Annotated in this window: 39 protein-coding genes; 17 read left to right on the forward strand and 22 right to left on the reverse strand. The window is 50.6% G+C overall.

Features of this window, described 5'->3' with window-relative positions; all coding sequences use genetic code 11:
- Together Q0E49_RS07970 and Q0E49_RS01280 are read left to right on the forward strand one after the other, a co-directional pair.
- Positions 1-69, forward strand: a 69-nt coding sequence (locus Q0E49_RS07970; RefSeq protein WP_366509527.1) for an IS3 family transposase, incomplete at its 5' end; no start/stop codon positions are given.
- A gap of 57 nt (positions 70-126) precedes the next feature.
- Positions 127-765 (forward strand): NAD(P)H-hydrate epimerase, encoded by a 639-nt coding sequence (locus Q0E49_RS01280; RefSeq protein WP_295745788.1) that lies wholly within the window; start codon positions 127-129, stop codon positions 763-765.
- A gap of 64 nt (positions 766-829) precedes the next feature.
- Here the strand turns inward: Q0E49_RS01280 and Q0E49_RS01285 are convergent, their stop codons facing one another.
- Entirely contained in the window at positions 830-1411 is a 582-nt protein-coding gene (locus Q0E49_RS01285) for an NAD(P)H-dependent oxidoreductase (protein WP_295745790.1), read from the reverse strand.
- Positions 1412-1452: 41 nt separating this feature from the next.
- On the reverse strand, positions 1453-2109 hold the full coding sequence (locus Q0E49_RS01290; protein ID WP_295745793.1) for an SDR family oxidoreductase: 657 nt from the start codon (positions 2107-2109) through the stop codon (positions 1453-1455).
- Positions 2110-2301: 192 nt separating this feature from the next.
- Between Q0E49_RS01290 and Q0E49_RS01295 the strand changes: the two genes are divergently transcribed.
- Positions 2302-3837, forward strand: a complete 1536-nt coding sequence (locus tag Q0E49_RS01295; RefSeq protein ID WP_295745795.1) for a multicopper oxidase domain-containing protein — start codon at positions 2302-2304, stop codon at positions 3835-3837.
- Positions 3838-3886: 49 nt separating this feature from the next.
- On the opposite strand, the gene Q0E49_RS01300 is transcribed toward Q0E49_RS01295, so the two are convergent.
- Entirely contained in the window at positions 3887-4531 is a 645-nt protein-coding gene (locus tag Q0E49_RS01300) for a M57 family metalloprotease (protein ID WP_295745797.1), read from the reverse strand.
- Between the two features lie 101 nt (positions 4532-4632).
- A complete protein-coding gene (locus Q0E49_RS01305; protein ID WP_295745883.1) occupies positions 4633-5463 on the reverse strand; it encodes an exodeoxyribonuclease III in 831 nt (276 codons plus the stop codon).
- Between the two features lie 171 nt (positions 5464-5634).
- On the opposite strand from Q0E49_RS01305, the gene Q0E49_RS01310 reads away from it, so the two are divergent.
- Positions 5635-6984, forward strand: a complete 1350-nt coding sequence (locus Q0E49_RS01310) for a ClC family H(+)/Cl(-) exchange transporter (protein ID WP_295745800.1) — start codon at positions 5635-5637, stop codon at positions 6982-6984.
- A gap of 241 nt (positions 6985-7225) precedes the next feature.
- A complete protein-coding gene (locus Q0E49_RS01315; RefSeq protein ID WP_295745804.1) occupies positions 7226-9151 on the forward strand; it encodes an LPXTG cell wall anchor domain-containing protein in 1926 nt (641 codons plus the stop codon).
- A 159-nt stretch (positions 9152-9310) separates the two neighbouring features.
- Here the strand turns inward: Q0E49_RS01315 and Q0E49_RS01320 are convergent, their stop codons facing one another.
- From Q0E49_RS01320 to helD, 6 genes are all read right to left on the reverse strand, one after another.
- On the reverse strand, positions 9311-14746 hold the full coding sequence (locus Q0E49_RS01320) for a YSIRK-type signal peptide-containing protein (protein ID WP_295745807.1): 5436 nt from the start codon (positions 14744-14746) through the stop codon (positions 9311-9313).
- A 276-nt stretch (positions 14747-15022) separates the two neighbouring features.
- Positions 15023-22924: a YSIRK-type signal peptide-containing protein gene (locus tag Q0E49_RS01325; protein WP_295745810.1), complete on the reverse strand. Its 7902-nt coding sequence runs from the start codon at positions 22922-22924 to the stop codon at positions 15023-15025.
- Positions 22925-23176: 252 nt separating this feature from the next.
- Positions 23177-24730, reverse strand: a complete 1554-nt coding sequence (gene guaA / locus Q0E49_RS01330; RefSeq protein ID WP_295745812.1) for a glutamine-hydrolyzing GMP synthase — start codon at positions 24728-24730, stop codon at positions 23177-23179.
- Positions 24731-24821: 91 nt separating this feature from the next.
- Positions 24822-25742, reverse strand: a complete 921-nt coding sequence (gene coaA, locus Q0E49_RS01335; RefSeq protein ID WP_295745814.1) for a type I pantothenate kinase — start codon at positions 25740-25742, stop codon at positions 24822-24824.
- A gap of 79 nt (positions 25743-25821) precedes the next feature.
- Positions 25822-27912, reverse strand: coding sequence for an LTA synthase family protein (locus Q0E49_RS01340; protein WP_295745816.1), 2091 nt, complete (start codon positions 27910-27912; stop codon positions 25822-25824).
- Positions 27913-28032: 120 nt separating this feature from the next.
- Complete coding sequence (gene helD / locus Q0E49_RS01345) at positions 28033-30333, reverse strand: RNA polymerase recycling motor HelD (protein ID WP_295745818.1); 2301 nt, start codon at positions 30331-30333, stop codon at positions 28033-28035.
- A 189-nt stretch (positions 30334-30522) separates the two neighbouring features.
- On the opposite strand from helD, the gene Q0E49_RS01350 reads away from it, so the two are divergent.
- Entirely contained in the window at positions 30523-31188 is a 666-nt protein-coding gene (locus Q0E49_RS01350) for a histidine phosphatase family protein (protein WP_295745821.1), read from the forward strand.
- Positions 31189-31207: 19 nt separating this feature from the next.
- A complete protein-coding gene (hflX, locus tag Q0E49_RS01355) occupies positions 31208-32485 on the forward strand; it encodes a GTPase HflX (RefSeq protein WP_295745823.1) in 1278 nt (425 codons plus the stop codon).
- A gap of 77 nt (positions 32486-32562) precedes the next feature.
- Here hflX and Q0E49_RS01360 read toward each other — a convergent pair whose 3' ends face one another.
- The 6 genes from Q0E49_RS01360 to Q0E49_RS01385 all read right to left on the reverse strand — a co-directional run bounded on the left by Q0E49_RS01360 (position 32563) and on the right by Q0E49_RS01385 (position 36612).
- Positions 32563-33567, reverse strand: coding sequence for a D-2-hydroxyacid dehydrogenase (locus tag Q0E49_RS01360; protein WP_295745825.1), 1005 nt, complete (start codon positions 33565-33567; stop codon positions 32563-32565).
- A 79-nt stretch (positions 33568-33646) separates the two neighbouring features.
- Positions 33647-34201, reverse strand: a complete 555-nt coding sequence (locus Q0E49_RS01365; RefSeq protein WP_295745828.1) for a TetR/AcrR family transcriptional regulator — start codon at positions 34199-34201, stop codon at positions 33647-33649.
- 95 nt (positions 34202-34296) lie between these two features.
- Positions 34297-35118: a DUF6681 family protein gene (locus Q0E49_RS01370; RefSeq protein ID WP_295745831.1), complete on the reverse strand. Its 822-nt coding sequence runs from the start codon at positions 35116-35118 to the stop codon at positions 34297-34299.
- Between the two features lie 14 nt (positions 35119-35132).
- Positions 35133-35543, reverse strand: coding sequence for a hypothetical protein (locus Q0E49_RS01375; RefSeq protein ID WP_295745834.1), 411 nt, complete (start codon positions 35541-35543; stop codon positions 35133-35135).
- A gap of 69 nt (positions 35544-35612) precedes the next feature.
- Complete coding sequence (locus Q0E49_RS01380; RefSeq protein ID WP_295745837.1) at positions 35613-36194, reverse strand: AAA family ATPase; 582 nt, start codon at positions 36192-36194, stop codon at positions 35613-35615.
- 1 nt (position 36195) lies between these two features.
- Complete coding sequence (locus Q0E49_RS01385) at positions 36196-36612, reverse strand: NUDIX domain-containing protein (protein WP_295745840.1); 417 nt, start codon at positions 36610-36612, stop codon at positions 36196-36198.
- Positions 36613-36716: 104 nt separating this feature from the next.
- On the opposite strand from Q0E49_RS01385, the gene Q0E49_RS01390 reads away from it, so the two are divergent.
- The 3 genes from Q0E49_RS01390 to Q0E49_RS01400 all read left to right on the forward strand — a co-directional run bounded on the left by Q0E49_RS01390 (position 36717) and on the right by Q0E49_RS01400 (position 41601).
- Positions 36717-38108: an amino acid permease gene (locus Q0E49_RS01390; RefSeq protein ID WP_295745843.1), complete on the forward strand. Its 1392-nt coding sequence runs from the start codon at positions 36717-36719 to the stop codon at positions 38106-38108.
- 103 nt (positions 38109-38211) lie between these two features.
- Positions 38212-40617 carry a Xaa-Pro dipeptidyl-peptidase gene (locus Q0E49_RS01395; protein WP_295745846.1) on the forward strand — a complete coding sequence of 802 codons (2406 nt, stop codon included), beginning with the start codon at positions 38212-38214 and terminating at the stop codon, positions 40615-40617.
- A gap of 72 nt (positions 40618-40689) precedes the next feature.
- Positions 40690-41601, forward strand: a complete 912-nt coding sequence (locus Q0E49_RS01400) for a proline iminopeptidase-family hydrolase (RefSeq protein WP_295745849.1) — start codon at positions 40690-40692, stop codon at positions 41599-41601.
- Between the two features lie 70 nt (positions 41602-41671).
- Here Q0E49_RS01400 and Q0E49_RS01405 read toward each other — a convergent pair whose 3' ends face one another.
- The 6 genes from Q0E49_RS01405 to thrC form a co-directional block, all read right to left on the reverse strand.
- Positions 41672-42967 (reverse strand): APC family permease, encoded by a 1296-nt coding sequence (locus Q0E49_RS01405; protein ID WP_295745852.1) that lies wholly within the window; start codon positions 42965-42967, stop codon positions 41672-41674.
- Entirely contained in the window at positions 42968-43711 is a 744-nt protein-coding gene (locus Q0E49_RS01410) for a gamma-glutamyl-gamma-aminobutyrate hydrolase family protein (RefSeq protein ID WP_295745854.1), read from the reverse strand.
- Between the two features lie 176 nt (positions 43712-43887).
- On the reverse strand, positions 43888-44532 hold the full coding sequence (locus Q0E49_RS01415) for an HAD-IA family hydrolase (RefSeq protein ID WP_295745857.1): 645 nt from the start codon (positions 44530-44532) through the stop codon (positions 43888-43890).
- Positions 44522-45628 carry a phosphoesterase gene (locus tag Q0E49_RS01420; RefSeq protein ID WP_295745860.1) on the reverse strand — a complete coding sequence of 369 codons (1107 nt, stop codon included), beginning with the start codon at positions 45626-45628 and terminating at the stop codon, positions 44522-44524. The genes Q0E49_RS01415 and Q0E49_RS01420 overlap by 11 nt, the downstream gene beginning before the upstream one ends.
- Positions 45629-45643: 15 nt before the next feature.
- Positions 45644-47188: an ABC-F family ATP-binding cassette domain-containing protein gene (locus tag Q0E49_RS01425; protein ID WP_295745863.1), complete on the reverse strand. Its 1545-nt coding sequence runs from the start codon at positions 47186-47188 to the stop codon at positions 45644-45646.
- Positions 47189-47375: 187 nt separating this feature from the next.
- The gene (thrC, locus tag Q0E49_RS01430) at positions 47376-48863 is read right to left on the reverse strand and encodes a threonine synthase (RefSeq protein ID WP_295745866.1); all 1488 of its coding nucleotides are present in this window, start codon (positions 48861-48863) and stop codon (positions 47376-47378) included.
- Between the two features lie 107 nt (positions 48864-48970).
- Between thrC and Q0E49_RS01435 the strand changes: the two genes are divergently transcribed.
- The 7 genes from Q0E49_RS01435 to Q0E49_RS01465 all read left to right on the forward strand — a co-directional run bounded on the left by Q0E49_RS01435 (position 48971) and on the right by Q0E49_RS01465 (position 55545).
- Positions 48971-50260 carry a homoserine dehydrogenase gene (locus tag Q0E49_RS01435; RefSeq protein ID WP_295745867.1) on the forward strand — a complete coding sequence of 430 codons (1290 nt, stop codon included), beginning with the start codon at positions 48971-48973 and terminating at the stop codon, positions 50258-50260.
- Between the two features lie 13 nt (positions 50261-50273).
- The gene (gene thrB / locus Q0E49_RS01440) at positions 50274-51140 is read left to right on the forward strand and encodes a homoserine kinase (RefSeq protein ID WP_295745886.1); all 867 of its coding nucleotides are present in this window, start codon (positions 50274-50276) and stop codon (positions 51138-51140) included.
- Between the two features lie 3 nt (positions 51141-51143).
- On the forward strand, positions 51144-51908 hold the full coding sequence (locus Q0E49_RS01445) for a putative ABC transporter permease (protein WP_295745869.1): 765 nt from the start codon (positions 51144-51146) through the stop codon (positions 51906-51908).
- A 143-nt stretch (positions 51909-52051) separates the two neighbouring features.
- Entirely contained in the window at positions 52052-52576 is a 525-nt protein-coding gene (locus tag Q0E49_RS01450; protein WP_295745871.1) for an NAD(P)H-dependent oxidoreductase, read from the forward strand.
- Positions 52577-52896: 320 nt separating this feature from the next.
- The gene (trpX, locus tag Q0E49_RS01455; protein WP_295745874.1) at positions 52897-53886 is read left to right on the forward strand and encodes a tryptophan ABC transporter substrate-binding protein; all 990 of its coding nucleotides are present in this window, start codon (positions 52897-52899) and stop codon (positions 53884-53886) included.
- The gene (locus Q0E49_RS01460; RefSeq protein ID WP_295745877.1) at positions 53886-54782 is read left to right on the forward strand and encodes an ABC transporter permease; all 897 of its coding nucleotides are present in this window, start codon (positions 53886-53888) and stop codon (positions 54780-54782) included. The genes trpX and Q0E49_RS01460 overlap by 1 nt, the downstream gene beginning before the upstream one ends.
- Positions 54772-55545, forward strand: a complete 774-nt coding sequence (locus Q0E49_RS01465; protein ID WP_295745880.1) for an ATP-binding cassette domain-containing protein — start codon at positions 54772-54774, stop codon at positions 55543-55545. Before Q0E49_RS01460 ends, Q0E49_RS01465 begins: the two co-directional genes overlap by 11 nt.
- Positions 55546-55627 lie beyond the last annotated feature (82 nt).

Consider the following 55627-nt stretch of genomic DNA (forward strand, 5'->3'; position numbering starts at 1 on the left):
GAACGAATCTCTTTAAAAACCAAAGGCATGACCCCAGTAGAATACCGAAATCATGCCTTAGCAGCTTAATTGTCTAACTTTTTTATTGCACTTCAAGGTGGAGAAAAACAACCGGAGGTCTTTTTTATGACAACAGCAATTACTGCTGAACAAATGAGGCATTACGACTCATATACGATTAACACAATTGGTATTCCTTCGCTGGTTCTGATGGAGCGCGCTGCACTAGCAGTCCGCGACCACATCACAGAACGCTTTGCGCAGCAGTTAAACCAAGTAGTAGTCGTCGCCGGCAGTGGCAATAACGGTGGTGATGGGTTAGCGGTTGCCAGACTGCTTCATCTTGCCGGCGCAACAGTTTCAATCATCAACGTTGGCAATCCCGACCACGCCTCAGCTGAACACCGTACCCAGGATCAGATCTGTCAGTATTACCAGCTCCCGCAGACAACCAACTTGGCGCCCCTTAAACATGCCAGCCTCGTTGTTGACGCCATCTTCGGGATTGGCATTGACCGGCCGGTTACCGGCCACTATGCAGATGTGATCGACGCCATCAACAACTGCTCAGCACCAGTCGTGGCTGTTGATATTCCTTCCGGGATCAATACCGATACCGGGGCAGTAATGGGCACCGCGGTCAAAGCGACGACAACCGTGACCTTTGCCTGCAACAAGGTGGGGCTCACGACCAGCAATGGTCAGCACTACGCTGGCCAATTGGTGGTTGCCACTGATATGGGGACTTACGTCACTGATAAATAATGACCAAAATAAAACGCCAGCGTCCAGCAGTGGACGTTGACGTTTTTTGGTCTTTAACAGGTCATTACAGCTCCGGTCGCGCGTAATCCGCTTCTGTCTGCAGTGGGCCGAGTACTTTCAACGGGGCATCCTGGCTAATGTAATTAGCATAGCGTTTGGCTTGCCGATCTAACGCATCATCAGTGATATGGTCTGCATCAAAAGTAAAGAATGGCCGAACGTACTTCATATTGATCAGCTTGGCAGTGTCCTGCAAGTTGCGGTAGAACTCGGCCAACCAGTAGTGATCATCACCACCACGAGTATAGTTCTCCGCATCGGCACCAGTCGAAGTGGCAACGACAAATTCCTTGCCGACTAGCGCTTTCCCCTGCGAACCATAAGCCCAGCCGTGGGTTAACACGTCGTCTTCCCATTGCTTCATCAATGCTGGCGTACTGTACCAGTAGGTTGGGAATTGAAAGACAACCCGATCAGCGTCCGTGAGAACTTTTTGCTCGGTTTTTACATCGATCTTAAAATCTGGGTATAAGTCATACATATTGCGAACGGTCACGTCAACGGCGTTCTTAGCAGTTTCAGCTAGCACCTTGTTAACCCTTGACTGATCTAAGTGCGGGTGAAAAAGCAATACAACTGTCTTCATGCTAATCCCTCCAATAAGTCTTTTCTCTATTCTAACACCAATTAATACCAGGCTGGTTTATCGCCATCCGTCCCGGGTTTATTCACTCCCAGATCAGTCTGAGCATACTTTTGTGGTTGTTCAATTACCTGGGCCACCAACTTACCAATCGATTTACGGGAAACTTCTGTCCCCTTAAAGTCTTCACCACGACGAGTTATTTCATAGTCGACTTCATCCTTGTTAGTTAGCCAGGCTGGCCGAATGATTGTGTAATCAAGGTCTGAAGCGGTAATGACGTCAGCGGCTGCCCGGTAAGTACCCAGGTAGCTATCCGTTTGCCCACCACCTAGTTGCTCATTATTCCATTGGCCAAACTTACCCGGAACTTCGTCATAGATCCCAATCGACGAAATCCAGACTAGCTGTTTCACACCGTGTTGTTTCATCGCGGCAACAATGTTACGGGCCTGTTGTTCAATTTGCGGGTTGCGCAAGTTAGCATAAACAACGTCTGCCTGGGCAATGGCAGAACCCAACTCATTATTATCAAGGACATCACCGGTAATCACCGTTTCACGTTGATCGTCAATCACCGGCAACTTTTTTGGATGTCGGACAAACAACAGTAGGTGGTCAGTTGTCTCGTTCAGCAGAAACTGAATCGCATGCCCCGCAATCTGTCCGCTAGCACCCAAAATCAATACTTGTTTAGTCATTATCATAGCTCCTTTTCTTTGCTTTTCCCTCTTACCATCTCCTAGTATAGCTGACAGTATTTCTTATTAAAAGTAAGTATTCTTGAGATTTTTTTCACATTGTTCCACTGTCCGAAGCATTAATAATTTCCTGGTCAATTAACGGTGACGGGTATACCATGAACTTATCAAGACGAATGGAGGCTTTTTCTAATGGATAAGCAAGTAATTGACCATTACTTTTTTGACGAGCCTGCCTACGACTATCACGACCGTGGATACGTGCCGCTAGAAGTCGCCGACGCGCCGGAAAAACCGTTGAACATCCCGGCAATTTTAAAACCGGATAAGGAAACGGCCACTGAGATGTACTACACGGTGGTCGCTCAGACTGGCGAAGTCCAACTGCTGCCTGGAAAAAAGACGAAGACCTGGGGCTATAATGGTCCCCTGCTCGGGCAAACGGTCATTTTCAAGAAAGGCAAGCACATCCACCTCCACCTGGAAAACCACCTGCCAGAAGTCACTACCTTCCACTGGCACGGGTTGGCAATCCCTGGTCCAATCCCGGATGGTGGCTGTCACGCCCCGGTTTATCCTGACAAAAGCCGCGACGTTGAATTTACCATCAACCAACCAGCCGCGACGGTCTGGCTCCACGCCCACCCGTGTCCATCAACTGCCGAACAGGTTTGGCACGGGTTGGCTGGCTTAGCAATTGTCCAAGACGAACACGAAGCCGAGTTACCCCTGCCGCACCATTACGGTGTTGATGACATCCCGATCATCCTTCAGGACCGTCGTTTCCACGAGGATAACCAATGGGATTACCGGGCAGACTACGATCCGGACGGAGTGGCTGGTCCCACAGCCATGATCAATGGGACAATCAACCCTTACTTCGATGTCACCACCCAGAAAGTGCGCTTACGCATCCTCGATGGGGCAAACCGTCGTGAATGGCGGCTCCACTTCTCCGACAACCTGCCGTTTACCCAGATTGCTGGCGACCTCAGCTTACTGCCACACCCGGTCAAGATGTCTAAGTTAATGGTTACCTGTGCCGAACGCGACGAAATCATCGTTGACTTCAGTGATTACCACGAAGGCGACGTCGTCACCCTCTTCAGCGATGATGTCCCGCTGGTTAAGTTCCGGATCCATGACTTCAAGCGCGATAACATTGCCATCCCGGACACCCTCTTCAAAACGCCGGATCCGGCAGTCACTCCGGGCCTGCCAGTCCACCACGTCACCCTAGACGGGATGGATGAATCGGTGGCAATGAATGGCAAGAAATTTCAAATGGACCGCATTGATTACCAAATGAAGATGGGCGATGTTCAAATCTGGGACATTGAAAACACCAATGATAAACCGGGAATGATCCACCCTTACCACATGCACGGTTGCGGTTTCACCGTCTTATCGCGAAACGGCCACGAACCATACCCGAATGAACTAGGACTCAAGGATACCGTCGTCATTAACCCGAAAGATCACGTTAGGATCAAGGTTTGGTTTAACGTTCCTGGTGTCTTCATGTACCACTGCCATATTATTGAACACGAAGATGGCGGGATGATGGCCCAGATCAAGGTAATCGACCCGGCTGATCCGCACAAGGAATACCACCTGATGAATCACATGACCCTGATGAAGGCATTCGCGGAAGAACGAGGCGTTTCGATGGATGAACTGTGGTTAGGTGGGATGGATTCCTACAAGAAGATGGGCATGACCATGTAGCTTCTACATCGTTATCAATAAAGGCTTCGGACCACCAGGTCTGAAGCCTTTATTTTGTCTCATATAATTTATTAACTCGGTTCACGTCGCCTGGTTGAATCGTGTAAAACGACCCGGCTGGCTGCATTACCGAGACCTTATCAGTGTGATTGAGGCCAATCGCGTGGCCTAGTTCATGCTCAACTGTATTGACAATCCGCTGTTCACTATACCCATAAACCGGGTTGAGTAAGTAGTGCCGGTTTAAAAAGACGGTCGCGTGGGCGATCTGCCCGGTCATCGCCATTGTCATGGTCTGGGTCTTGCCAGCAGCCGCGTCGTCACTGTCCATCATTTTCACGACGATCTGCGCGTGTTTCGCGTCAGTCGTTTGGTGAAAAGTAAAGGCCCCTGTCCGGTTCCACTGGTTGATCGCCGAAACGGTGGCGGCGTTAAGGGTGGCATTGCCCGTGTCGACAGCCACGGTTGCACTGCGCTGCGCCCAACGACCCCTCACCGCTGAAGACTGATCAACCGCCGCCACTTTGCTCGACGCTCGTTGCTGGCCCGTCAACTGGGCAATGCTGGTGCGAACATTATACAGTGCCAGCGTTACCCGCGCTTGTGCCTGGCGATTATTAAGCAGGTAACAAGAACCGCCCACTAGCACGGCGAAAACGAGCAACTGTTTGATAATTAACCAACCGCGTCGCATCGTAGCCCCCTTAATTGTTCTTTATACTACCCTGCTGTATCGTATTGAGTCAGTCTCAAGCCTCTGTCTTTACTGAAATTGCCACGACTGTCTGGTTTACTTTAGATCGTCAGGTTAATGTCTAGTTCAATTGGTAGGTGGTCACGCCGGGCACCAGTGTCTAACATCTTGGATTCTTGAACCTGAGCGGCCAACTTCTCGCTGACCAGCCAGTAGTCAATTCTCCAGCCGGAATTATTCTTTTTGCTGGTCCGGACCCGCTGAGCAAACCAGGAGTAAACACCAGTCGTCGTTGGGTTAAGGTGACGGAATGTATCGACAAAGCCGGCATCCAGTAGTTTCGTAAAGTGTTCCCGTTCCTCGTCAGTGAAGCCAGCCGAGTGGTGGTTATTGGCTGGGTGGGCCAGGTCAATTTCCTCGTGGGCCACGTTAAAGTCACCACTGGCAATGACTGGCTTGTCCGCTGCTAGTCGCTGAAGATATTCACGATAGCGGTCATCCCAGATCTGCCGGTCCGCTAACCGTTTCAGTCCGTTACCCGAGTTGGGGGTATAGACTTCGGTCACAAAGACATGCGGAAATTCCAAGGTGAGAATCCGCCCCTCTTGGTCCATCGTCGACGGTGCACCAATGACCGGGCGGGTAACTACCGGTGAGTAAGAATCGCGGTAAAGGTACATGGTTCCAGCGTAGGACTTACGAGCTGGTTCCACCGAGCTACGCCAAACCGCAGTATATCTCGGGAAGATTTCTGCCAATACTTCCCGGTGTTTCTTCGTCGGATCCTTCCGCAGCTTCGTTTCCTGAAAAGCAATAATGTCGGGATCCATGCTGGCAATTTGGTGAAACAATTCCCGTGTTTCCTCTGCCCGCGTCGACGTTCCCGTTAGTGCCGCATTCAGCGAATCAATATTCCAACTAATGAGCTTCACAAAAATCATTCCTCACTTTCATCATGATTATATTGTAAGCGGTCCGCCAGAATTTGACAAAACATTGCCAATGGACGAGACCCCACTACCACAAATCAGCTATAATAAGGATGTTATTATTGAAGAGCTTATGTTAGGAATAATTAACCTCATTGTTGTAAGGAGGACAAGTTGAAAAATCATCAGAATTCTGTGGCCCGGGCCAGCGACGTCCTCGCCACCCCATTTTCGTCAAACCTACTACCCCTAATTATCCAGGGTATCATTGTCGGCTTCATTACCGGGTTAATCGTCAGTATTTTTCGTTGGATTATCGACCAGACTCTCAAGTTTTTAACCTTTATCTACCCGTTGATGGCCACCAACTGGTTACTCTTAATCCTGTATGTTATCTTCACCTTGATCATCGTGCTGGCCTTAGGAGAAATCCTTAAAGGTCACCTCACCGACCTCGTCGGCTCTGGTGTCCCCCAAATTGAAGCCATTTTAATGGGGGAACACTCGATGAACGCGCTGCAAACCCTCTGGCGGAAATTTATCGGTGGTTTGCTGGCAATTTGTCCCGGCCTTTTTTTGGGACGGGAAGGTCCCTGTATCCAAATGGGTGCTTGTGTGGGTCAAGAAGTAGCTGACATTTGCCACACACCGGAAGAAGACCGTCACTTTCTCCTGGGGTGTGGGGTTGCTGCTGGTCTCTCGGCTGCTTTTAGTGCACCACTAGCCGGCGTACTTTTTCTCCTGGAAGAAATTACCTTTAATTTCAAGCCGCGCAGCTGGGTAACCGCCCTGGCGGCGGCCTGCGCTTCCGACTTTGTCACACTACTTTTCTTTGGGACGAAGCCCTGCCTTTACCTGCCAATCCTGGTCAACCTACCCAAGCGCAGCTATGCCTGGTTAATTCCGTTAGGTATCATCATTGGCATCCTCGCTTTTGCTTACCAGTACTGTTTACTCAGCCTGCGTTGGTTATACAGTAAAGTTGGCAAATTACCGGCAATCTACCACTCAATCATTCCACTCCTGCTTGTTATCCCAATTGGCCTTTGGAACGCCCACATCCTGGGTGGTAGCCACGTCTTTATTAACGACATCGCTAACATGTCACCGAAGCTCGACTGGAGCAACCTGCTATTCATGCTCGGCTTGTTCTTTGTCATTCGCTTCGTCTTTTCAATGGTCAGCTACGGGGCCTCTGTCCCTGGGGGGATTTTTATGCCCATTCTCGTCCTCGGCGCACTCATTGGTGCTTTCGTGGCGGTACTGCTAATTCACCAGCACTTGCTTCCCGCTAACTGCTACATCAATATGGTTGTTATTACCATGGCAGCCTACTTTGGGGCCATTGAAGAAGCACCGTTCACTGCTGTCACCCTCCTGTGCGAAATGGTGGGAACAGTCGACCAGGCCCTACCGATGGTGGTCCTGACCTTTGTTGCTTACGTCACTAGCAACCTCCTTGGCGGCCAGCCAATTTATGCCGCCCTACGGCGGGAAATGCGTTTTCCAAAAGCACAAGATTAAACTAGCCAACTATTAAGTTATCGATAATCAAGAGAATAAATTATCTAACTGACAACAGGACTGCCAAACTGGTAGTCCCGTTCTTTAATCAATAATGTCCTGGCTCCTAAATATTGATGGCAATACGCTGTCCTACTAAGCAGTACTTCTTTCTTTCAAAAATAGTCTTTGTTATAATTTATGTAAGCAATTCAATATCATGCTTTAACGGAAGAATTAATGTTCAGGAGGGGAGTTCTCTATGAAGCAAGTTAAACGATATAAAATTTATAAGCACCACAAGCAATGGCTCATTGGCTGTTCCTCCTTACTTCTTCCGCTATTAGTAGGGATGTCGACTGCTCATGCGGATGAAGTTAATACCACACCATCAGCTGATCAGCCAAACGTTGTCAACACTGAACCAGCGTCACAGCAACATTCGTCTGCGGATCGAATCACTAGTCCGCAGAATAATTTGACACTAGCCACTCCCGCAAGTGTTAATGACTCAGCTCCCGTGAATAACCGCACCGCTACCAATCAGAATAATAACGTTAGCCAACCACAGTCTGCCCCTGGAGAAACAGCGGCGGTTAATGAAGAACAGTCAAATGCTGCTCAGCAACCCGTGATCACTAACAATGACCACTCTTCTTCAGACCACCCCGCAGATTGGAATAACAATTATGAACGTGTCATTAGTATTTACTACTACGAACACTATGATCTTGATGGTGGCGTCAGCGGACAATTAGTTAATAAACGGATTATTCAAATGGCGGTCAACGGCCGCTGGGAAGCGGTAGACTGGTTGCCGCCGGAAGGAACCTTCGCTGACGGGATGAATGTTCAACCCGTTCACTTTGATGAAGGTTTTCCGACCGAAGCTGCTAACCAGCACTTTACCGTCAACTACTTTGTCCGTAGCGTCGAGATTCAAACCGTAACGGGGTCGAAGATGGTCAGTCAGGCTTACACCTTAACTGACAACGGCAGCCCGGTAACAATCCCTGAAATTGAAATTACTAACGACGGCATCCCATCAGCTTACCATCCGCAGATGAAGTTTCCGGGACCAGATAACGTGGTTCAACGCGATGGTCATTACTACCTAACCGGGGCCACTATCACCTTTGAAAATAACGGTAATTCTTTTACTTACCACGGCGCATATAATAGCCAAGACATTACTGGTTTAGTCAGTCTTGGCGAAAAGATCACCTTTAGCGCCCCAGTTAACTTTGCTTTCAAGGACCTTGATGGTAAGACGTACAACGCTTATGGTGATGACTATCCGAACGCAGCGGCTATTTATCGGAATGTCGCCCAGGTTGACTACGGTCAAGAATTATCTGCCGACCAAATCTATGCCGACGCCGAAAAGTACCTCAACAAATATGTCGTCTTCGCTTACGATGAACCGGACAGTGCCTTTCAGGTGTACGGCTACTTTGACCCTGACGGCGAATTCCACCAGATTGAAAACGTCAACGACTACCCTGTTTTTGGTGACGCCGCTAGCGCAAGTGATGGTCTCACCTACAATATTGCCATCATCTACGAACGTTACGGAAAAACCGGTGAAGCGGTGGACCCAACGCGGACCATCACCGTGACGACTCCTGATGGTCAGACAACAACCACCCAGCAAGTTGTCCAGCTGCAACAGTTCCACTACTACGATGGTATTACCGGCTACGAGCTCAGTGAGCCGGAGTGGAAGGTTTTCACGGGAAACGATCCTGATAACCCTGATTCCTGGACTAGCCTGGAAGATGGTAATCACAGCTGGGATGAATTCAACATCCCAACAATTCCGGGATACACGACGATGGTTGATGGTGCGGCTGCCACTAGCAGCCTGATTCCTAGTGAAGCTGTCACCGACCAGACTGCTAACGTCACGGTCAACGTCGACTACCAACCCGTTGAACCGCCAGTCACCCCGCCAGCGCCGGGTACTGGTTCGGACAGTGGCACTAGCACCCCTAATGGCAACAGTCCCGTGGTCAACGCAACCACAGTCACCACAACTAGTTTTGCTCCAGGAAACGCAACAACGACTAAGCATTCCGCAAGTGCTCTACCGCAAACGGGTAACAAACAAAACCTTGCTGCCCTCAGTGGCTTAGCTGGCCTTAGCCTGGCGATGATGCTTGGCTTAGGACTGAAAAAACGACAATAAGTAAAGAAACACCGCGCGATTTTCTCACGCGGTGTTTCGTCGTTTTGAGACCAATTAACCCTTAATCAAAAACAATAATGGCCGTCACCGTTCTCCTTGTCCGAAACGGTGACGACCATTTTTAGGTTATCGACAAATTATTCACTCAGTTCTTCATCCCTAGTGACGCTTGCGTAAGTCCTTTCCCAAACCAAAGAGGCTGAGGAAACCGGCCACGCCCAGTGTAATCAGGGAAGCTGGGTTATGGTTACCAGTTTGTGGCAACTTTTGCTGGTTCTGCCGCTGCGTGGCTGCTGGTTGCCGGGTATCCTGGGTAGAGGCAGTGACCAATTGATCTTGGCCGTGCCCGTCCACAGTCGTCTGACGACCAGTTTGTTCTGGGGTCGTTGGTTCAACGGGTGCCGGGTTAGCCGTGTAAGTGATCGTCTTTTCAACGTTGTCACTCTGCGGTGTCACCGTCATTGCGGCAACCGCCAGCTCATTGGCCGTGTAACCACTAATTTGTGGTGATGGCACGCTATCAAGCTTAGCATTTACTGGCGTCCAAGCTCCCCAAGCAGTCTGATTGGTAACCAGGTCCGTTGTCCCGGTCCGCTGGAAGTCAACACTCGTGGTGTAGTCCTTCGCGGCCGGCGCCCCGTCAGCATAAACGTAGTGGATCGTTTCGGTAACCGTCTTGGTCTCACTAGCTGGCTGAGTAGCGTGTTTAAAGTGAACTTCATACTGTTGGTCAGCCTGGTCATCATTATCAAATTTCAGTTGTTGACCGTTAGTATTGTCGCTGACCAGCTCGTAATGCTCATCCAGGAAGTGATGAATATCCTGCTTAGTACTGTAACCTGAGTCGCCATTAGTGACTCCAGTCTTCGTCACGGTCTTCAGCACCTTGCCGTTATCCGTGTCATCGATGAACTTGACCGTCAAATGTTGCGCATCCGGTGTGTAGGTGACCGTGAACTTGAGGTCTTGCGTAGTTGGCGTGACCGTTTGCGCTGCGACCAACTGTTGATCTGCTGTGTAACCAGCCTTTGGTGGTGTCGGTACTGCTTTAAACTGGTAACTTGCGTCAGGTTTCCACGCGTTCCAGTGGTCATCACCAGTTACTTCATCGTTGTAGCCATCACGGGTAAAGTCCACCTTTGCTGTGTGATCATCAGGAACGGTGGAATTATCCGTTGCCACGTAATGAATCGTTTCAGTGATCGTCTTGGCATCACTAATAGCATGGGTAACATGCTTGAAATGAACCTCATACTGTTGGTCAGCCTGGTCATCATTATCAAACTTCAGTGATTGACCATTGGTATCGTCACTAACCAGCTTGTAATGCTCATCCAGGAAGTGCTGAATGTCCTGCGTAGTACTGTAACCTGAGTCACCATTAGTGACCCCAGTCTTCGTCACAGCTTTCAGCAACTTGCCGTTATCCGTGTCATCGATGAACTTGACCGTCAAATGTTGAGCATCCGGTGTGTAGGTAACGGTCTTAACGATGCTATCGCTAGTTGGCGAAACCGTCGTTGCTGCAATACTCGAGTCACTTGCTGTGTACCCTGTCAACTTTGGCGATGAAACCGCCGCAAATTGGTGGGTGGCAGCAGGTGTCCATTGATTCCAACTAATTTTGTTAGTAACCAGGTCCGTCGTCCCGGTCCGCTTAAAGTCAACACGAGTAGTGTAGTCGTCAGCGGCCTTACTATTATTCGCGTAGACGTAGTGGATAGTTTCAGTGACCGTCTTGGCATCACTTGCCGACTGGGTGGCATGCTTGAGGTGAACCTCATACTGTTGGTCAACTGAGTCATTATTATCAAATTTCAGTGACTGTCCATTAGTACTGTCGCTGACCAAGACGTAATGCTCATCCAGGAATTGCTGAATGTCCTGCGTAGTACGATATCCCGCATCGGCATCAGTAACTCCTGTCTTAGTAACAGTCTTGAGGACCTTGCCGTTATCCGTGTCATCGATGAACTTGACCGTTAATGTCTGCGCAGCAGGAGTATAGGTGACCGTAAACTTGAGGTCTTGGGACGTTGGCGTGACCGTCTGTGCCGCAATGGTCTGCTTATCTGGAGTGTAGCCTGCTTTAGTCGGTGTCGGGACTGCCACAAATTCATGACTAGCAGCCGGCTTCCACGCGTTCCAGTGGTCATCACCGGTGACTTCATCATTATAGCCATCACGGGTAAAGTCCACCTTTGCTGTGTGATCAACGGGAACGGTGGAATTATCCGTTGCCACGTAATGAACTATTTCATTCACCGTCTTGGCATCACTAATGGTATGGGTGGCATGCTTGAGGTGAACCTCATACTGTTGGTCAACTGAGTCATTATTATCAAATTTCAGTGACTGTCCATTAGTACTGTCGCTGACCAAGACGTAATGCTCATCCAGGAATTGCTGAATGTCCTGCGTAGTACGATATCCCGCATCGGCATCAGTAACTCCTGTCTTAGTAACAGTCTTGAGGACCTTGCCGTTATCCGTGTCATCGATGAACTTGACCGTTAATGTCTGCGCAGCAGGAGTATAGGTGACCGTAAACTTGAGGTCTTGGGACGTTGGCGTGACCGTCTGTGCCGCAATGGTCTGCTTATCTGGAGTGTAGCCTGCTTTAGTCGGTGTCGGGACTGCCGCAAATTCATGACTAGCAGCTGGTTTCCACGCGTTCCAGTGGTCATCACCGGTGACTTCATCGTTGTAGCCATCACGGGTAAAGTCTACCTTTGCCATGTGATCCTCAGGAACAGGAGAATTATCCGTTGCCACGTAATGAACTATTTCATTCACCGTCTTGGCATCACTAATGGTATGGGTGGCATGCTTGAAGTGAATAGTAAAACTTGCCGCACTACTCCCGTACTTTCCAAAGATAGTTGACCAATCAATATTCTGTGGATTATTACCGCTAATGTTCTCGCCAGCCCCGTTGGTAACATTCACTAAAATATAGTGTTGGTCAGTCAAACCCTTTAACGTTTGTTCTAAGTTGGCAAAGCTAATGGCCGTGCCTTCATTGCCACTGTCACTAAGATTATGACTACTCAAATCGTTAGTAGTGTCAGTATCATCGACGAAATCAAGGTTCGCCGTTTGTTCAGTCTGATCCTGTTGCAGGTAAATAATGAACTGGGTTGGGTTGTTCTTGTTGGCAGTACCAAAACTATCGCTATCAAGCTTGGTCAAGTCCAAGTTGATCGGTGTCTCAACCCCATTCTTAACACTAACTGCCTTGACAAAGTGATAACCTGAAAGACCATTGTAGGCGCTTTGCAAACCAGCAAACTTAATGGCAGTTCCCGTCGGTCCTTGATAAGAAAAACCATTAGGTGTCAAAGTGTGACCAGCCTGGTCCTTAATTGTCACGGTAGCGGTAATGAGGTCACTGGCGGACCCACCGCCATCGACCTTACTATCACCGTTATAGCTAATAATGCTACTCCATGGTCCGCCAAAGACACCGGAAGAGACATCCGGTTGACCATTCTTATATGAGACAACCTGGGTTAACGCGACAGGAAGGTCTTTTAAGACATTCATTAATGCTTCGTTTCCTGTCTTGGCACCATTATAGTTGGCCGTGTGGACTTCATTATTAATGTCTTGTTGGTAAGAAGTAATTCCTGTTGGTATCGTGAAGTTATCAGCACTAGCCGTCACCGTCGGTACCGCGCCAGTTAACATAATTTTGGCAGCAGATGCTGGATCGGCATTGGCTAACTTGATGTGCCAAACAGCCGTGATTTTATTTGGATTACTGCTGTCCACCGTCTTGGTCATCGTTACATTGACATTAACTGCTGGCTTTTGTCCCTTCGTTGTCGCTACTGTGACAAAAGTCCCACTATCATTCTGCACGCCATCAGTTAACTTGTGAGTATCCGTCGTTGCAATATTGTTCTCAATGGCCCGCTTCATCTCGTCCGCACTAGTAAAGGTATAGTTAACCAGTCCATGCGGATCCTTCGTAATTGTCACTTTGAGGTCGAACTCATTGCCGCTATCTGCCGTCGACAATGCCGTCGTATTGGTACTGGACCAGTGTGTGTCAACTGAAACATCACCTTGCTGGTTCCAGGTTCGGTTAACTGAAGGCGTGGCACTAGAACCAATGTGTTGGTTACCAGTTGCAATCGGTTGGGCAATATAGACATAGTTGCCCTTTACGCTCAGCCCACTGGCCATCGTTTGCCCATTAATGGTGACATCGTTTGTTGGTTGGTAGGTAAAAGCAGTCCGGTCCTTGTTAGGATCGTCTGTCAAACGGTAAACATAGATCGCCCCGTCGTCCTTTAGGGAGGCTTGGTTGCTCGATGAACCCCACCGTAAATTCAGGTCAAAGGTCGGGTGATTTAATGATTCCACCGCATTATTAAAGACCAACCGGTAATAATTTCCCATATTGTAGACTGTGCCGATGTTGGCTACCGTAAAGTTAGCCGCCAGATGGCTATCATACAGCTTATATGTCAGCTTGCCGGTCTGACTATCCGTATATGGAATGCCCAGGTGGAAGTCAATGTAGTCACCAGCATGGACATCCCCGGTTAGCTTAATCGTCGGGGTAATTTCTTCGTATCCGGCGTTGCCAATTCCCGTCACGTTCTTCTTAGTTGACGTCAGGTTAGTCACCTGGTAATTGCTGGTGGCTAATTGATTAGTCCCTGGAACAATCGTGTACTTGATCTCTGAGCCAAGGTTGTTACCATGTAAAAATTCACTACAGTTGCTGACCTGGTAGGTTTGGTTGCCCAGTGTAATCGCATGTTGTCCAACAAAGAGACCGTTATCATTAAGGGCCATCAGCAATCCCGGAATAGGAAAACCGTTGTAATCATGGCCACCAGCGGCTACTGAATCATCAGTAGCGACCAGCTGTGCAGTAAAATCAACCGGTATACCATAGTATGGTGTTTTACTCAGAGTAATCCGGTAAACATATTCACCGTTTGGTCCGACTTTACCAAGTGCTTCGATCTGGTAATCGCTGGCTGGAAAAGACGTCTTCCATGAATTATTACCATTAGCTAACTGAAAACCAGACGGAAGCATCGCCAAGTAATGACTTGTGACTGGCCAGTATTGGTCTTGCAACTTACCGGTATCACCAGCACCACGCATTGTGTAAGTCAATTCTGCCGTATCACCCGTCTTAAACGAAGTATCTGTGGCAGCTTTTCCGGTTGTCGTGTTCTTAAAGTCACTAACGGAGCCGGTAAAGGTCAAGTTGCTTACAGTCTCATCATTCGGTGCCGCTGTACGCTGGGCAGCTGGGGCTACTACCGCACTTTGTTCATTGGCGTTCCTGGAAACTGACCGCTGATTGTCGACCTGTTCTGACTGCTTATTTGTTTTACTGCCGTTATTATTTGTTGCCGTTTGTGTATTAGTACTTACCTCCTGGGTCGGGAAAACGGCAGGACTATCCTTCGTTGTACCGGTTGTATCCGCATTGGCGACCCCTCCCAGGAAAAAGGTAGTCCCTAACAAGACGGAAGCCACACCCACGGTTAGCTTTCGCAGGCCAAACCGTTGCCGTTGCTTGGCATTCATTCGATTAGTTAATTGCCGATTATTTTTGGATAGCATTATCCTTCGTCTCCTCGCTTTTATCCACTACTAATCTCATTAATTCTAGTTATCATTTCTATTATAAACCTTTATATTGCAAAGTAAATTATCATTGTGATTTGATTAATCATTCGTTCGATAAATCATAGATAATAGGCAGCCCGATCAAACCCGTAAAGCAAATAACCACCGTTAGGATCTTCCTGCTCGTAATCCTCTAATGGCATCTTCATCATGAAAAAACAAACACCTCCCAAACAAAAGGAGGTGTTTGCACGATTTATTTAGCTGAGACTAGTCTTGCTTGCAGCGCTTGCCTAAACCAATCAGTCCCATCATTGAGGACAGAGCAATTCCGGCTACTGCCCAGCCATTGCCCTTATTACCGGTCTGTGGCAATTGCTGGTTTTGACGCCGTCCTGATTGCTTGCTCAGCGATACTTGCTTTTGACTGTTACCCACTGGATTCGTTTGTCCAGGGGTTCCTGGCTGCCCTGGTTGACCTGGCTGCCCCGGTTGATGGTTCTCCGGAACTGCCTTGTAGGTGACCGTCTTCTCCACGTCATCCTGGTCAGCAGTCATCCTGATGGCATCGACCTGCTCAACATCAGGTGTATAACCATTAATTGTCGGGCTCACCACTGCAGCAAAAGTATCACTGTCAGTCGTCCACGGATCCCAGTCAACCTTGTTCGTTACCAGGTCCTTAGTACCAGTCCGCTCAAAGGTAATTGCAGCACCATAATCTGGGTGCGCTTGCTGCCCGTTAGCATAAACATAGTGAATGGTTTCATGTTTCGTTACCTTATCACTAACCGGTGCCGTCTCATGTGTCAAGTGGACGTTGTAAACCTGATCAGTATCATCATCGTGGTCAAAGGTTAAACGTTGACCATTTGTATCATCTGACACGAGCTGGTAATGCTGACCAAGGTAGCCATCAATCGAATGTTTAGTACTATAACTACTCTTTTGATCCGACTTTCCCGTTAGCTTATCAGCCTTCAACGTTTTGCCAGTAACGTCATCAATATAGTTGACAGTAATCTGTTGCTGGTTAGCAGTGTACTTCACGGTCCGCGTAACATCATGATCACCATAATGAATCTCAACCGGTGAAACAACCAATATATCAGCGGCGTACCCTGCTAACGTTGGCGATTGGTGACTATCAAAGGTTTGCGAAGCGACTGGCTCCCACTTAATCGTGTGAGTAACCAGGTCCTTCGTCCCGGTACGCGTAAAGTCCACACTAGTAGTGTAGTCTTCAGCGGCCTTCGTCCCATCCGCATAAACGTAGTGGATGGTTTCTGTTACCTTATCAGTATCACTCGTTGGCTGAGTAGCGTGCTTGAGGTGTACTTCATAATACTGGTCAACATTCTTGTCATCATCGAATGTTAGTGCTTGGCCATGGGTGCCATCACTAACTAATGTGTAGTGCTGACCTTCATAATCATGAACATCATCATTGGTCTTGTAGCCCACATCAGCACCACTGGTCCCGTTCTTGACAACTGTCTTTAAGACCTTCCCATGGTCACTGTCGTCAATGAACTTCACTGTCAGTTTCTGGGCATCGGCAGTGTAGGTCACTACTTCCTTGATGGCACCATGGTCATGGGTAATGGCGAGGTTTGCTACCGTTGCCTTATCCGGCGTGTAGCCTTGGATTGTCGGCGACGTAATGGTGGCAAAGTCTTGCGCTGGTGTCCAGTCATCAGAAATGGTGTGCCCGTCTACCAAGTCAACGACTTTCTTCTCGTGGAAGGTCAGTGAGTCTGTATGGTCCGGCTGAGCCTGCCGCCCACCTTCGTAAACATACTTGATTGTTCGTGGCACTTGAACTGCTTGCTGGTCCAGCTTAGTGGCGTGCTTAAGGTGAACCTCATAAGACTGGTCAACATTCTTATCATGATCAAACTTCAGTTTCTGACCCTTAGTGTTGTCACTAACTAACTGGTAGTGCTGACCCTCATAATCGCTAATATCGTCAGCAGTACTGTACCCTGTATCAGCACCACTGGTCCCGTTCTTCACAACCGTCTTCAAGACCTTCCCGTGGTCACTATCGTCAATGAACTTCACTGTCAACTTTTGGGCATCGGCAGTATAAGTGACCGTCCGCTCAACGTCGTCGTCCTGAGCAATCATCTTGATAGTATCCACCCGAGCGATATCAGGGGTGTAACCGTCAATCTGCGGACTAGTAACAGCCGCGAAGGTATCATCGGCCGTCGTCCACGGGTTCCAGGCAACCTTATTCGTTACCAGATCCTTAACACCAGTCCGCTTAAAGGTGATAGCCGGTGCCTGGTAGTCTGCATGCGCCTGACTACCATCAGCATAAAGGTAGTGGACCGTCTCGTGCTTAACCGCCTGGTCCTTGACCTGCTGGTGATTGTGTTTCAGGTAAATGTAGAACGCCCGCGATGTCGGGTCAGTCAGCTGGAAGGAACCAGCCGTGGCTCCTGGAGCGATTTGGTCCTCACTAGTGGCCAACACATACCCAGCAGCCTGCCAGTTCCAGAGCTGGTTATGGTAATCACTCCCGGCAAGGCCAGAAATCGACTGCAGGTGGTCAAACAGGTCGTTGCCATCATTGGCCGTGTAGTCCCCTGTCTTCGCCGAACCATCCACGTCCACGTAGTGAACCTGAACGGCCTTTGGCTGGGTCACGTAGATCGTCACCAGCTGATCCTTTGTTGCGTCGTTGTCAAAGATTAAGTTGGTTAGCGAATCACTGACCTTGAGCTGGCCATCCGCCGCGGTAACCGCTTGGAATCCCCGGTCGCCTAACTGCTTGATGATCGACTGGTACTGGTCACCAAGGGTCGTTGAATCCTTGCTCATCGCACCATGAACTTTGGTTGTCGCTACTTGTTCGTTAGAACCGCCAACCCCCAGCAAGGTCGCCGGTGTCAGCGTTTTGACCACGTATCCATCCTTATCTTCGACCAGTACCCGGTAGTTCAGCTTTTGCTTCCGCTTCAGGTAAACATAGTAAGTTTGCGGGAAAGACTGACCAATAGAAGACCAGTCACCACCCGACTGCAAAATATATTTGGCCAGGGTCTTTTCACCGGTTGGGTCGTCAGCACTGGCGTACCCCGCTGGGTTCAGGAATTCCCAAGTATGATCGCCATTTTGCGCCTGCGGATCAACTTGGACAATGACGTACTGGTCGTCTTTAGCTACGTAGTTATTCACGGCACTAATGTCGTAGTGTTTCCAGTTAGCCGCCTCGTCTTGGTGATCATTCATCCCTGACGGATCGCCGGCATGGCTAAAGGCAATTGTCACCCCGCTGCCGGCGTTTTGCGTCTGCCCGACTTCGTAGCTGTGACCAGCCCCATTCGGTCCATGTTGTTCATTCACTAAGTTGCTAATGGCCGGGTCCTGGTTGGCGGCATTCTCCAGCTTATGGGCATCATAATTACTTCCCTTGTTAAAGTGTCCCTGGGCATCGTAGCCACCACCATAGACATACTTGCCATCCTGGCCCGGTTGCAGGTTAGAAACGTCCTGGTAGTGGACCTCAATGTTCCCGTTTTGGGTAAACAGAGCCACTGCCGCCAATTTCTTAAAGTGAACGTTGAGGACTTGCGGGTGTGGGTCAGGCGTCCCTGGTTCGTGAACCGTTTGGTCAAACCTCATACTTGGACTGTAATGGTCGCCGGTGGGGTTAAAAATCCTCATCGACAGCAGGACAGGAATCGCTGGTTGATTTTCAGCATAAGATTGGGTGGTATAAACATCCAGGACGTAGTGGTGGGCGCCGACTTCGCGGAAATCATCATAAGTTGGCATATACGAATCAGCAATACGATCACCACTAAAACCATCAGTACTGTTCCCGGTCAGATTAGTCTGATAGCTCAGCGACGTCCCGCCTTCAGAAACGACCACTTTGGCGTGGGGGTCCTTCTTGATCAGGGCTTCCAGTTCCTTCGTGGTGTGCATCTGGATACTGTAAGTATTCGTGACACCGCTATCATTGGTAATTTGGTAATCGGCACGGTCAATCACGTAGCCAGGACGCAGACTATTATTAAGGCCAACCCCCGTTGAAGCAATGTCATCTGCCGTCGCGTAGCCATGGTCAACCAGCCATTGCGTAAATTTCGCATATTGCGGGGAAGTTAGGTCAATCATCCCGCCCATGTACGGGTCGGTTGGCAGCGGCAACTGGGCATTGCCGGAGCCGTCATTCTTCGGGAAGATCACTGTTCCCGCTTTCCCGGTACTCTGGTAAAGGTCTGACTTAGCAGCGTCTTGTTGTGATTGCGGGATCGCCAGGTGCTTCAGAAATTCAGACTTGGCCTTAGCCAACGGGTCGTTATCCGCGGTAATGAGGAATTGTTCCTTCACTTCCTGTTTCACTGGCGTGTAGAAAACAAAGAACATTTGCGTTGGCGAAAGCAATATTTTCCCGTCGTTGGGATCTTCACTTAAGTCGATCTGGTCATCATACTTATTCTGCGCCGCACCGGTACTATCCTTGGCCCCCAGGGCGGCCGTCAACGAAGCATAGCCCGGGAAGGAATTGTCGAATTGCAGCCAATTTTTTTGTTGAGGTGCGAGAGTAGATCCCTCGTCCCCACGCAGCGAGTACGGGTAGATTAACGGGTCGGTTTTCAGGTTAAAGCCCTGGGCACCCTGGTGCCGGTCGTCGTTATAAACCAGCTCCCCGTTAGTATTTAGGTAGTAAACGTGCATCTGGTAGCCGGCCAGCTTCAGCGAATCGTCGGTATCCGTAAATTTAATCTGATGCGACCCATCATCATAAGCCAGGTCAACCTTTTTCGCCATGTGGGTGTTGGGGTCAACCACTACCAACTGTGCAGCGGCGCTGATGTAGTAGTCGTCACCCTGAATATGGCCAACGTGGTGGGTGAGGTCCAGACTAATCCCATCCTTGGTGGTGTACTGGTGGTGCGCCTGCCAAGCGCCAAATTCACCACGAATGGCGTGGTAGTTCTCAATCGCCGGTGATTGGACCGTCGGCAGTTCCTGCTGCAGCTCAATTCCATCAACAGCGTGGGTGAACGGGTTTAAGTAGACGATCGCCGGAACCGCCTTCGTGTAGTCAGGAGCGGCCTGCTTGTTGGAACCGTAGTAGTGGTACTTGATCAACTGGTCAACGTTAATCTTCTCCTGCTGATCAGGGACCAGGTTCCAAACGATGGTGTCACCGTCAAAGTAGTACTGGGCAACGGCACCTAATTGGGCCGTCTTGTTGGCGAGGCCATCTGGGTAGTGGGCGTCCCCGTCGTTCTCAATTTGTGGACTCTGCTGATCCCAGTGGTAATACTGGGGCAGCATCCCCTGGGCATCCTGAGGAAAGCCATTGACGGTGAGCTTATCCACGGTATCAGTCAACTTAATGTCATGGTCTTGCCCTAAATCAATGTAGTGGTCATGGCCAGCCGCATCGGTGTAGTGGATCTTTTGGTGGACAGTTGAAACCCCTTGGATCTTAATTTGGGCACTCCCGTTTCCAGCAGGCACTAACCGGTAAGGTATAATGCCTTTACCAAAGACCGCCCCGGAAAGGTAGGCCACCTTGTTGATATTTTGAACCTGGTCCACTACCTGCGCCGGTGCCTTGACTTGGAAGACGCTGCCACCCGTCAGCGGGCGCTTTAAGTCGACCTTAAAACTCTTAATTTGGGACCAATCGTGTACTTGGTCAGCGGAGACGAAGTTTGTGAGGTCAGCCGCATTCACGGAATCTGGCCGGTAGTAACTGGTCGAATAGGTAATCACCGCGTCACTATCGATTGTCTGCCCCGTCAAGTAGTCTACGAGGTGGACTGGACCGGTCAAATGAATGTCAACCTGGGACTTGCCATCCTGTTTTTGTGGCAGGTTGCCTAAGAATTTGAGTCCAGTCAAGCTCGTATTCGGATTACCGTTAACGAAATCGTAGCTTAACGTGACGTGAGCGGTTTTCTTATCATCATTGGTGGCGTGGTCAAGGGCAGACGCGTCCATATTACCCTGTGCCGTGGTCAGGAGGTAGTCGGCAGTGGCCGCAATCAGTGAAACGTTAAAGCTTTTATGATCCTGCTCCTTACCATTCATAATGACGGTCGCATCCCCGTCTTGCGACTTCAGCGCCGGAATATAAACGGACGTCGACCGCAGGTAAACAACTGGTGTCTGGTTAATGGCTGCGAGTTGGTCCTTCGATAAGTTTGACTTGAGAGTGAACGTCAACTGCTGTTGGCCATTGGCGGTCGTAGAATAAACCGGTTCTTGCCAGTAATCACTATTCCGGGAAATCGAGTCTACAACGGTATTTTTCGGGATCGTTACCACAAAGCGCGCACTCGGGTTGTCCTTCTGTTGCCAATTATAGATTGCTGCCCAGATTGAACCTGCCGCAGCGTTCGTCCCAATGACGGTCGAATAAGTATTATCCTGAATCGTTGATGAATCAAATGACGGTTTTGGTTGCTTGACATAGTCAACGGTTGTCAGCACACCTGGCATGTAGGTAGTATCACCATTTTGTCCGATGCTACCCACCAAGTCCTCTTGCTGCTTGAACTTGTGATTCGGGTCAAGGTGACCAACGAAGTCAACAATCAGCTTATGATTCTTTCCCTGGACGTTCAACAAGCGAGCGGTGCCGGAGATAAAGGTGACGTGCTTGTTAACATTCAGGGTGACACTGCTGGAACCATCCGCGTAGTGGTAGGTAATCCCCGTCAGCGCGTCCTGGTCATTCAGCGACAGACTCGTTAACTGATAGTAGTCAGGCAGGCGAAAAGTCACCACCCCGGCCGGCGCGTCCACCAGCGTCGAATTAGTCAGGGTGGCTACAAACCAGCCCTTGTCCTGGTGATCCTTATTCAGCCAGTAAGCATTCTTGACTGTCTGGCCGTTGGCTAAGTGAACGTTAACGTCATCAGGGTTAACATCAAACTCAGGTGTGATCAGGTCACCGAAACTGTAGCCCGTTAGTGAACTTTTCCCCATGATGGGTGCCTGAATGCCGACAACGTTATTACTAAGGTCGCCAGCCCCATCGTTGCCGTGAATCGTTGAGCCGTTGGCCGCTGGCAAGACCACGCTGTGTTCCGGCTGGTCCAGCTGGTAGTGACCAATAATGACCAAGTTATACTTTGGGTGAGTGGCATCATGGTCGTCCACTCCCTTGCGAAGGGTAATGTGGACCCCACTAGCGTCCTGGGAAAAGGTAAAGTCCTTGTTCTTAACTAATTCCTCATCATGGCGAACACCATTGGCTCTCTGGGCGGTAACACCATCCACCACAAATTCCTTGGGCGCACCAACATTGACGGTCACCCCGTTGTGGTCAAAGGAGGCTGGCAACCCGTCGACAGTTAATGAATATCTGTACTGGTGGTCGTCCCCGGTAACCAACCAGTAGTCTGGATGATCTTCGTGGTACTGAAATTTAGCAACGTTGTCCGGTACTGGGTTACCCTGGTCGTCAGTTCTGTCCCATTGAGCATTAACGGCCTGCCGGGGAATCTCCACGGCAAACTTCGTCGTCCCAATTAACTTCCCGTTGTAGTACAAGTCAGCAGAATTGTAGTAGGTTCCGGGAGTGTTTAAGATATCCTCGCGGTAAGTACTTTTCACCACGAAAGGCTGGTTAATTGTCGCCGCCTTCAGGAACTTGCCGGTGTAGGTTGTGGTCCCATCCGCATCAACCGTTTGCTTAGAATCGACAACCCCTTGCTGATCGAGCGGTCCTGGCGTGTAGTCCACATTCAGGTGCGGATCAGCATGGAAAACTACTTGATAGGTATCGCCAGCGTTAGCATTGGCAACATCCACCGTCGCTGACTTATCATCGCCAGTAAAGTGAACCTGCGTCTGCACCCCAGCCGTCGCCTTGTTCTCATTTAATTCCTTTGCCAACTGCTGTTGCCCAGCAGGGGTTGCCTGCTGAGGATTAGCCTTCGCAGTTGTCTTGAGCGGAACCACCGTGGACTGTTGATCAACTGCCACTGTCGCAGCCTGCTCCGCCGTTTTGGGCGTACCGGGAGTCGCCTGGTTAACTGTGTCAGCGCTGGCCGCTGACTGGTTGACGCCTAAATATAAGGATGTCCCCAGGAGGACTGAAACCACGCCGACGCTTAGTCGCCGCAGTCCATAATGAGGGACCCGCTGGGCCTCTTGTTGTTGCTTATATCGAACGTTATTCTTCGAAACCATGTTTTTTACTCGCTCCTCAATCGCTATAATTCCCAATAGTCGTTGTTACTCTTAAGGCAACATCATTGATTGGCTAACTAATCACATATTAAATAATCGTTAAGTAGCTGTATTATAACATTGATTACCGCAAATTATGGTTAAAAAAAGCACCTGGCAATTTCACCAGGTGCTTATTATTAATGGGAGTGAATGTTTGCTTTTGGCGAAACAAACCTCGTAAGCAAAACTCATTGCCAATCACAGATACGGTTACTCCCATTCGATTGTCGAAGGCGGCTTGCTCGTTACATCATAAAGAATGCGGTTAACGTGGTCGACCTCGTTGACGATCCGTACCGAGATCTTTTGCAAGACGTCCCACGGAATTCGGGCAAAGTCGGCCGTCATCCCGTCGATCGAGGTCACGGCACGGATCCCCACGGCATAATCATAGGTCCGTTGATCCCCCATCACGCCGACACTGCGAATTCCCGGCACAACGGTGAAGTACTGCCAGATCTTCTCGTCGAGCCCGGCCTTCTTGATTTCTTCCCGCAAAATTGCGTCTGACTCGCGGACGATGGCCAGTTTTTCGGGCGTAATTTCACCCAGAACCCGGATCCCCAGACCAGGACCAGGGAACGGTTGGCGCCAGACTAAGTCGTGCGGAATTCCCAGTTTTTCACCGAGTTCCCGGGTTTCGTCCTTAAAGAGGCTCCGCAGCGGTTCAATCAGCTTGAAGTGCATTTCCTTTGGCAGGCCACCGACATTGTGGTGTGACTTGATTGTCTGGGCCGTATCAGTCCCCGATTCAATCACGTCGGTGTACAACGTCCCCTGCGCCAGGAAGTCAACATCATGCAGCTTCTTGGCTTCTTCGTTAAAGACCTGGATAAACTCGTTGCCGATAATCTTCCGTTTCTTTTCCGGATCAGCGACACCCTTCAGCTTACCTAGGAAGCGGTCAGCTGCATCCACCTTAATGATGTTGACCCCAAGGTCACGGTTTAAGGCGTCCATCACCTGTTGGGCTTCGTTCTTCCGCAAAAGGCCGTGGTCCACAAAGATACAAGTCAGTTGGTTACCAATGGCGCGGTGCAAGAGGACGGCAGTAACGCTGGAGTCGACCCCGCCAGAAAGGCCAAGGATAACCTTCTTGTCGCCAACTTCCTTGCGGATCGCAGCGACTTGCAGGTCGATGAAGTCGTCCATTGTCCAGTTCTTCTTCGCACCACAAACATCAAAGGTAAAGTGTTTGAGGATATCCAGCCCGTACTGGCTGTTCCGGACTTCCGGGTGGAACTGCAGGGCGTAGAACTTTCGTTTGTCATCCGCAATGGCGGCAATCGGGCAGTTCTTGCTGGTGGCAACTACGTGGAACCCGGCTGGTTCCTTAGTGACCCGGTCCCCATGGCTCATCCAAACATACTGTTTTTCCGGCAGTCCTGCAAACAGCACACTGTCCTTATCGGTAACAGAAATGTCGGCTCGCCCGTATTCGGAATCATCGGCACTTTCGACTGTTCCGCCCAGGTCGTAGCTCATCAGCTGCATCCCGTAGCAAATTCCCAGAATCGGAATTCCCAGTTTAAAAATCTCCGGATCGACCTTAAAAGCGTTAGGATCGTAAACACTGTTTGGGCCACCAGAGAAGATAATTCCCTTCGGGTGCATTGCGGCAATTTCCTGAGCAGTTTTCTTATGGCTCAGCAGTTCCGAGTACACGCCAAAGTCCCGAATTCGGCGAGTAATCAGCTGGTTGTACTGGCTGCCGAAGTCCAAGACGATGATCTTATCAAACGCGTCTAAGTTGACGTTTGCCACTGGTTTCACACTCCTTTTTTTCATTTCAAAACATTAGCTATATTTTACGGGCCAATGCCTATTTGGTCAATGTTTGGGGCCACTAAATTCACTACTTTCGCAGGTAAACCCCATCAATGTAGTGGTGAGCAGTTTTATGAAGGATAATCTCCGCCCGGTTACGCGTCGGCAGAATATACTGCGTTAGGTTGGGCAGGTTAATTTGCCGCCAAACGTTGCGGGCGACCGCAAAGGCGTGGTCGCGGCCTTCGTGTGACAGGGGATAGTAGTAATTGGTCGGGTCGGTAAAGGCGGTATCTAAGAGCACCCCAAACCGTTCCAGGTACCACTGCTCGGCGAGCTTGGCAGTGGCGTCAACGTACAGCGACAGGTCAAAGAAGTCGCTGACGTACAGTCGCTGGTTGCTCGGCAACTGAAGGGTGTTAATCCCCTCAACAATCAGGATATTCGGACGGTCGAGCAACTGGTAATTGACCGGGTCGACATCGTAAGTTTGGTGTGAGTAAATCGGCACCTTAATCTGTTCCCGACCACCCTTGACGGCATTTAAGAAGTTCAATAAGCCTTCCATGTCGTAAGACTCCGGAAAGCCCTTGCGCTCCATCAAGCCCCGTTTCTTAAGCTCGGCATTGGGGTAAAGGAAGCCGTCAGTCGTCACAAGGGCCACCCGCTGGTCGGGCAGCAAGCGATGAAGGAGAATTTGCAGCAAGCGCGCCGTGGTGCTCTTACCCACCGCTACCGACCCGGCAATCCCGATAATATAGGGCACCCGGGAGGTTGGCTGCTTGATGAAGGTCATCTTCTGCAGCTGCCACTGCAGGTAATTCTGGTATTTCAGCTGGATTAGCTTAATCAGTGGCAGGTACACGTCGTTGACGTCCTTGATCGAAATCTGGTCGTTAAGCGACTTGATCTCGTCCAGGTTTTCTTGCGTCAGCGACACGGTATCGCTGGGGAAAAAACTGTGCCACGTTTGCCGGTCAAAATGATCGTAATTACTGTATTTGTTCAACACGCCCACCCTTTCGTTCAAAGAAAAGGGCGCGACAATGATTGCCGCAGCCCTTTTTCTCAATTATCGCTCAGCCAGCCTACTTGGGAAACTCCAATTTCGGGTTTTCCTTTAATTCCGGAGCATCCGTCGAGTACTCGTCAAAGGTGCTCTGATTATTATTTTCGGCCTTGACACTGGTCTTCTTCTTTTTCTGTGCCTTCTTCAGTTGCTTCAGCGACTTCTTCAGGTTGTATGTATAGTCCTTCTTGTTAACCTTCTTAAAGCCCTTCAACTTGTAGAAGCGCAGCAGGTCACCATTCATGACCTTGTCGGAGAGACCAAGCTCAGTCGTGACGTAGCGTTGGATCTTATCGATCTGCTTTTTCTGCTTAGCGGTTTGGTGCTTAATCTGCTTCCCCGTCTTGGTGTAGTAGACGTCACCGTTGTACTTCGTGTACTGCGGCGTCACAAAGTCACCATTTCTGAAGGAGACAATCTGATTGCGTTCCGGCGACAGGAGGTCCTGACCAAACTGGATGTAGTTCTTCGAGCTAATTCCCAGCAGGTCTTCCAGCGTCGGCAGGACATCAATTTCACCACCGTAAGTGTGGTCAATCCCACCCTTGAGGCCTTCCATGTTGATCATGAACGGTACCTTCTGGAACATTGCCAGCTGGTAGTTGTCGGCCTTCTTGACCTTGAGAATCTTGTTAATCGCGGTCGGGTGGTTGTTAGAAATCCCGTAGTGGTCACCATAAAGCACCAGCACACTATTCTTGCGCAAACCACTAGCGTCCAGGTAGTTCAGGAATTCCTGGATTGACTGGTCAAGGTAGTGAGCCGTTTGGACATACGGGTCCACCGTCTTATCACCGGTCGTCAACGGGTCGATCGACTTATTCTTCTTATCCAGGATGTACGGGTAGTGGTTCGTGACCGTAATCAGCTTGGCGTAGAACGGCTGTGGCAGTTGCTCCAGGTAGTAAGCCGAATCCTTCATGAAGATCTTATCCTTGATCCCGTAACCGGCATCGTAGTTTGGTGTCTTCGGGAAAAATTCCTTACTAAAGAAGTACTGGTAACCAAACGACTTGTAGGCGTTATCCCGGTTCCAGAAACTTGGCACGTCCCCGTGGAAAGAAGCCGTTGTGTAACCATGCTGGTCGAGGATGGCCGGGATGGACTGGAAAGTATTGGTTCCACCGTCGCTAACCATTGCCGACCCCTCCGGCAACCCAAAGAGCGAGTTTTCCAGCATCATTTCCGCATCAGAGGTCTTCCCCTGGGCTACCTGGTGGAAGAAGTTATCAAACGCCAGGGTGTTGGCGCTGTGGTACAGCTTGTTCAGCGTTGGTGTAACTTCCTGGCCATTAACCTTATAGTCAATCAAAAACTGCTGGAAACTTTCCAAGTGAATGATAAAGACATTCTTCCCCTTGGCCGTCCCGTAGTACTGAACGTTTGGCGCCGCGTAGTTGCTGTGCAGGAACTTCAGCACTGGTTTGAGGTCGTTTGACTCCGCTCGTGACTTAATCGCGTCATTATGCTGGGTTTTAATCCCGTCATAGATCGTATACGCCTGCAGCCCCAGGTATTTGACAATGTAGTTATTATCAAAGGTCCGGGTGAGCAGCTGAGACCGGTTGCTTTCGGCCATCCCCAGGTTGACCCCGAAAAGGACGAAGCCGAGGGCGGTAATCGTCAGGGCATAACGAGTCTTGAAATAGCGCATATCGACCCTGATCCAGTGGAACAGGAGCACAATGATCAAGATCACCACGTCGGCGTAAACCAGGAAGTCGGTTGGCTTAATAATCCCCAGGAGACTCTTTCCCAGGTTATTTGAAGTAGCGCCAGAACCCTTAATCAAGTTAAAGGTAATAAAGTCCGAGAATTCACGGTAATACAAAATATTAGCAAACAGCCAGGTTGAGAGCAGGAAGTTGATGATGCTCATCAGCCAATACGATAACCGTCCCCGGAAGTAGAGCGCAATCCCAAGAAAGATCAGCGCGCCAGGGATAGTATTAAAGGCCAACAAGAAGTGCTGAACACTACCCTTGACCCCCAAATTAAACTTTGTTGAATATGCCCAGTAGCTCTTGATTGCAAACAAGAGGACCGTGAGCAAGAAAAAACCGAGCTTAGTATTTAAGGCAGCCCGCAGTTTTTTCAACGCTGGTTTCATAGCTTTTCCTCCAAAAAAGAATCAACCCCATAATCATACAATAAAGTTTGCGATCTTCAATGAGATCGGCTTGATTTCCACTAATGTTCACTAATTCTTCAACTTTAGTGAACCAGTCCCTTAATTGTCAATAGTGTACTCGTCTTGCGGAACCTTGTCGATTAACGGCGTTGGCTGGCCAATCGCTACCAGCGTTAACTCGTGCATTGCCCGTGAGCAAATCGTGTACAACAGCCGGCGTTGGTCATCACTGCCATACTGCTGGTCATTAGCGTTCCAAACGATGGTGGCGTCGAATTCCAGCCCCTTAGCCAAGTACGATGGAACAACGATCGTTCCGGCGACCAACCGCTGGTTTTCACCCTTGATCAGGGTGGTCTTAATCCCCCGCTGCTTCAGCAGGTCCGCGATCCGTTGGCTATCCGCCAGCGTCTTCCCAATGATGGCGGTGGTGTCGTGCTCCTGCTGGTAAGCTTGCAGAGTGCTGACCACTGCATCAGTGGCCGCGGCTTCATCTTCTCTGACAACCAGTCGCGGCAGTTTCCCTTGCCGGTCAAATGGTTCAATTGCTTCCCCATCTTTCAGCAGGTGCCGGGTAAAATCAGTAATCTGTTTCGTTGACCGGTAAGTCTTGGTCAGCTGGAGGACGCGGGTTTTCTCCCGCTCAAACATCGTTCCCAGCTGACTTAAAAGGCTGTGGCTGTTGTTATCAGTGAAGATGGCCTGGTTCAAGTCTCCCAGCATAGTGAACTTTGCTTCAGGGAATGAGTACTTGAGGTAGGCAAGCTGAAAGGCATCATAGTCCTGCACCTCATCGATGAAGACGTAACGCATCCGGCGGTCGCCCAGGCGACCGGTTAGCAAGTCGTACAGGTAAATGTAGATGCTGACACCAGCTGCTGACAACCGGTGATCCCGCATCTGAGCAACGGTTTGATCGACAAATGATTGCCAGTCCTGCTGACTGATGCCCACCTTAGCGAGGTCAACCAGCTGGGGGGTGTGCCGGAGCAAGTGAACGTACTGGGCATTAATGTTAATCCAGTTGTTATGGTCGATTGTCCGCTTAACAGGCTGTAACTCTTTCATCACAATCTGCCGGGCAAAAAAACGCCGTTCCTCATCCTCATTTTCAAATTCCCGCGGCCGGTTGCGGAAGAGGTCATTGATGTCTTCCTGGCTCAGCGACTGCAGCCGTGATTCGACCCACTTGCTGCGCATTTCACTGCCAACTCGCCGGTTAAGGTACTTCACCAGTTCTTCCTTCGTCCCATCGAGCCGGTTTCCGAGGTTATAGTTATTGTTAAAAGAGTAATAAATTTCTGCCAACCGTTCTTTCGTCACAAACGGCTTATGGTGGAACATAATATTCCGGAAGTGCAGGTGACCATGGCCAAGGCTTTTAGCATAGCGGGTCACAACATCAAAGTAGCGCCGGCTGGTTAATAAATCATTAATTTTCCTTGCGACCTCATCCTGGGTGGCCTCAAAACGTTGTTGAAGGGTAGCCACCTGGTAGCGCGGCACCCGCCGGTTGACAAACTGGAAGTAAGTCATCTGAACCATGTTGTGTTCTCCCAGCTCTGGGAGGACGGAGTCAACATAGTCGTTGAACAGTTGGTTCGGTGAAAACATAATCACTTGTGAGCTGGTCAGCTTTCCCCGGTAACGGTAGAGCAGCCAGGCCACCCGCTGGAGAACCACCGCCGTTTTTCCGGAACCAGCCGCCCCCTGAACAAAGAGGAGGTCGGACTTGGTGTCGCGGATAATTTGATTTTGTGTCTGCTGGATGGTGCTGACAATGGACTTCATCTTAGTCCCGGAATGGTTGCTCAACGCCGACAGCAGCATCTGGTCGGTGACGGCTTCATCAGTGTCATAGAGGGTCACAATCACCCCGTCGGCAATTTGAAACTGTCGTTTGAGCGACACGTCCACTTCCTGCGGTCCGTCGGGGGTTTGGTAGGACACTTTGCCCAGGCCGCCATCGTAATAAATAGACGAAATCGGTGCCCGCCAGTCATAAACCAGGAAGTTGTCGGGACGGTCGTTAAACGAAGCCAAGCCGATGTAGATGGTCTCCGGACGCTGAGCCCCCTTTTCCTGGAAGTCAATCCGGGCAAAGTACGGTTTGGCATGGAGCCGTTTAAGTGTCGACAGTTGCCGGGCAGCGTGTTGCCATGAGTTTTGCCGTTCATCCAGCATTTGCTGCTGAGCACGCACGGAAACGGCCGTATCCATCATTCCAGAATAAGTAGTCGTGTTAATGTGGATATTGTCAAAGCCCTGGTCAAGCTGGTGGGCTTCACCCTTCGCCTTGTTGGCTTTATCCTCCATCTTGGCCATTGCCTGTTCAATCTTGTCCATCACCATGTTCAAATGACGTTGTTCTTCTTGCAACACCTTGTCAGCCACTAGCATTTCCTCCCTCATTAACAAAAAGGTTGATTAAACATTATAGCATACTGGCGACCAAACCGGCGAAGCGGGAGCCTGGCCCACGACGACCAGCCAGAAAAATGAACGAGAGCCAGTCATTGAATGGTTATGAGCATATAGAGTTTCAAATTTATGATAAACTGGTGGTATTAATAGGAGGACAGCAGAGCAATGAGCATTAAAGTTTATATCGTCCGTCATGGTCAAACCATTCTTAACTTATACAACCGAATGCAGGGGTGGTGTGACGCTCCACTTACCGTCGATGGAATGGACGACGCCACTGCAGCTGGGAAGGCCCTGGCTAACGTCCACTTTGACTATGCTTATTCTAGTGACCTGCCCCGGGCCAAGCGGACCGCCGAGTTGGTGCTCGACCAGTTGCAGCAGCCAAAGCGCCCGGTGCTGAACGTTAGTACGCTTTTTCGTGAACAATCGATGGGCTACCTGGAAGGTGAAGACGGGGGCCATGCTGCCGAAATTATTACTGGTAAACCCTTTGCTTCCTTTGGTGAGTTTGCCAAAACCATGCCGATGAGCAAGGTTCGCGACCTCATGGCAGCCCAGGATCCGCACCACATTGCCGAAAATAACCACGATTTTCTCCACCGGATTAACATGGGAATCCAGCAACTTGGCAAACTACCGGACGGCAGCACCGTCTTACTCGTCAGCCACGGGCTCGTAATTCGTTCCCTGATGGAAGAATTTGCTGCACCGGGCCTCTATGATCCCGGTCATGCGCCGGAGAACGGGACGATCCAGTTATTAGAAATTGAGAATGGCCAGCCAACGGTGAAGTTTTATAACCGTCACAGCCTACCAGCAGATAATTAAGGGGGACAAACTTCTTTAAATGGATAATAGTGAACGCCCACAGCAGATACCGGTGATCATTATCGGTTTAAACACCGGTCAAGAAAACTACGAATACTCAATGCGTGAACTAGCCGAACTCGTGGAAGCTAACAACATGACCGTTGCCCAACGGCTGGACCAGTCGCTTGACCGGCCTAACCCGGCAACATACTTCGGTACCGGTAAGGTTGATGAACTCAAGCAGGTTGCGGCTGAAAATCATGTTCAGGTGGTTGTTGCCAATGATGAATTATCACCGAGTCAGCTCAGCAACCTGGCCTCGCAAACCAGTACCCGGGTAATCGACCGCACCGCATTGATTATTGAAATCTTTGCTAACCGGGCCCAGTCACGGGAAGCAAAAATTCAGGTTCAAATCGCTAAGCTCCAGTACCAATTACCACGCCTGCAAACCGCTGATAACGTCGTCTTGGACCAGCAAAGTGGTGGTGGCGGACTGGCGAACCGTGGTGCTGGTGAAACCAAGCTCGAAATGGACCGGCGGGTAATCACCAAGCAGATTGCTCACTTACGTCACGAGTTAAACGAAATCGCCAAGGGTGAACAGACCAAGCGCAAACAACGCGACAAGACGGGAATCCCCACTGCCGCGCTGGTTGGCTACACCAACGCTGGGAAGTCCACCCTCATGAACCGGCTGGTTTCTCAATATGGACTGGCCGACCACAAGCAGGTCTTTACCAAAAACATGCTCTTTGCCACCCTCGACACTAGCGTCCGCCAACTGAACTTTCCTGGCAATAAACGTTGTCTGCTCAGTGATACCGTTGGTTTTGTCAGCAAGTTGCCAACCCACCTGGTAGAAGCCTTTAAGTCCACGTTAGCCGAAGCGGCCAACGCCGACCTACTGGTGGAAGTCATCGACTACTCTGACCCCCACTACCAGGAAATGATGGCGACCACCGAGCGGACCCTGGCACAGATTGGGATTAAGGATAAGCCACTACTCTATGTCTTTAACAAGGCAGACCAAACCGACTTTGACTACCCCACAATGGAAGGCGATGACCGCCTGGTAATTTCAGCTTTTGATGATTCTTCCACCGAGCTGTTGATGAAAGCCATTGAAAAGCACCTCTTTAAGGACTACGTCACAACTACCATGCTGGTGCCCTTTAATGCTGGACAGGTCGTTTCCTACCTGAATGAACACGCTAACATCATTTCTACCAAATATGTGAGTGACGGGACCGAGCTCCGTTTGGAACTGCCACAAGAAGATTTTCAGCGTTACCAACTATACGTTGTGGACTAATACGCCACTTTTCATGAACTAATAAAACCACCTACCTGCTGCTGGTAGGTGGTTTTGTTGTCTAGTTGTCTTCTTGGTTAACCGACGAAAACTTCGTTGCGGCTGCGACCACCATTCACAATGGTAACCACATCGTTGAGGCCAATTCGAACCATGTTCCGCACCGCCGTTTCGGTAAAGAAGGCTGCGTGCGGGGTAATCGTCACGTTAGGCATTGCTGCCAGTTCCTTGTAATCTTCCGGAACGTCCGCTGGCGTGACCTTTTTACCAAAGTACGTCGTTTCGTCAGCCAGGGTATCAAGACCGGCACCGGCAATCTCATGGTTCTTCAGTGCCTGAATCAGGGCTTCGGTATCAACCAAGCCACCCCGGGACATGTTAATCAGGTAAGCAGAGTTCTTCATCATCTTCAGCTGCTCTGCACCAATCATGCCTTTCGTACTTGGCAGCAATGGCACGTGAAGGCTCAAAATGTCAGCATTTTTAATTACTTCATCGGCACTGTCGACGTAGTTAACAAATGGTTCATCTGCCGGGTTATATGACGGGTCAAAGGCAATCACCTTCGCACCCAGCGCCTTGTAAATTTGGGCCGTTGCACTCCCGATGTTCCCCAGACCAATCAGTCCGACAGTCAGGTTGAAAATTTCGTTGCTCATCAGGTTGGCAGGCCAGCTAAAGTCGGCATTGTGGTCCATTGCATAGCGGTATTCACCAATCCGGCGCAGGAGGTACATTGCGTGGGTTACCCCCATTTCAGCAATGGCCCGTGGCGAGTAAACCGGGACGTGGGTCACCTTGAGGTTGTACTTCTTGCAGGCATCCAGGTTAATCATGTTGATCCCGACCATCCGGCAAGTGATCTGCTTAATTCCCATATCAGCAATCTGCTTGTAGACTGCTTCGTCACCAATTGGCATCGTCTGTAAAATATCGAGCCCGTCGCAACCCTTCATTAGGTTAACGTTGTCGGCACTTAATGGTTCATGGACAATTTTGACTTCATTGCCTGTTTCCTGTTCCCATTCGTGAACAAAACGTTCTTCCGTATCCTGACGAACGTTATACATAATAATCTTCATTGGTGTCCGCTCCTTTATCTTTTCACAACTTACCTTACCAATATTGTAACCGAATTAATTCCGTCAAGCACGGAATCAGCTAAACCGACTGGTTCCCGTTTGAAATGTTGTGGATCTGCTGTTTACAGAACTTAGCAACTTTATCCTTGGACACGTCATAATTGTGTTTCTGCCACCACATAAAGGCACCATTGATCGACCCGCCGATCATATACGACATCAATTCTGGCTGATCAGATTGGGCAACGGTCTGCAGTACCAAGTCGTTATTTTCACGCTGGCTGCGGTGCAGAATCAGTTCACTCATAATCTGCAAAATTTCCGCATGAATCCCCGGTCGGTCCTTCGTCGCCACCAGGTGGTGAAATAATTCCCGGTGTTGGTCAACGTAATCCAAAATTGCGTCCACAATATCATCAGTCGTTTGCTGGTCGCTAATCAGCTTATTCAGCTGGCCATCAATCGTTTGGCCCAATAAGTCGTATTTGTCGTGAAAGTAACGATAAAAACTGCTCCGGTGCAGCATCGCTTCCCGACAAATCTGGTCAACCGTGATATGGTCAAATGGTCCTTGCTCCAGCAGTGAGATCATCGCGTTTTCAAAGTCCCGCACGGTACGGTTTACCCTTGTCACTTGGCTCCCCCCTGTCATGTCCGATTACTACCATTATATTAGTTCAACCAAACAAAAACCAGCCGCCGGACTAGCCAGCTGCTGGTGATCATTCCTTAGTGATTCTTTTGTCGGTCCCGATAAGCCACTTGTACCGCCAACTGATAGTCGCCATTCATCATGATGGTGGAACCATGACGACCCGGAATTTTATAAGGACCACCCACAATCGTGACGTCAGCCAAGTACAGTTGGTACTTATCATGGGCTGTGTGAATGTCAGTTAATCCGACCTGGGTAATGTGACCCACTGCCAACCGTTCCATCTGGTTAACCCCGATACTGATTTCCATCCGGTGTTTCCCCTGGTCATGAATCAGCTCAAAGTAAGGTGGGACCTGGTTATCGTCGATGGCGTGAACGGGTTGCCCTGTTTTTTGGTACTGCTCCACCACTTCTTTACCTGACATCCCGTTAAAGGTTGCCGTGATTAATTGCTCAGCTAACAGCCGGTGGACAACCTTATTCAGGTTCCGTTGTTCCAGCGGATCCGCTTCAAAGTGAGCCGGAATTGTTTCCGTGTTGTGGTAGATCCCGTTAGACGCAGCTGGCCGCAGCTGGCCCACTGGGCGGCGGTCAACTTTGCCATCATCATCAACCACCAGTGGCCGAATGTATGGTGATAAGAAGTCAAACTTAGAGGTCCGTCCTAAGAAGAAAAAGACAATGTTAAGGTAGGCAAAGTACGTCACAAAAACCACGGCTAAACAATACAAGAAGCCTCGCAGCCAAACGTGGTTGGCTAAGAGCCGGGCGGTGACATAAATGAGGTAGCCATCCCCTAAGAGGGCCACAATGGTATAAACCCGGTTCTTTAACCGGGTATTGATGTTAAAGTAGCTCAGCGATTGGTTAATTAAGTCCAAGAAACTAAACAATTGTCAGCCCCCCTTTACTGCTGCGTGGTTCCCTGGTTATTGCCAGCAGTCGTTTGGTTATTATTGGTATTGTTATTTGTTTGGTTCCCGTTGGTTGTGTTGTTGGGATTGTTATTAGTGTTATGTTGCTTATTGTTAGTGGAACTTTCCTGCGTATCGTTTGTCTCTTGGTCGTTGGTTGCCTGTTGGTTGTTGTTGCGCTGGCTGGAGCTCGAAGATTGACTGTCATCGTCATTATTTTCTGATGAACTACTACTCCGAACTTCAGAGCTAGTCGTGGACGACTCGTGTCGGGACACTGTCGATACCCGGGCCCCTTCGTTAGTATGGGTGGTCTTGTTGACCACGACGTTAGTTGCGCCGAGTGCCAGAACAATGGACACGAGAGCAAACGGCGTCACGAACGGCGGCGTTTTTGATGCCATAATTAGACACACTCCTTTTTACTGTCTACTAATCATACCGCAAAATGTTCCCACGACAAGTTAAGTAAGTTATAAGTTCGTCTTCCGTTCACCAAAGGCAGCCAGCAAGTGGTTCAACCGACGCTCCGTCTTCGGCCAGTAGTCGTTAACCACCACGTAGGCTGTTTGACGCAACTCCGCGGGTAAGTTGACGTCCCGCTGGTTTTCCCGGCTTTTTAACCGCGACTTGATCGCGTGACGGCGGTCACCGCGGGCCTGAATCCGCTTGGCCAGGGCATCTAATACCGAGACCGTCAAGTAAATCACCACTGCCCGCTCGCCCAGCTGCTGCTTGTAGGTAACGGCCCCAATAGTATCGAGGACGATTACGTTATTGTGGCCGGTGTGCCAACCGGCAACCAGGCCTTCCATCGACGACCCATACTGGTGGTGGTCGTAGTTCACCTGTTCCAACAATGTCAATTTGGCCATACTAGCAGGCGTTTCGAAATAGTAATCCACTCCGTCACGTTCGCCCGGCCGCGGTGCCCTCGTCGTGTGGGTGACCACCCGGTGCAGGCCAAAATGACGGCACAAGTAGTTGGCCACCGTCGTTTTGCCAACCCCTGCGGGACCGGTAATGACATAAACCCGTTCTTCTTGCCTTGTCATCTTACTTCGTCAAGTGCGCGTTAGCCTGGTCAAGCAGCTGCTTCAAATTATCGTAGGTCAGTCGCTGTCGCGCCGCTTCGTAAGTGAACCAGCCAGCGTTTTTAATTTCTTCTACCTGTAATTGGAGCTGATGTTGGGCAGTCACTTCCGCCAAGTAAAGTGTCATTTCCTTGTAATTGCCATTTGGCAGGTCATAACCTGTTTTGACCGCAAAACTAGTGTCGATCGGCAGTTCAAGGCTAGTCTCTTCCCGAATTTCGCGTTGAGCCGTTTGAACTAAGCTTTCGCCAGCCTCAACGTGCCCTTTAGGGAACCCCCAAAAGTGTCCTTTGTTCTGACTTTCCAATAATAAGTACTCTAACTGGTGCTGTTGATTGTAGCGGTAAACAACCGCGCCACTGGTAATTTCAGTTGCCATCGAAAAGATTCCTCCCCGTTTTTTAATTTTTCTCATTGACTTCTAATCGTTTGCCCCATAAGATGGACGTTAACCAATATAGTATAACAAAGGTGGTTGACTAAATGAGTGGAAATATTTTTCGAAAAGAGAGCCTCGACCGTTATCTTGGTGCGGACAAAAAATTTGTTAAGTCCCTGACAGCCTTCGACCTCGTTGCAATGGGTGTCGGTGCCGTGATTGGGACGGGGATTTTTATCTTGCCCGGGACAGTAGCGGCCAAAACCGCCGGCCCGGGGGTCACGCTCTCCTTCCTCCTGTCGGCCATCGTCTGTGCCCTCTCGGCGATGTGCTATGCCGAGTTCTCGTCGGCACTACCAGTTGCCGGCAGTGCCTATTCGTATGGTAACGTCGTCTTTGGTGAAATTTTCGGCTGGATCCTTGGCTGGGCGCTGATCCTCGAATATATGCTGGCCGTCGCCTCCGTGTCGACTGGCTGGGCGGCCTATTTTCAGTCACTCCTGCAAGGGTTCGGGATCAATATCCCCAAAGCCATTTCCGGTCCCTTCGACCCGGCGCACGGCACGTACATCAACTTGGTGGCCGTCCTGATCGTCCTGGTTGTCGTAGCACTGCTCTCCCATGGAATGCAGACTTCCATGCGAATTAACAACATCGCCGTTGTCTTAAAGATTGCCATTATCCTTCTCTTCTTAGGAGTCGGGATCTTCTTTATTAAACCGACGAATTACCACCCGTTCATGCCTTACCACCTTCACGGGGTCTTCCGCGGTGCTACCGTGGTCTTCTTCGCTTACCTCGGTTTCGATGCCGTTTCTAGTTCTGCTGCCGAAGTTAAGAACCCGTCACGCAATATGCCGCTGGGAATCATTGGTACCCTGATCATCGCGACAATCCTCTACATGGGTGTCTCAGTCGTCTTAACCGGGATGGTCCCCTACACTAAACTAGACGTTGCCAACCCCGTTTCCTTTGCGCTCCAGGTGGTGCACCAGGACTGGATGGCTGGCCTCTTATCGATTGGGGCACTGATCGGAATGTTCACAATGATGGTCACAATGACCTACTCTAGTTCCCGGCTCGTCTACTCTGTCGGTCGTGACGGTCTGCTGCCCTTGCAGCTTAGCAAGCTGGATAAGAATGGGCTACCACAGCATGCCATTTGGGTTGTTGGACTGATTATTGCCATCCTCGGTGGTCTAGTGTCACTCGACCAGCTTACCAACCTGGTCAATATCGGGACGTTGCTGGCCTTCACCTTTGTTTCCTTTGGGATTATTCCACTACGCAAACGCCATGACATTGGGAACAAGGGTGGGTTCAAAGTACCTCTCTACCCCGTCTTGCCGATCATTTCCGGCCTAGCCTGCTTGTGGATGATGACCCTCTTGTCTAAGGAAACCTATCTCGGTGCCGGCATTTGGTTTGGCTTCGGACTCTTAATCTATGCCTTTTACGGTTACCGCCACAGTAAACTGAACCAGGATCGTAACTAAGTTAATCACTGCCCTTTCCCTGCTGCCACCCGGTTGCGGGGATTTTTCATTTTAAATGGTAAAATAAAGATATCCACATAAACGAAAGGAACGGGTTTCTACCATGATTGACAACCAATTTAGTATTGTCGACGTTACATTAAAGCAGGAGATTGCCGAACTCACCGCCCTGCGATTACTTGAAGATGGCAATATCAGCCTCGCCCCGGTTGACCTCTTTGCCAAATTGTTGACCAAAACGATGACTAACGGTCAGGACCAGGCCACCATTACTTATAACCTCCACCAGTTGCTGGCCACTCCGGATGACGACCTGGCGGATTGGCTGGCTGCTGGTCAGCCGTTAACTGACGAGGTCTTTTACCTGGTGGTTCTCCAGCTCTTGCAGTTCGCGCCTGCCCTCGATTTTCAATTGGCCGCACCTTTGGAAGCCGTTAAAAAGATTCACCTCCCCCACAAGTTCCACCAGGAATGGACCAGTGAAGATATCATCGACGCCTGGTATCGCTTAATGGTGACCCGGAACAAGAATGGTCAAAACTACCTTGACTACCTAACTAGCCAGGGGTTGTTTGCCTGGACCTACAACCTACCCGCCCAGAAAAAGCCATTATGGTTCAACGGTAAGGCGGTCGCCTGCTTTGACCCCGCCAAGCTAATTCGTGAAGTTGTTTATATCGAAACTGACCTCGACACCGATGCCGACGGTTACGCCGACTTAGTGAAAGCCGAAATCATCCGTCCCGCAGATACTAATGACGGCTTAAAGGTGCCGGCAGTCTTTACCGCCAGTCCGTATAATCAGGGAACCAACGACCAGTGGGGCGAAAAGATTACCCACGACGTCAATCAGCCGCTGGCTACCAAAAAAACTGGTCGCGTCAAGTCACCAGCAGAGGTGACCTTCTCTGCTCCCCGTTACCACCAGCAGGTCACCGGCCAGGCAACAAAAGCAACGCAGAGCTTTAGCGAAACTAGTTCCTACACCCTCAATGATTATCTCGCTGTCCGCGGCTACGCCATCGTTTACGCTGCCGGTATTGGGACCAAGGATTCTGATGGTTTGCAGACGTGTGGTTCACCGGAACAGACCGACTCAATGAAGGCGGTTGTTGAATGGCTCCATGGTGACCGGAAGGCCTTTACCGACCGCACCAGTGGGATTGAAATCCACGCTTGGTGGTGCAATGGTAACGTCGCGATGACCGGTCGATCCTACTTAGGAACCCTGGCAACGGCTGTCGCCACCACCGGCGTTGCTGGCCTGAAGGCGATCGTTAGTGAAGCGGCAATCTCCAGCTGGTACGACTACTACCGCGAAGGCGGCCTCGTCATGGCTCCCGGTGGTTTCCAGGGAGAAGATGCCGATGTCCTCGCTGCCGAAACGTTTAGCCGCACTAAGAACCCGGCTGACTACCGGCGCATTGAGGAAACTAACCGCGACTACTTAGCAAAGATGACTGCAGCCCAGGACCGGCAAACCGGTAATTACAACCAGTTTTGGATGGCGCGCAACTACCGGCGTCACTTTGATAACATCCGGGCTGACGTAATGATGGTCCACGGTCTCAACGACTGGAACGTCAAGCCGGTCAACGTTAAACGGCTGTATGATGCCGTCCAGGGGCTACCTGTCGCTAGTCACCTAATTTTGCACCAGGGACAGCATATTTACATCAACGCTTTCCGGTCGCTTGACTTTTCCGAGATGATCAACCTCTGGTTTGCCAATAAACTCTGGGGGCTGGATAACAACGCTGACTTAGCCATTCCCCACGTTCTGGTCCAGGATAATGCCCGACCTGAAACCTGGCATGCTCACCATAACTGGAGTACCGGCAATAAGCGGACCCACTACCTTAGTAATAAAGTCCTGTCGACCAGTGACGTTGGTCAACAGCGCCTGGCTACTTTTAACGACCGTCAGGATGAGGAGACCTTTAAAAAGTGGTGTCAGCAACCATCACGGTGGCAGACAGCAATGCTGGCTGAGGACAATGACTTCAGCCTTCGTCTCCTGACCGAACCAGCGAGTGATGAGTGGCTCTTACGGGGCACCCCACAGGTGAACTTACGGGTCGCCGTCGATGCCGACCACGGGATGATTGCCGCGCAGTTAGTCGACTTTGGTGCTGCCCGACGGTTAACCACTAGCCCCCAGTTAATCAATAAGGGCGGCTTGTCGCTTGGCTATCACTGGAAGTATGACGATTTACGAGAGTTCAAGCTCGCCAAGCAAGTAACACCGTTTAAGGTTATTTCTTACGGCCACATTAACCTGCAAAACGTTAAGGGGGCCGGGACAGTCAACCGTCTGCGAGCCAACCACTTTGAAAATGTCCGCCTGCTCCTGCAGCCAATCTTCCACCACCTCCTGGCTGGTCACCAACTGGGCTTGGTTATCTTCAGTACGGACTTCGGAATGACTCTGCGTGGTAACGAAGACCTCACCTACCAGGTTGACCTCGGCCGTAGTTCACTGATCATCCCTGACATGACGACTCTTTAATTGTTCTTGGACGATAATGAGAAAAGCGTTAGAATATTAATATCACTGAACTAAGCATACGGAGGGATTTTGATGAAAAAAGGAACCACCATTATTACGCTGCACAATGGCTACCACCTCTGGACCAACACCCAGGGTGAGGGTAATATTCACCTGCTCTGCCTCCACGGCGGCCCGGGTGCGAACCACGAATACTGGGAAGACACCGCGACCCAACTGGCTAAGCAAGGATTAAACGTTCAGGTCCACATGTACGACCAACTAGGCTCCCTGTACTCCGATACTCCTGACTTTACCGACCCGGCAGTTCGCGACGAGGTCTTGACTTATGACTACTTCTTAAACGAAGTCGAAGAAGTCCGGCAAAAGTTAGGGATTGACCACTTCTACTTAATGGGGCAAAGCTGGGGCGGCCTGCTCGTTCAACTCTATGCCGAAAAGTTTGGTCAACACCTCAAAGGGGCGATTATTTCCGGGATGGTTGACGACATTGACGACTACGTCAAAAGTATTAACCACATTCGTGAAACAGTCCTGTCAGCTGACGACGTGGCCTTTATGAAGGAATGCGAGGCTAAGAACGACTACCACAACGACCGTTACCAGAAGTGTGTTGATGTCCTCAACAAGGGTTACATCGACCGCCGTCAGCCAAGTAAGCTTGAACACTTGCAGGACTTGACCGACCCGACGATCTACAACACCTTCCAGGGCGACAACGAATTCGTTATTACTGGTAAATTGGCTAGCTGGCACTTCCGTGACCACCTGAAGAACATCACCATGCCAACATTAATCACTTACGGTGGCCACGAGTCAATGCCAATTCCGACTGGTAAGAAGATGGCCGAACTGATCCCGCACGCCCGCTTCGTAACGACGCCGGGAGCTGGACACCACCAGATGACCGACAACCCAGGAGTCTTTTACAAGCACGTGGCCGACTTCATTCAGGAAGTCGAAGACGGACGTTTCAACGCCTAATGAGGCACTATAACATTGAAAAGGACGGCAACGCTCACAAACGTTGTCGCCCTTTTTATTTGCTGGTGAATCAACTAAATTCAGCATCAGCATGCCGGCCGGTAATGAAGTAGAACGGGACCGCAATCAGTAACGCGCCGAAGCCCCAGAGCAGGTTTTCCGCTGGCGTGTGGAATAGTAGCCAGCCAGAAACTGCTAAGGCGAGCAACGGAATCAACGGCCCAAATGGTAGCTTAAAGCTGCGGACTGCCTCCGGTTTGGTCCGCCGGAAAACGATCACTGCCAGGCAGGTAGGAATGTACTGGACAAAGCGGGAAATAGCGGAAATCATCGCCAACTTGGCAAAACTGCCAGTGTAAGCCAACAGTAAGCCGACAACTGTGGAAACAATGATGGCCACGTAAGGAGCACCCCAGCGGTTTTTCTTGGCAAGGACGGCCGGCATCATCTGGTGTTCCGCCAGCGCTTCACCTGAACGGGGAGTGATGAAGGAAGACGCCACACAAATTCCGCCAATGGAGCAAAGTGTTCCCGCAGCAACCAGGACGCTCCCCCACTCACCGACCATTCGCTGAAGGGCATCCTGCACCGGCACGGTGGACTGCATCAGCCCGCTCCCCAACACACCGATACAAGCAACCATGATCAGCATGTAAATTGCCACCACGGCACTGAGCGAAATCAATAGTGCTTTCGGCAAGTTACGTTTCGGGTTGCGCATTTCACCAGCCGCCACAACTAGTCCCTCAAACCCACTGAACACGTAGAAGAGGGTCAGTGTCGTCTGGGCAAAATTGGCGGTAGAACCCTTTCCCGGTAAAAAGAACGGGTGAAAGTTTGCCGGGTGAAGAAAGAACAGTCCTAGTAACGCCACCAGCAGCAGGGGGACCAGCTTGGCAACGGTCATAATATCGTTCAACTTGGTCGTTAAACGAACCCCCGCAATGTTTAACAGCATCAGGAAAATCCCGAGGACGGTCACCATTGCATTTTTGGCGAAGGGGGTGTTCAGTACCGGGAAGATCCCGCCAACCGCCGTTGCAAAACCGACGTACAGGGTAGCTTCGGCGATCATCCGCACCACCCAGGTCATAAAGCCAACTTCGTAACCAACAAAATTTCCAAAAGCGCCGCGAGCGTAAAGGTATGGTCCACCGTTAGTCCCGTACAGCCCCGCACATTCAGCGAAACATAGCGCAATCAGGCAAACCAGGAGCCCGTCAAAGGCCAGTGATAAGAGGCTGGCTGGCCCGAATAATTTCATTCCAGAACTCGGGAGCAGGAAAATCCCCGTCCCAATAATCCCGTTGATCCCGAAGAGGATGACACTCCCCATCCCCATCTTTTGTTTATTAGCTTCTTTCATCTAGCCTTCCTCCTTTGCGACCCGGTCAAAGAACGCGGTAAAGATCCGTTCCTGCTGCGGGCTGTTTTGCCAAAGATTCTCTGGATGCCACTGAACTGCCTGAATGGAGGCGTCATCGTTTTCAACAGCTTCGATGACGCCATCAGGCGCTGTCGCGACCACGTACAATGACGGTGCTACCTCCTTAACCGCCTGGTGGTGGCGGGAGTTGACCAGGGCCGATTCACCAATGGCTTGTCCCAGCTGACTGTCACCATCAATTTTGACCCGGTGGGTCGGCAAGTCGCCGCGGCTCCGCTGTGAATGCGGCAGCAAGTTTGCCGAATCATACTCGCTTGGCAGGTCCTGGTAGACGGAACCACCTAGCGCGGCATTGATGACCTGGATCCCGCGACAAATTCCAAACAATGGCAGGTGAAGTTTGACCGCCGCCTTGACCAGGGGAAACTCGAAAGCATCTCGCGGTGAGTAAGTCGGCCCGACGAAGCGGTGCGGGTTTTCCGCCAGGTATTCCGGTGCGATATCATGACCGCCAGGGATAATTAATCCATCAAGTCCTTGTAAAGACGCTAACGCCATCTCCCCGGGGACGATCGGGAGAATCACCGGTACCACCTGATGTTTCACTAACACGTCGACTAACGGTTTAGGTGCAAAGTGTGCTAACTGTAGGTTAATAATCTCCGTCGGTTCCAAATCTGCGTCTGCACTAATTCCAATTCGCATTGCTAGCCCTTCTCTCATTGAATTTTAATAAATATTAAACAGCGATAACGCCCAGCTGTCAATGCTTTTTAGCGACATTGATCACCCGCGATCGTTTTAAAATGAGAGGAGTATAATTTTTATTGGACAAAGAAAACCGACAAGAAGCTCCTCCTGGAACTTTTTGTCGGTTCGTTATTGTTCATTTTTATTCGCTAGTGAACGTTCAACAGGTCACCAGGTTGCTTTAAGAGAAATTCACTGTCCTTCAACCGCTCTGGCATTGCCGAATCATAAACAGCACCCGCAAAGTGAGTGTGGGCGTTGGCAGCCGCCTTTAAGTCGTTAATGGTGTCACCGACGTAAATTGTTTCCGCCGCTTTCAGACCATGATCGTCCATTGCTTTCACAATGGGGTCACCATATGGCTTGTGGCGGACCGTATCAGTTGAGGTAATTGCAAATGAGAAGTATTTAGCAATGGTAAACGCCTGGTGAAAGTACTGTTCATACTCATCACGAACTTTGGAAGTGACAATGCCCAACTGAACATCCGGCCGGGCAGCCAGTTGGGCAAGCATTTCTGGTACGCCATCAATCACGGTGGCGTCCTTTTGCCGCTTGCTAGCAGCCTCATCCCAGGCAGCGGCGACTGCTTGAAAATCTGCTTTTTTAATACCAATGTACTCCAGCGATTCGGTTCCCGGAATTCCAAAAACTTCCTTGCTGTAGCGCTGCTCTTCTTCTGGCGTGTAGTGGTACCCAAAGTCAGCTAGGACCTCGAACAACACCGGCATGTAAACATCAAAGGTGTCAATCAGTGTTCCATCAATATCAAACACGAAGTTTTTAATTGCCATTCTTGTTCTCCTCGTCAGGCTTGCTCTTCAACAACGCTGCCAGTTTGCCAGCGACTTCCGGGTCCAGGTCATCCGCGAGAGTATGCTCGCTTTCCTGTTGTTCTTTGCGGGTCGCTTTGGTCGCACTCGCCAGCTGGTCAATAACTGCTTGTTCCCCGATCTTGACCGGGTTGATCGTCAACCGACCACCAGCAGCATTCGCGTGACCACCGCCCTGATAATACTGCTCAGCAAACTTAGCTACGTCCATTTTATCATTACTCCGCAGTGAAATCCGCATGGCGCCAATTACCAATGCCGCATCGAGCTGGGGCTGGGCAGCTAATAAGTCATGAGCCAGCTGGGATTGATAGTCACTAGCGTAAACGACCCCCAAGCGGTGCCCGTCAATGGTCGTTTCCAGGACATCTTTCAGGTGGTGCTTAATGTACGCTGCCCGCCGCTCCATCAGGGTATGGACCAGCAGTTCATTGTCTCGCCAATAAGCGTCCCAGCCGGCAGCGAAGACGTGTTCCATAAACTCGCCCGCCCGCTTTTTCGGGTAGAACCAGAATAACTCATTGAGCTGGTCAGCGCCTTCACTGACCGCCGACGGTAAGTCAGGATCATTTTGCCAGTCCCAGGTGTCATAAGCCCTGATTAGCTCTGCTAACTGGGCCAACTGCTGACGCCGTCCACTATCCAGTTGTTCCATCCCCGGCTGGTGCTGTAACCAGTCCCAGACGATACTAGTCGCACTCGCGTGAACCATCTCCCCATTCGGGGTAACCGTATTAGCAGAATAACGCTGCCGCTGTACTTCTTCGGATTCGTGATGGTCAAAAACTAGCCAGTGGTTAGCAAAGTGCTGGTTCAGTTCCTTAAAGGTATTTTCCGAATCGGGGGTCATATCCATAATGTAAACGTCACTGTAATTATTCAACGACGGCGAGTTAAACCAGTGATCGAGGGTCACGTCAATTTGCCCCGCACCAATATTTTCAACGTCAAATTCGGTGTTAGCAAAGACTTTTGGTTGGACGCTTTGCAACAGCATTGGCCCGCCAAAACCGTCGAGATCGTTGTGTGAAAAGACCTTGATTAATTGTTTTGTCATAATCGCTACCCCTCATTATTTACGCAAACTCAGCTTTTCAACGTTCAAGACCTTATCCAGCCAGCCACTAGTAAAGCTTTCTTCGTGGCTTACCAGCAAGAGGTTGCCCGGAAACTCCTGGAGGGCCCGCTTCAGCCCCTCCTTGGTCTCGTCGTCCAAGTGGTTGGTCGGTTCGTCCATGATCAAAAAATTGCACGGGGTCAGTTCGAGAACCGCTATTTTGACCTTAGTCTGCTCCCCACCCGAAAGCTGGTGGAGTGGTTTGGCGGCGTTGGCGGCATTAATCCCCGCCCGCGCCAGCTTTGTCCGAATCGTCTTCGGCTGCATCGTTGGGAACAGGTTTTGAATTGTTTGCAGTGGGGTCAATCCGGGATTATCCCAGGTCAAGTTCTGGTCAAAGTAGTTGACCTTGGCCGACGGGGAAAAGGTCGCTGTTCCGCCCTTCGCCGGTAATTCACCGAGAATGGTCCGGATTAGCGTCGTTTTCCCAACCCCGTTAAAGCCGCTAAAGAGCATCTTCTCACCCATCGTCAACGAGAAGGTGACCGGCTTCAACAGAGGACGCTGATAACCGACACTGAGGTGGTCGACCCGGAGGGCATTTGCCGAACCACTTTCCTCGTACGGAAAATGAAACGTTGCCTTCAAGTTAGTCGACGGCGGCTCAACCTTCGTCATCCGGGCCAGCATCTTTTCCCGTGATTTCGCCATATTGGAGTTGCGGCCGGCCTTATTTTTCCGGATAAAGCGGGTCGCCTTCTCGATGACTTCCTGCTGCTTCTCATACTTCCGTTCCTGGGCTTCCTGCCGTTCGGCTTTTTGCCGCATGGCTTGCTGGAAACTACCCCGGTACTTGGTAATCTTACCGAAGCTAACATCACAGATGGTGGTCGTTACCTTTTCCAGGAAGTCATAGTCGTGCGAAATGATCATGGCTGCCCCATCAAAGTCATTCAGGTAGTCAACTAGCCAGGCGATGTGCGCCGTATCCAGGTAGTTCGTCGGTTCGTCTAGCAAGATCACGTCAGGATTTTGCAAGAGAAGTTTGGCCAAGATGAGCTTTGATCGCTGGCCCCCACTCATCTTGCCAACCAGCCGGTTCTCGCCCAGTTCCGTCAGTCCTAACCCCGCCATTACTTCGGCCACCTTGGTATCAATGTCGTAAAAACCATGTGATTCCAAGTAGTCTTGCATTTGACCAGCCTTATCCAACTGCTTCGGGTCCGCCATCGCACTGGGGTCAGCGTACAGCTTAGTCAGCCGGTCTTGCGTTTGGTACAACTTGGCAAACGCACTGTGTAAAAACTGCAGGAGGGTCTCATCTTGGGGAATATCCACATACTGGTCCAGGTAACCACGGGTCGTTCCTGGCTGCCAGCTGACAGTTCCCGCTACCGGCAAGACCTGACCGATCAGAATCTTGATGAGGGTACTCTTGCCGGCCCCGTTTTGCCCGATGATCCCCATGTGCTCGTGCTTTTCCAAACGGAAACTGGCATCGTTATACAGTTCCTTATCGGCGTAGCTCATCGTCAGCCCGCTGACTTCTAATAAACTCATTTCATTCGCTCCTTTATACCACCACTAATAGTAGCATAATCCGTTCACCAATTTCGAAACTTACCTTCACTAACCAATAAAAAAGTCAGGTCAAAGCAGTAACCAAATACTGATATGACTTGACTTTGAGTAGAAAAAAGCCCCTCGTTCTCGGCCAAAGCCGAGTGCGAGGGGGAAGTTAATTATCTTAGAAAAGGATCGTTTCCAACAAGCCGCTCATGTCTGACGGAGCAACCACCCGCTGGGGCCGGTCCTGGCGGTCAAACAAGTTAGCGACACCCTGGGGGAGCGAACCACCCAGCAGTTGCTGCAGTTGCCGAATTGCCGGCAAACCAGGTTCATCAACCGCACTGCCGGTAATGGAATAGTAAACTGTCTCCGGGAACTTAAACGGGCTGGCCGTCGAAATGATCACCATTGGCGTCTCATCCCCACTGTCTTCCTGGTACTGACGGGCCACCGCAGAGGCCACCGCCGTGTGCGGGTCAATGGCGTAGTGGTTCTGGTGGTAGGAACGGTGAATTTCGTCACGAACTAGCTGTTCATCTGCAAAACCCGCGGCAAAATGCTGATCCAAGAAGTCCTTCTCACTGTCATTGACCTGGTAGAAGCCCTGCTGCTGCAACTGAGACATTAAATTAACCACCCGCTGGTTATCTCCGTTAGCAGCGTCAAATAACAACCGTTCTAGGTTACTTGACACCAGGATATCCATCGACGGTGAATTAGTGACCGTAAAGGCTCGCCGGCGGTCATATTTACCAGTGGCAAAGAAGTCGGTGAGGACGTTGTTTTGGTCCGAGGCACAAACCAACCGGTGAATGGGCAACCCGAGCTTTTGGGCGTAATAACCTGCCAGGATATCACCAAAGTTACCCGTCGGTACCGTAAAGTTGACCTCATCGCCTCCCTTAATTTCATGACGGGCCAGCAGCTGACCGTAAGCATAAAAGTAGTAAGCAACTTGGGGGATCAGTCGCCCGATATTCATCGAGTTAGCCGAAGAGAATTGCAACTGGTGAGCTGCTAATTCAGCCCCTAATTGAGGGTCATTGAAAATTCGCTTCACGTTTTGCTGGGCATCATCAAAGTTGCCATCGACTGCTACCGGGGTCAGGTTATCACCAGGCAGGCTGCGCATCTGGTGCAACTGAACAGGGCTTACCCCATGGTGCGGATAAAAGACGACGACCTGGGTACCAGCTACGTTGCTAAAGCCATCCATCGACGCCCCGCCGGTATCGCCAGATGTCGCCGTGAGGATGACAATTTGACGGTCAAGCCCCATCAATTTCACCGCCCGCGTCATTAATTGCGGCAACAGCTGGAGTGCCACGTCCTTAAAGGCCAGTGTTGGGCCATGAAAAAGTTCCAAGAAGTAGTTGCCACCCACCTTGTTGGTCAGCGGCGTAATCGCCGGGTCATCCCACTGCTTGCCATAGGCCTGGGCAACACTTGCCGTCCGCTGCTCAGCAGACCAGTCGTCCATCAGCCAGGACAACACCAGTAATGATGCCTGCTGAAGGGTAATGCCCCTCAGTTGTTGAAGTGAAAAAGCTGGTTGGGGAAAATCAACGGGAACGTAAAGACCACCATCAGGGGCCAGTCCCTGAATCACCGCCTCGGCGGCATTTTTGGTGTTGGCGACAGTTCCCCGCGTACTCCGGTATTGCATTGTGGGCCCTCCTTAAGAAGATTTGCTGCGCCCATTATACCGCATTTCGTTCGGATTATGATAGAATAATGAGAGAAAACCTAATTTTAGGAAGGGGCGCGTCACTGATGAAAGAAATCCAGATTGGCATGATCGGCCTGGGAACAGTTGGCTCCGGTGTTTTAAAAATGATCCAGGACAACGAAGGAAAGATCCTGAATATTACTGGTTGCCGGCTGCACGTTAAAACAATCGTCGTCCACAACACTAGCAAACGGCGGCAGGTCCCGCTGTGGGATACTTACCTGACCAACAACTTCGATGAGTTGCTCAACGACCCGGAGATTCCAATCGTTGTCGAAGTCATGGGCGGCATCCACCCGGCGAAGGAGCGGATTGCGGCGCTTCTCAAAGCCAAAAAGCACGTGGTTACTGCTAATAAGAACCTGATTGCCACTGACGGTTCCGAGCTAACGAAGCTGGCGGCAGATAACGGTGTTGACCTCGTCTACGAGGCCAGTGTGGCCGGGGGAATCCCGATCCTGCGGACGATTACCAACAGCTTCCCGGCTGATAAGATCCTGGAAGTCCGTGGGATCGTCAACGGGACAACTAACTACATCCTTACCAAGATGAATACCGACCACCTGAGTTACGAAAAAGCCCTCAAGCAGGCCCAGGACTTAGGTTTTGCCGAAGCCGACCCGACAAACGATGTCGCAGGTTTTGATGCGGCTTACAAAATGATTATCCTTAGTCAGTTTTCCTTTGGAACCCGGTTAACGATTGATGACCTCCACGTGGAGGGAATTGAAAATATTAACCGCGACGACATCAAACAAGCTGATAACTTTGGCTACGTAATTAAGCTTGTCGGGATTGCCCGGCGGGTAAAAGAATCGGTCTTTGCCGAAGTGGCACCCGTCCTGGTTCCAAAAGGCACCCCGCTGGCCACGGTTAATAACGAGCGCAACGCCGTCATGGTCACTGGTCAAGCCGTCGGCGACGTCCTCTTTTACGGGCCCGGGGCTGGTGGCCTGCCAACGGCCAACTCCGTCTTAAGCGATATTATCGCCGTCACCCAAAACATTGCTACCGGCACTACCGGCCACCAGTTTAACAACTACCGCCAGCACTACCAATCAACCTCGCTTGATGATATCTGTTACCGCTACTACTTATCGTTGACGATGAAGGATGTTCCCGGGGAAATGCTCCGCTTAACAAAGATTTTTGCGGAGATCAACGCTAGTTTCCTTACTATCGTCCAGTCGTCGACCTCCGCTGGGCTGGCCAAACTAGCCATCGTCACCCACTCAATGACCCGCCGCCAGTTGCTCGACCTGCAAGCCGCCATCGATAAGTCGCCACACCACTCTCTGCAGCTCAAAGCAGCTTACAAGGTCCTGGATAAGTAAGGAGGAATGAATGATGAGAATTATTGTACCGGCTTCCAGTGCCAACCTGGGACCGGGGTTTGACTCCATTGGCGTCGCCGTTAACCGCTATTTGACGATGACCGTTGGTGAAGAAGTGGACCAGTGGCAAGTCGACCACGACCTCCCGAATATCCCGCATGACGAAAGCAACATGATCGTCCAAGCGGCCATCAAAACTAGTCCGACCCCGCTCACCCCGCACCACTTGACGGTGGTTAGCAACATCCCCTTGTCACACGGGCTAGGAAGCTCTTCCAGTGCTAATGTGGCCGGGGTCGAACTGGCTAACCAGCTTAACCAGCTCAAGATGACTGATGAACAGAAAGTCCAGGCGGCTGCGCGCTTGGAAGGGCACCCCGATAACGTCGCTCCGGCTATTATGGGCGGCATCGTGGTGGGAACCAGTGTTGGCGAACAGTTCTATGCCGTCAAGGCTCCTGAACCGCCATACGCCCTCCTGGCCTACGTTCCCCGCTATAACCTCGCCACTGCTGATTCCCGGGCGGCCCTCCCGGCAACCATGCTTTATTCCCGGGCAACCCACGCCAGTGCTATTGCCAACACCCTGGTGGCCGCCCTCTTTAGCCGGGATTACCAGGTAGTCGGCAAGATGATGGAAGCCGACCAGTTCCATGAACCATACCGGTCACAATTAGTTCCCGAATTGCAGACTATCCGACAACTTGGCCACCGCTGTGGGTCCCTGGCCACCTACCTCAGCGGTGCCGGTCCAACGGTGATGACCCTCGTTCCACATAACGGTGACGACTTATTTAGCCGTACGCTAAGGCTGCACGGTTTAACTGCCCCTCTCTGGCAACTAGCCATCGACGACCTTGGTGTCCGGGTGGAGGATTAACAAATGCGATTTACGATTGACGACGTCATTTTAATGTTTTTTTGCTATTCGTTCATCGGCTGGCTCTGGGAAACCATCTACTGTTCCATTAGGCAGCGGGCTCTCCAGTACCGGGGTTTTTTGATTGGCCCCTACTGCCCCGTTTACGGTTTTGCCATCGTCACCATCATCCTCTGTACGGATGACTTTGGTAAAAACCTGCTGGTGCTCTTTATCGTCGGCAGTATTGTCGCCACTATTTTCGAGTTTTTCGCCAGTCTGCTGCTGGAAAAGGCGTTCCATATGAAACTGTGGGATTATTCCAACCACTGGGGGAACTTGCAGGGCAGAGTCGCTCCGGTTATTTCCCTGTTCTGGGGTGTGGGAACCGTGCTGCTTGTTCGCTATGTCCAACCAGCAGTCCTGAAGTTCATCAACTTTGTCGAGTTTGAAACCGCCCACTGGGCCGCCATCGGGGTGGCCCTCGTAATGAGTACCGATGCGGTCATTACCATTCTCAGTACCGCCCAGTTTAAAGCTCACGCCGCTATCTGGGAGCAGCGCATTCACGCAGAAAACCAACGGTTGCACGTCCAGCTCCTTGACGCAATGGATCAGCACCGGTTCAACCAGGAGAAACGCCGGGCTCGCCTAGCGCAGTTGGTTCACCCAACCTGGAACGAGCGACGGATGATGCACAACTACCCGGCACTGAAGCTGAAAGAAGCACCGCACTTATCGGCTCTTCGTCACCAGTTGCACCAGCATTGGCAGGATCAGCAAAAGTAATCTCACAAGCTATTCTTACAAAAACGATTGAGTTATTTATAGGTTGAAAACCGGTTATCAACCGTCTTGCAACACCATAGTGCATAATTGTGCTATAATTATAAATGTAGCATGTGCAGATAACCTGGGAGGCCTTTATTATAATGAAATTTTTGGTAATTACCGGAAGTGCCCATCAGCCAGGTGCTTCCACACAGCTTGCAGAAAAGTTAGCCGCTGGTGCCAAAGAAGCAGGGAACACTGTTGAAATGTTCGACGCTGGTCTCCACCCGGTTTCACCACTAGCCTTTGATGCTGATAACCATCTTTTACCAGGCGATTCACGTGTCGAAGGCTTGCTAGATCAGATGGTGAGCGCCGATATTCTGGCCTTTGCTACTCCCATGCATTACTTTGGTATGTCTGCCCAGTTAAAAGCTGTCGTCGATCACATGGCTGAACGTGATCAAGAACTCCACGGCGATAAGCAGGCCATCCTATTGGCCACGTCCAACGGGGATGACTTTGACCCGCTGAAGTCCGAATTCAAGGCGATTGTTGACCACATGGAGTGGACTTATGCCGGGCAAGTGCTGGCCGCACGCACTAGTGCCGACCACTTACGCTTTTACCCCCAAATGGCCTTTGAGCTGGGGAAGAGCTTTGACGCTTCGACCGCCTCTGCTTAACGTTTAATGAGAATTTTTTAATATTTTGTTGACAGTTGTTGGTCTTGTCGGTATACTTACAGACAAATCAACGAAGGGAGTGTCAACCTTGAGCAAAAACTTTATCCAACAATTACAGATGATTCGTCGTTGGCAAAGCCAGTAGCTCGGGTTGGCTCCGGTTGCGGAATCAGCCTGAGATTTTCGGGTTAATTCCGTGCTGGCATCCAACTAATAATTAATTAGTGCCCGCATGTGAAGTATCACCATTGCGGGCGTCCTAAAAAGGGTCCGCATTGCGGACCCTTTTTTCTTTTACTAGCTACTGGGAGGAAACGCCAATGAAACGAATGTATACCCTAATTGCCATCCTGCTTGCCTTCCTCGGCGTCGCTTTCTTTCAAGAAAGTCATGAAACCGTCAGGAGCAAGCACCCCACCGTGGGCATTCTACAGTTAATGCACCACCCGTCACTCGATCAGATCCACCACGGCTTCATTGCCGGACTGGCAGATGAAGGCTTCCACGAGGGGAAGAACCTAACAATCGACTACCAAAACGCCCAGGGCGACCAAAGCACGCTGAAGACGATGGCCAATAAATTAGTCAACGAACACGATAATGCCATCTTCGCCATCACCACCCCGGCCGCCCAGTCAGTTGCCAACTCCACTACCAAGATTCCGTTAATTCTCGGCGCTGTCACCAACCCGCAGGGCGCCGGCCTGGTGAAGAACAACCACCACCCCGGCGGCAACATTACCGGGGTCTCCGACCAGGCACCGGTCGCCCAGCAGTTAGCACTGGTCAAAGAATTCCTGCCCCACGCCAAGAGCATCGGGATCATCTACACTTCCAGCGACAGTTCGGCATCGACTGAACACGCACTCTTCGTCAAGGAAGCCAAGCGCCAGCACGTCAACTTGAAGTCGTACACGATTGCCAACAGCAACGACCTCAACCAGGTTTCCCAAACCGCCCTCAATAGTAACGACGCCCTGATTGTCCCGACTGACAATACGATTGCCGGAGCCATGCAGACGCTGGTCAAGAACGCTAACGCGGCCAACAAGCCAGTCTTTCCGGCAGTGGCCCAGATGGTCAAGCAAGGTGGCGTTGCCACTTACAGCATTAACCAGTACGACCTGGGAGTACGCGGCGGGCGGATGACCGGGAAAATCCTGAAGGGTGAAAATCCCGGGAAGATGCCCATTGAGTTTTCCCGCCACGGGGAACCCGTCTTAAACCTCAAACAAGCTCACAAACTAGGATTAACCATCCCCAAACACTTTGAACACGAAGCAGCAACGAAAGGGCAGGTGTTTAAATAATGAACTTAATTACTTCTTCAATCGGGCAAGGATTATTATGGGCCCTGCTCGGTATTGGTCTTTACCTGACCTTCCGCATCCTCAACTTCGCCGATATGACGGTTGAAGGGACTTTCCCCCTGGGGGCGGCCGTGGCGGTCACCGCCATCACTCACGGCATCTCCCCATTGGCCGCCACCATCTTGGCAGCCCTTGCCGGGATGGTGGCCGGGCTGATTACCGGCTTACTATGTACCAAGGCAAAAATTGATAGTCTGCTGGCGGGGATTTTAACCATGACGGCCGCTTATTCCGTCAACCTCCGGATCATGGGGAAGTCCAACATCTCACTACTAGGCAAGAAAACATTGCTGACGCCCCTCCGTGAGCTGCCACAGTACTTTGACAGCGTCCTGCTCGGCATCATCGTGATTACCCTCGTCACCGCCGGCCTGGTTTTCTTCTTGCAAACTGACTTTGGGCAGGCCTTTATTGCTACCGGTGATAATCCGGTCATGGCCAAGTCACTGGGGATCAAGACAGACTCAATGGTCATTATCGGCCTAATGGTCTCCAACGCCTTGGTCGGCCTCTGTGGCGCATTAATTGCCCAGAGCAACGGCTATGCCGACCTGAACATGGGGATCGGGACGATCGTGATTGCCCTGGCCTCGATTATCATCGGCGAAGTGGCTTTTGGCGAATTAACCCTCAACCAGCGGCTAGTGGCCGTGACCCTTGGTAGTATCATCTACCGGTTAATCCTACTGGCCGTTCTCCAGCTCGGCTTCTCGACCAACGACTTGAACCTGATTTCGTCAGTCGTCCTGGCACTCTGCATGATGCTGCCACGGCTCAATAACGTTTTACACATCAAAGAACCGTTTACCAAAGGGGGTCTCAGCCATGACAACTAATTCTGAACCAATGCTGCAATTAAAGGATGTTTCCACGGTGGTCAACGCTGGTACTCCCAACGCCACTACCATCCTCAAGCACATCAACTTAACGATTAACGACGGCGACTTCATTTCCATCATCGGGACTAACGGTGCCGGCAAGTCGACCCTCTTCAACGTGATTTCCGGTAATCTGCCGGTCGCAAGCGGCCAACTCTTCCACCAGGGCGCTGACATCACAACGATGAGCGTCGAACAGCGGACTAGCTTCCTCAGCCGGGTCTTCCAGGATCCCAAGATGGGCACCGCCCCGCGGATGACCGTTGCCGAAAACCTGCTCTTGGCCGCCAAGCGGGGCGAAAAACGTCACCTCATCCCCCGCCGCCTGAAACAACGGTTGCCAGAATTCAAGCGGCTCGCCGCCTCGATGAATAATGGTCTTGAACAACGTCTCAACACTGCCACCGGGAACCTCTCTGGCGGTCAACGGCAGGCCCTCAGTTTCCTAATGGCAACAATTAGGCGGCCAGATATTCTACTGCTGGATGAACACACGGCGGCGCTCGACCCGCATACCAGCCAGTCATTGCTCCATGCGACCAACCAGCGAATCACCGAGGACCACTTAACAGCGCTGATGATTACCCACCGGATGGAAGACGCCCTCAAGTATGGCAACCGCCTACTGGTCCTAAAGGCCGGCCAGATAGTCGCCGACTTTACAGGGGAGGAAAAACAACAACTGACGCTCGACCAACTTTATGAATTTTTTGAAGACTAACAAATAAGGGGCTGTGACATAAGTACCTCATAAAGAATGGAGCTCGATGAAATCTTCGGATTTCATTGAGCTCCATTTTCCT

Source organism: uncultured Limosilactobacillus sp., assembly GCF_934202235.1.
Classification (GTDB): domain Bacteria; phylum Bacillota; class Bacilli; order Lactobacillales; family Lactobacillaceae; genus Limosilactobacillus.

What these genes read in the sequence shown, in the direction of transcription:
- Q0E49_RS01390 (WP_295745843.1), top strand. Translation starts at nt 36,717, where the DNA reads ATGAGTGGAAATATTTTTCGAAAAGAGAGCCTCGACCGTTATCTTGGT.
- Q0E49_RS01325 (WP_295745810.1), bottom strand. Translation starts at nt 22,924, where the DNA reads ATGGTTTCGAAGAATAACGTTCGATATAAGCAACAACAAGAGGCCCAG.
- hflX (WP_295745823.1), top strand. Translation starts at nt 31,208, where the DNA reads ATGGATAATAGTGAACGCCCACAGCAGATACCGGTGATCATTATCGGT.
- Q0E49_RS01375 (WP_295745834.1), bottom strand. Translation starts at nt 35,543, where the DNA reads ATGGCATCAAAAACGCCGCCGTTCGTGACGCCGTTTGCTCTCGTGTCC.
- thrC (WP_295745866.1), bottom strand. Translation starts at nt 48,863, where the DNA reads ATGCAATACCGGAGTACGCGGGGAACTGTCGCCAACACCAAAAATGCC.
- Q0E49_RS01415 (WP_295745857.1), bottom strand. Translation starts at nt 44,532, where the DNA reads ATGGCAATTAAAAACTTCGTGTTTGATATTGATGGAACACTGATTGAC.
- Q0E49_RS01450 (WP_295745871.1), top strand. Translation starts at nt 52,052, where the DNA reads ATGAAATTTTTGGTAATTACCGGAAGTGCCCATCAGCCAGGTGCTTCC.
- Q0E49_RS01340 (WP_295745816.1), bottom strand. Translation starts at nt 27,912, where the DNA reads ATGAAACCAGCGTTGAAAAAACTGCGGGCTGCCTTAAATACTAAGCTC.
- Q0E49_RS01320 (WP_295745807.1), bottom strand. Translation starts at nt 14,746, where the DNA reads ATGCTATCCAAAAATAATCGGCAATTAACTAATCGAATGAATGCCAAG.
- Q0E49_RS01410 (WP_295745854.1), bottom strand. Translation starts at nt 43,711, where the DNA reads ATGAGAGAAGGGCTAGCAATGCGAATTGGAATTAGTGCAGACGCAGAT.
- Q0E49_RS01385 (WP_295745840.1), bottom strand. Translation starts at nt 36,612, where the DNA reads ATGGCAACTGAAATTACCAGTGGCGCGGTTGTTTACCGCTACAATCAA.
- helD (WP_295745818.1), bottom strand. Translation starts at nt 30,333, where the DNA reads ATGCTAGTGGCTGACAAGGTGTTGCAAGAAGAACAACGTCATTTGAAC.
- Q0E49_RS01460 (WP_295745877.1), top strand. Translation starts at nt 53,886, where the DNA reads ATGAACTTAATTACTTCTTCAATCGGGCAAGGATTATTATGGGCCCTG.
- Q0E49_RS01445 (WP_295745869.1), top strand. Translation starts at nt 51,144, where the DNA reads ATGCGATTTACGATTGACGACGTCATTTTAATGTTTTTTTGCTATTCG.
- Q0E49_RS01285 (WP_295745790.1), bottom strand. Translation starts at nt 1,411, where the DNA reads ATGAAGACAGTTGTATTGCTTTTTCACCCGCACTTAGATCAGTCAAGG.
- Q0E49_RS01420 (WP_295745860.1), bottom strand. Translation starts at nt 45,628, where the DNA reads ATGACAAAACAATTAATCAAGGTCTTTTCACACAACGATCTCGACGGT.
- Q0E49_RS01405 (WP_295745852.1), bottom strand. Translation starts at nt 42,967, where the DNA reads ATGAAAGAAGCTAATAAACAAAAGATGGGGATGGGGAGTGTCATCCTC.
- Q0E49_RS01400 (WP_295745849.1), top strand. Translation starts at nt 40,690, where the DNA reads ATGAAAAAAGGAACCACCATTATTACGCTGCACAATGGCTACCACCTC.
- Q0E49_RS01315 (WP_295745804.1), top strand. Translation starts at nt 7,226, where the DNA reads ATGAAGCAAGTTAAACGATATAAAATTTATAAGCACCACAAGCAATGG.
- Q0E49_RS01350 (WP_295745821.1), top strand. Translation starts at nt 30,523, where the DNA reads ATGAGCATTAAAGTTTATATCGTCCGTCATGGTCAAACCATTCTTAAC.
- thrB (WP_295745886.1), top strand. Translation starts at nt 50,274, where the DNA reads ATGAGAATTATTGTACCGGCTTCCAGTGCCAACCTGGGACCGGGGTTT.
- Q0E49_RS01435 (WP_295745867.1), top strand. Translation starts at nt 48,971, where the DNA reads ATGAAAGAAATCCAGATTGGCATGATCGGCCTGGGAACAGTTGGCTCC.
- Q0E49_RS01380 (WP_295745837.1), bottom strand. Translation starts at nt 36,194, where the DNA reads ATGACAAGGCAAGAAGAACGGGTTTATGTCATTACCGGTCCCGCAGGG.
- Q0E49_RS01465 (WP_295745880.1), top strand. Translation starts at nt 54,772, where the DNA reads ATGACAACTAATTCTGAACCAATGCTGCAATTAAAGGATGTTTCCACG.
- Q0E49_RS01300 (WP_295745797.1), bottom strand. Translation starts at nt 4,531, where the DNA reads ATGCGACGCGGTTGGTTAATTATCAAACAGTTGCTCGTTTTCGCCGTG.
- Q0E49_RS01360 (WP_295745825.1), bottom strand. Translation starts at nt 33,567, where the DNA reads ATGAAGATTATTATGTATAACGTTCGTCAGGATACGGAAGAACGTTTT.
- trpX (WP_295745874.1), top strand. Translation starts at nt 52,897, where the DNA reads ATGAAACGAATGTATACCCTAATTGCCATCCTGCTTGCCTTCCTCGGC.
- Q0E49_RS01395 (WP_295745846.1), top strand. Translation starts at nt 38,212, where the DNA reads ATGATTGACAACCAATTTAGTATTGTCGACGTTACATTAAAGCAGGAG.
- Q0E49_RS01295 (WP_295745795.1), top strand. Translation starts at nt 2,302, where the DNA reads ATGGATAAGCAAGTAATTGACCATTACTTTTTTGACGAGCCTGCCTAC.
- Q0E49_RS01280 (WP_295745788.1), top strand. Translation starts at nt 127, where the DNA reads ATGACAACAGCAATTACTGCTGAACAAATGAGGCATTACGACTCATAT.
- Q0E49_RS01290 (WP_295745793.1), bottom strand. Translation starts at nt 2,109, where the DNA reads ATGACTAAACAAGTATTGATTTTGGGTGCTAGCGGACAGATTGCGGGG.
- Q0E49_RS01425 (WP_295745863.1), bottom strand. Translation starts at nt 47,188, where the DNA reads ATGAGTTTATTAGAAGTCAGCGGGCTGACGATGAGCTACGCCGATAAG.